General features: G+C 44.9%; 39 protein-coding genes, 1 tRNA gene and 1 pseudogene. 19 read left to right on the forward strand and 22 right to left on the reverse strand.

Translation table 11 applies throughout. The features are described from left to right. The 4 genes from IT291_05930 to IT291_05945 form a co-directional block, all read left to right on the forward strand. Positions 1-1389, forward strand: a 1389-nt coding sequence (locus IT291_05930; protein ID MCC6220761.1) for a glutamine synthetase, incomplete at its 5' end; no start/stop codon positions are given. Between the two features lie 136 nt (positions 1390-1525). After that, entirely contained in the window at positions 1526-2452 is a 927-nt protein-coding gene (locus tag IT291_05935; protein MCC6220762.1) for a segregation/condensation protein A, read from the forward strand. Positions 2453-2515: 63 nt separating this feature from the next. Continuing rightward, a complete protein-coding gene (scpB, locus tag IT291_05940; GenBank protein MCC6220763.1) occupies positions 2516-3124 on the forward strand; it encodes an SMC-Scp complex subunit ScpB in 609 nt (202 codons plus the stop codon). 154 nt (positions 3125-3278) lie between these two features. Further along, entirely contained in the window at positions 3279-4022 is a 744-nt protein-coding gene (locus tag IT291_05945; protein MCC6220764.1) for an rRNA pseudouridine synthase, read from the forward strand. Positions 4023-4055: 33 nt separating this feature from the next. Here IT291_05945 and IT291_05950 read toward each other — a convergent pair whose 3' ends face one another. The 3 genes from IT291_05950 to IT291_05960 are packed head-to-tail and all read right to left on the reverse strand — an operon-like array spanning position 4056 to position 6012. Then, positions 4056-4424 (reverse strand): hypothetical protein, encoded by a 369-nt coding sequence (locus tag IT291_05950; GenBank protein MCC6220765.1) that lies wholly within the window; start codon positions 4422-4424, stop codon positions 4056-4058. Positions 4425-4476: 52 nt separating this feature from the next. Next, positions 4477-5004: an MgtC/SapB family protein gene (locus IT291_05955; GenBank protein ID MCC6220766.1), complete on the reverse strand. Its 528-nt coding sequence runs from the start codon at positions 5002-5004 to the stop codon at positions 4477-4479. Positions 5005-5025: 21 nt separating this feature from the next. Beyond that, positions 5026-6012, reverse strand: a complete 987-nt coding sequence (locus tag IT291_05960) for a glucokinase (GenBank protein MCC6220767.1) — start codon at positions 6010-6012, stop codon at positions 5026-5028. 186 nt (positions 6013-6198) lie between these two features. Here IT291_05960 and clpS point away from each other — a divergent pair, with 186 nt between their 5' ends. Both clpS and clpA read left to right on the forward strand, forming a co-directional pair. After that, the gene (gene clpS / locus IT291_05965) at positions 6199-6513 is read left to right on the forward strand and encodes an ATP-dependent Clp protease adapter ClpS (GenBank protein MCC6220768.1); all 315 of its coding nucleotides are present in this window, start codon (positions 6199-6201) and stop codon (positions 6511-6513) included. A 1-nt stretch (position 6514) separates the two neighbouring features. Then, complete coding sequence (gene clpA, locus IT291_05970) at positions 6515-8788, forward strand: ATP-dependent Clp protease ATP-binding subunit ClpA (protein ID MCC6220769.1); 2274 nt, start codon at positions 6515-6517, stop codon at positions 8786-8788. Between the two features lie 27 nt (positions 8789-8815). On the opposite strand, the gene IT291_05975 is transcribed toward clpA, so the two are convergent. Further along, positions 8816-9052, reverse strand: a complete 237-nt coding sequence (locus tag IT291_05975) for an oxidative damage protection protein (protein ID MCC6220770.1) — start codon at positions 9050-9052, stop codon at positions 8816-8818. A gap of 134 nt (positions 9053-9186) precedes the next feature. On the opposite strand from IT291_05975, the gene IT291_05980 reads away from it, so the two are divergent. Together IT291_05980 and IT291_05985 are read left to right on the forward strand one after the other, a co-directional pair. Continuing rightward, positions 9187-10005 carry an arginase family protein gene (locus tag IT291_05980; GenBank protein MCC6220771.1) on the forward strand — a complete coding sequence of 273 codons (819 nt, stop codon included), beginning with the start codon at positions 9187-9189 and terminating at the stop codon, positions 10003-10005. 228 nt (positions 10006-10233) lie between these two features. Continuing rightward, positions 10234-11055, forward strand: a complete 822-nt coding sequence (locus IT291_05985) for a flagellin FliC (GenBank protein MCC6220772.1) — start codon at positions 10234-10236, stop codon at positions 11053-11055. Here the strand turns inward: IT291_05985 and IT291_05990 are convergent. The 3 genes from IT291_05990 to IT291_06000 all read right to left on the reverse strand — a co-directional run bounded on the left by IT291_05990 (position 11047) and on the right by IT291_06000 (position 12369). Further along, positions 11047-11562 carry an ATP-binding protein gene (locus IT291_05990; protein ID MCC6220773.1) on the reverse strand — a complete coding sequence of 172 codons (516 nt, stop codon included), beginning with the start codon at positions 11560-11562 and terminating at the stop codon, positions 11047-11049. The genes IT291_05985 and IT291_05990 overlap by 9 nt on opposite strands. 20 nt (positions 11563-11582) lie before the next feature. Continuing rightward, positions 11583-11659, reverse strand: a tRNA-Pro gene (locus tag IT291_05995). Positions 11660-11712: 53 nt separating this feature from the next. Beyond that, on the reverse strand, positions 11713-12369 hold the full coding sequence (locus IT291_06000) for a non-canonical purine NTP pyrophosphatase (protein ID MCC6220774.1): 657 nt from the start codon (positions 12367-12369) through the stop codon (positions 11713-11715). Between the two features lie 125 nt (positions 12370-12494). Here IT291_06000 and IT291_06005 point away from each other — a divergent pair, with 125 nt between their 5' ends. After that, the gene (locus IT291_06005; GenBank protein MCC6220775.1) at positions 12495-12875 is read left to right on the forward strand and encodes a DUF4124 domain-containing protein; all 381 of its coding nucleotides are present in this window, start codon (positions 12495-12497) and stop codon (positions 12873-12875) included. Here IT291_06005 and IT291_06010 read toward each other — a convergent pair. After that, the gene (locus IT291_06010) at positions 12793-14583 is read right to left on the reverse strand and encodes a glycosyltransferase family 39 protein (protein MCC6220776.1); all 1791 of its coding nucleotides are present in this window, start codon (positions 14581-14583) and stop codon (positions 12793-12795) included. The two genes, IT291_06005 and IT291_06010, sit on opposite strands and share 83 nt — an antisense overlap. A 478-nt stretch (positions 14584-15061) precedes the next feature. Here IT291_06010 and IT291_06015 point away from each other — a divergent pair, with 478 nt between their 5' ends. The 5 genes from IT291_06015 to IT291_06035 all read left to right on the forward strand — a co-directional run bounded on the left by IT291_06015 (position 15062) and on the right by IT291_06035 (position 19722). Continuing rightward, positions 15062-15898, forward strand: a complete 837-nt coding sequence (locus IT291_06015; GenBank protein ID MCC6220777.1) for a hypothetical protein — start codon at positions 15062-15064, stop codon at positions 15896-15898. Between the two features lie 154 nt (positions 15899-16052). Then, positions 16053-16901: a hypothetical protein gene (locus IT291_06020; protein MCC6220778.1), complete on the forward strand. Its 849-nt coding sequence runs from the start codon at positions 16053-16055 to the stop codon at positions 16899-16901. A 4-nt stretch (positions 16902-16905) separates the two neighbouring features. Continuing rightward, positions 16906-17244: a hypothetical protein gene (locus tag IT291_06025; protein ID MCC6220779.1), complete on the forward strand. Its 339-nt coding sequence runs from the start codon at positions 16906-16908 to the stop codon at positions 17242-17244. Then, a complete protein-coding gene (gene typA / locus IT291_06030; protein MCC6220780.1) occupies positions 17241-19043 on the forward strand; it encodes a translational GTPase TypA in 1803 nt (600 codons plus the stop codon). Before IT291_06025 ends, typA begins: the two co-directional genes overlap by 4 nt. Before the next feature lie 250 nt (positions 19044-19293). Further along, the gene (locus tag IT291_06035) at positions 19294-19722 is read left to right on the forward strand and encodes a DUF4019 domain-containing protein (protein ID MCC6220781.1); all 429 of its coding nucleotides are present in this window, start codon (positions 19294-19296) and stop codon (positions 19720-19722) included. Here the strand turns inward: IT291_06035 and IT291_06040 are convergent. From IT291_06040 to IT291_06050, 3 genes and pseudogenes are all read right to left on the reverse strand, one after another. Continuing rightward, positions 19715-21499 carry an ATP-binding cassette domain-containing protein gene (locus IT291_06040; protein MCC6220782.1) on the reverse strand — a complete coding sequence of 595 codons (1785 nt, stop codon included), beginning with the start codon at positions 21497-21499 and terminating at the stop codon, positions 19715-19717. The genes IT291_06035 and IT291_06040 overlap by 8 nt on opposite strands. 58 nt (positions 21500-21557) lie before the next feature. After that, positions 21558-22772: a lipid-A-disaccharide synthase gene (lpxB, locus tag IT291_06045; GenBank protein MCC6220783.1), complete on the reverse strand. Its 1215-nt coding sequence runs from the start codon at positions 22770-22772 to the stop codon at positions 21558-21560. Continuing rightward, positions 22756-23778, reverse strand: a pseudogene (locus IT291_06050) (Gfo/Idh/MocA family oxidoreductase). Before IT291_06050 ends, lpxB begins: the two are co-directional and overlap by 17 nt. A gap of 298 nt (positions 23779-24076) precedes the next feature. Here IT291_06050 and IT291_06055 point away from each other — a divergent pair. Beyond that, entirely contained in the window at positions 24077-26479 is a 2403-nt protein-coding gene (locus tag IT291_06055) for a DUF748 domain-containing protein (protein MCC6220784.1), read from the forward strand. Positions 26480-26529: 50 nt separating this feature from the next. Here the strand turns inward: IT291_06055 and IT291_06060 are convergent, their stop codons facing one another. The 9 genes from IT291_06060 to IT291_06100 all read right to left on the reverse strand — a co-directional run bounded on the left by IT291_06060 (position 26530) and on the right by IT291_06100 (position 35497). After that, positions 26530-27342 carry a tetratricopeptide repeat protein gene (locus IT291_06060; GenBank protein MCC6220785.1) on the reverse strand — a complete coding sequence of 271 codons (813 nt, stop codon included), beginning with the start codon at positions 27340-27342 and terminating at the stop codon, positions 26530-26532. Further along, entirely contained in the window at positions 27320-29149 is a 1830-nt protein-coding gene (locus IT291_06065) for a BatD family protein (protein MCC6220786.1), read from the reverse strand. The genes IT291_06060 and IT291_06065 overlap by 23 nt, the downstream gene beginning before the upstream one ends. 46 nt (positions 29150-29195) lie before the next feature. Further along, complete coding sequence (locus IT291_06070) at positions 29196-30209, reverse strand: tetratricopeptide repeat protein (GenBank protein ID MCC6220787.1); 1014 nt, start codon at positions 30207-30209, stop codon at positions 29196-29198. Next, on the reverse strand, positions 30202-31272 hold the full coding sequence (locus tag IT291_06075; protein MCC6220788.1) for a VWA domain-containing protein: 1071 nt from the start codon (positions 31270-31272) through the stop codon (positions 30202-30204). The genes IT291_06070 and IT291_06075 overlap by 8 nt, the downstream gene beginning before the upstream one ends. Before the next feature lie 15 nt (positions 31273-31287). Next, the gene (locus IT291_06080) at positions 31288-32370 is read right to left on the reverse strand and encodes a VWA domain-containing protein (protein ID MCC6220789.1); all 1083 of its coding nucleotides are present in this window, start codon (positions 32368-32370) and stop codon (positions 31288-31290) included. Beyond that, positions 32294-32947: a hypothetical protein gene (locus IT291_06085; GenBank protein MCC6220790.1), complete on the reverse strand. Its 654-nt coding sequence runs from the start codon at positions 32945-32947 to the stop codon at positions 32294-32296. The genes IT291_06080 and IT291_06085 overlap by 77 nt, the downstream gene beginning before the upstream one ends. An 11-nt stretch (positions 32948-32958) precedes the next feature. Then, positions 32959-33882, reverse strand: a complete 924-nt coding sequence (locus tag IT291_06090; GenBank protein MCC6220791.1) for a DUF58 domain-containing protein — start codon at positions 33880-33882, stop codon at positions 32959-32961. Between the two features lie 10 nt (positions 33883-33892). Further along, on the reverse strand, positions 33893-34888 hold the full coding sequence (locus IT291_06095) for a MoxR family ATPase (protein ID MCC6220792.1): 996 nt from the start codon (positions 34886-34888) through the stop codon (positions 33893-33895). A gap of 66 nt (positions 34889-34954) precedes the next feature. Continuing rightward, the gene (locus tag IT291_06100; protein MCC6220793.1) at positions 34955-35497 is read right to left on the reverse strand and encodes an OmpA family protein; all 543 of its coding nucleotides are present in this window, start codon (positions 35495-35497) and stop codon (positions 34955-34957) included. A 193-nt stretch (positions 35498-35690) separates the two neighbouring features. On the opposite strand from IT291_06100, the gene IT291_06105 reads away from it, so the two are divergent. Together IT291_06105 and queF are read left to right on the forward strand one after the other, a co-directional pair. After that, complete coding sequence (locus IT291_06105) at positions 35691-36002, forward strand: zf-TFIIB domain-containing protein (GenBank protein MCC6220794.1); 312 nt, start codon at positions 35691-35693, stop codon at positions 36000-36002. Positions 36003-36004: 2 nt separating this feature from the next. After that, positions 36005-36370: an NADPH-dependent 7-cyano-7-deazaguanine reductase QueF gene (gene queF / locus IT291_06110; GenBank protein MCC6220795.1), complete on the forward strand. Its 366-nt coding sequence runs from the start codon at positions 36005-36007 to the stop codon at positions 36368-36370. Position 36371: 1 nt separating this feature from the next. On the opposite strand, the gene IT291_06115 is transcribed toward queF, so the two are convergent. Next, on the reverse strand, positions 36372-36959 hold the full coding sequence (locus IT291_06115; protein MCC6220796.1) for a hypothetical protein: 588 nt from the start codon (positions 36957-36959) through the stop codon (positions 36372-36374). A gap of 30 nt (positions 36960-36989) precedes the next feature. Next, positions 36990-38126 carry a hybrid sensor histidine kinase/response regulator gene (locus IT291_06120; protein ID MCC6220797.1) on the reverse strand — a complete coding sequence of 379 codons (1137 nt, stop codon included), beginning with the start codon at positions 38124-38126 and terminating at the stop codon, positions 36990-36992. A gap of 391 nt (positions 38127-38517) precedes the next feature. Between IT291_06120 and fabD the strand changes: the two genes are divergently transcribed. Further along, positions 38518-39438: an ACP S-malonyltransferase gene (gene fabD / locus IT291_06125; protein ID MCC6220798.1), complete on the forward strand. Its 921-nt coding sequence runs from the start codon at positions 38518-38520 to the stop codon at positions 39436-39438. Continuing rightward, a partial coding sequence (locus tag IT291_06130; protein MCC6220799.1) for a copper-translocating P-type ATPase occupies positions 39438-41355 on the forward strand: 1918 nt, incomplete at its 3' end. The genes fabD and IT291_06130, both read left to right, overlap by 1 nt.

The following is a 41355-nucleotide window of genomic DNA, read 5'->3' on the forward strand; positions in this document are numbered from 1 at the left end:
GAGCTCAATCTTCGGGCGAAGGCGAGAGTGCTAGAACACACCCCAGAAGCTGAACTTACAGAGTACTATTTAAGGTACTTACATGACGAAAAAAATCTTAAAGCGGTTACCATTTGCTTTTCCAATCTGGAAGGGCGCTTCCACATGCTGGATTACGATAAGAAGTTCTTGCTAAAATCGTATAACAACCTCACCTTCGACGGCTCATCTATTCGCGGTTTTTCTGAAGTTCGAGAATCAGACTTAAGACTAGAAGTCGACTGGGGCTCATTGCGATGGCTGCCAACTGACGTCTTCGGTCCAGGTAAGGTAATTGCCTTTGGCCGCATTCGCGACCGAGATGGCTCAGTATACGTGTCCGATATGCGAAGCCGTTTGCAGGAGCTAACCAATAAACTTTGGGAAGACAACAAAACAGTTGCGAATGTAAGTGTTGAGATTGAGGGTTTTCTTTTTGAAGGCATCAACGCCGAGCAAAACTACATTTCAAGAAACGGCTTTAGCTTCGTTTCAAGCGGCGGGTATTACAATTCGTTGCCAAAAGATCCTTTGCGCATTTTCATAGATAGCTTTGCCGAAGCTCAACGCGCTATGGGCTTTGAAAATGAAAAAGATCACCCTGAAGTTGCGCCATCGCAGTTTGAACTTAACTATAATTTCTGTGATGCTTTAGTAGCAGCCGATCAAATTCAAATTTACAAACTACTAGCTAGACAAGTAGCCGCTAACCAAGGACGCACTGCTTGTTTCCTTCCAAAACCAGTTGCCAACATCAACGGTAGCGGAATGCACACTAATATGTCGATAGCTCGAGAGGGCCAAAACCTATTCCACAGCGCAGACGGCCAAGATGGCCTTTCCGAGTTTGCCTGGGGCTTTGTTGACCGCCTCCTAGCTAACGCTGGCGACTTGTGCTTGGTTATGAATTCAAGCGTAAACGCCTACCGCAGGCTAGATCCAAATTTTGAGGCACCTAACCAGATTAAATCGTCTGCTATTGACAGAACATCAATGGTGCGAATCCCATTGGCAAATAAGACGAGCGCACGCATAGAAGTGAGAACCGTCTCACCCGACGCTAATCCGTACCTCACAATTTACTCACTAATACGAACCGGGTTAGAGGGGAATATGGGTCAGCCTGGAGAGCATAGAGGACGCGGAGGTCAAGCCAAACTACTGCCGATTGACATTTATAGCGCGGTAGAAAAGTTTGAAGATAGCTCCTATCTAAAGGAGATACTTGGAGATGACACTCACAGAAAATATATGAACTTAAAAATTGCGTCTGCGGATCGCTGCCCACGAGAACTCGGAACTATTGTAAAAACTGAGGAAATACTTTTTCACCATGAGGTGACTAACCAGTACCTCTGGTCGCGATTCTAATAAGACATTTTATTACGCATGATTAAATAGCTGTTTTTTCTAGTATTTTATCGAAGTTTAAGTTGCTTGTATTAGTCGCGAGCTTGGGCTATGATTGGCCCCAAGTTTTCGCGCACACAGTTATCTATTTAGAAAGATGTCAGAGGAGCTGCTAACAAATTTTTCGAGCTTTCAGGCAAATTCCTTTGCCGTTCATTTGGATTGCTTTAGTGGGCCACTCGACTTATTACTACACCTAGTCCGTCGAGAGGAAGTGTCCATTGAAAAAGTAAACATGTCAAATATTGCAGATCAATATCTGCAGGTAATACACAGCGCAAAGGAGCTCGACTTAGATTTAGCAGCCGAATTCTTGGTCGTCGCAGCTACCTTGCTAGCAATTAAGAGTCAGCTATTGCTGCCAGCTTCGCAGGTAGCTGAAATTGCAGATGAAGAAGCCGAGGACAGCAGCGCTTACGAAGAACTGAGAGAAAGACTCCGACGTTATGAACAAACGAAACGCCAAGCTCAAGCATTGCGAAACATTCCCCAGCTTGGCGTCGACACATTTTCTCGATTAGATCGCTCACTGCTTAGACCAGATCCAGAAATTCTCGAATTATCACCAGACCCTCAGTCGCTAGGAGTGATGTTCGTTAAACTACTAGAAAGGATTGGCGAAACAGTCCGCTCTATTCGCATTCGCCTAGAACCGATTTCGGTTGTCGATTTCATGATGCGAATAATCAACACATTACAAGGACATACCCGCCCACTAACAGTTGTCCCTAAGACGTTCAGTGGGTTATTAAGCGCATTTAGGAAACGGTCGCCAATAAAAATCTTAGCAACACATGAGCTAGATGGCCGTGAAGCAGATATTCAGGATCGCCAGCTCATAGTCGGCACTTTTATTTCTATGCTCGAGTTGATAAAGAGAGGATTTTTGAGCGCCTCGCAGAGCGGCGAGATGAGCGATATTGATCTAAGTCTTCGCCTGCGGACCAATGAGGAGATAAACAATCTCGAGTTAGCAGAAGAAGATAGACAAGATCGACAAGTCGTTGGGATGTCGATCGCTTAAAACGACCTTCGTCATCTTAATTGCAGAACTAATTAACAGACATAACGGGGAGAACAAACAGCAGTGTTAGAAGAAAGTATTGGCAAGGACTCCTTGGTTCAGCGGATCGAGCTTTCAAGAGCCGCAGTTATCAGCGCCTTACTTTTTGTGTCCCCCAAACCGTTGACAGTAGAGACGATTGCGGAAGCTACCGATTCAGACATCGTAACAGTAGAGGAAATCCTAGAAGAGGTGCTCAGTTTATTCAAAGATGACGTACATGGCTTTTCTCTTCACGAGGTTGCCGGCGGATGGCAATTGCGCACTTCTACGCTTGCGGCAGATGCAGTAAAACGACTTATTCCACCAAGAGGCAAAAAGTTAAGCCGCGCGGCAGCCGAAACACTAGCGGTCATCGCGTACAAGCAACCGGTAGAACGAGCTGAAATTGAAAGCATTAGAGGAGTAGACGCTTTGCCTACTCTAAAAACACTTCTCGATGGAAAACTCATAAGAGTAGTCGGACGAGCAGAGACCGCGGGAACGCCAGCGCTGTACGGGACTACTATGACTTTTCTTGAGAAATTTGGCCTTAAAGATCTTTCTGACTTGCCATCGGGGCATGAACTCGAGGAACTGCTAGCAGAACCAGGCGAGGAAGAGGCTTTAGAAAACGAGAGCGCGTCTCAGTAACATTTATAGCATTTACAAAAAGGATTTTTGTAAATGCTATAAACAGCAAGTGCGTAAGCACTTGCCAATAAACAACAAATACCGTTTCAAAAAAGTAAAATATTTAACTTACTTTTTGGAAACGGTATAGAACAACAACTTTAACGACAAACTCTTGACAAAGCAGCGACTTCAAAAAGTTATCGCCCGAGCTGGTATCTGCTCAAGGCGCAAAGCCGAAGATTACATTGCAAACGGACGCGTAAGCGTAAACGAAAAGGTAGTTTGCGAACCTGGAACAAGCGTCGATCCAGAAACTGATTTAATTTGCGTCGACGGCAAAGAACTCAGAGCTACTCCAACAGTTCTCTACCGATTTTACAAACCAAGAGATGTAATTACGTCAATGCAGGACACACATGGACGAAAAACCGTAGGCGACTTCGCTCGGCAATTGCCGACACGAGTATTTCCAGTTGGACGACTAGATAGAGACGTAACTGGATTACTCCTACTAACTAACGACGGAGAATTTGCGCAGCGAATGCTTCACCCACGCTTTTCAGTTCCACGCACCTACTACGCCGTTGTTCCGGGAAAACCCAAACAAGAAGTATTTACGCGCCTAAAACGGGGCTTAGAACTAGATTGTGGTTTCGGCTGCGTTTTAGATGCGCATGCAGTTAAAGCTTCTAAGAGAACTATAGAGTTATTCGGTAACATCGAGCGTGACTCAAGCATCATTTCTGTCACGGTGACACTAGGAAGAAAACATTTTGTTAAAAAAATCCTAGCCGCTGTAGGCTACCCAGTGAAACAATTATGCCGAGTCTCCTTTGGCCCCTACTTTTTGGGCAATCTTCGACCGGGCGAAATCGTCAAAGAAAGCATAAACACCTCTATAATTGAAGCGATTTGACGCGGCAGTTACGAAGCTAACGCGTTCACCTAGCTACATCTTCGCATCGCTTAATTCTACATAACGGCACTTATGACTCACACAAGACACTACTCCCGAACCACAAGCAGGAACTCCACCTAACTCAGTGCACATTACTTCTACGCAATCAAACCTCGCGCGAAAGTCATCATAGCGATCCTTGTTTACAGCTACGTCCTGCCCGCCATTGGCACAATCGCAGCAACCGTTAACAGCTTTCACGCAATCAGCATCCTCTCCGCAAGACTGATACCGACCCAACTCGAACTGGCTTAACGGTTCGGCAGTCTTCCCATCATCCTCCACATCGCCCCAAACAAAATTTAGCGGCACCAGGCAGCTTAAGATTAAAATAGCCACACTCTTGAATATTGTTTTCATATACCGTTACATCCTAACAAAGAGAAATTCCAAACCAGCCTATCCTCACTAACTAGTGAACATCATCGCTTTGGCTGCTTGGATTTTCCGCCCGCGTAACTACCTGCACCTTTGGCACCCTGGCACCAAACATTTTGTGCAAAACAACCGACGCCACTATTATAAACCAATAAACTACAAAACTCCACAAAGCCACGTCGATTCGGTTAAAACCACAAGCCATTCCAATTCCAGCAGCTAGCCATATCATGGAAGCCGTTGAAATACCCTGCACGCGCCGATCGCTTAAAAATATTACTCCACCGCCAACAAAACCAATACCCGTTACAATTCCAGCCGCTACTCGAGTTGGATCATACTGGCCTTCCAATGGGTGACCTGCGACTTGCACAGAAAGCAGTGAAAAAAGGCAGCTCCCCGCGCAAATCATAGAAAAAGTCCTCACCGAAGCAGCCTTTCGACGATAAGCTCGCTCAGTCCCCAAAGACAAACCCAATAGCGCCGCAAGCAGTAGCTGCTGCACGTAATCAGGCAATACAAATGAATGCCCCAAAATAGTTAAAACTCTAGCTACAAACACTGTTCTCTCTTTAGCCCCTTCTCATTCTCTACTCAAAACCTCACATAGTTTCTTAGCGCCACACATCGCAGCACCCCATAACCCGCTCTCCTCATCGACAATTAAATAAACCGGAATTGTGCTTAAAAGCTCATTATGCCTAGGAGAGCTTACAAACTCTTCTCGAAACGCCGGGTGCTTGACTAATTGAGGAACTTTAGCCGCTACGCCACCGGCAATAAAAACTCCCCCTAGTGCTAGAGTATCTAGCGCAAAATTTCTACATACTCGACCATAAAAACGCGACGCCCACAAAAGCGTTTCATTATGGTCTGCAAAACGAGCACTTACTTCAGATGGTTCTAGACACTCGCCAGTAAGAAACTCATGAATGCGGGATAGTCCCTTGCCCGATATCACTTCATTGCACGTTAGGTAATCGGCAGCAGTTCTTGTCAAGACAAATTGAGCAAACTCTAACTCTCTCCTGGACTGAAGCGGAAAAGTGATATGTCCTCCCTCAGAAGGAACCACGATATAGTTTCCACCCTCTCTAACCGCAACTATGGCTTTTCCCAAATTGCTTCCTGCCCCAATAACAGCAATAGTTGCATCTCGTCTCGCCTTTCCATCGACAACTTGCGTAGCCATTTGCGCGATTGGAGACTTACAGGCATAAGCCTGGGCTACAAAATCGTTAATTAAACAATATCGTGAAAAACCATAGTCGCGCTCGGCACACGAAAAATCGATTTCCCAAGAAATATAAGGTGGCTTGCAGTAGACTCCGTCCTCAATCGGACCAGCAACACCAATGGAAACTATATCAGCCTCCTTTGGCGTAAGAGAAAAATCGCTCTCAGCCAAGTTATGCAGTAACCCCGCAAACGAGTTCTGCTCACTGGTTCTTAGCCATTTGCTACTTAAGAGTTTTATTCCTTCATCGCTTGTCCTAAAATGCGCAAATCTACAGCTCGTTGCGCCAATATCCGCAGCAAGAATTTCACTACTCATAACTCTTGTAACCACCAAAACAAATTCCTTAAAAGAGAAGCTTACAGCAATCGAATATGCCCATGCATAGCAGCAATGTGATCCAGAATATATCTAAGCTAATTAAACCGTCCAACAAAAAAACTAAGTCTTTCTTATGTGTTAAAAGGCGTCAGCTTTGGCATCTGGCTAAGGCGTCAAATAGCAATTATAATAAATACTATGCCAAGAACTAAAATTATTAACGAAACAGACATTCTCACAGAAGATAACATTGATGTTAAAGAGCCACCTATGTATCGAGTCATTTTATTAAATGACGACTATACAAGCATGGATTTCGTGCTTCTTATACTTAAAAGCATTTTTAGAAAAAGCTCTGAGGAAGCAACTCGCTTGATGCTGACAGTGCATAATCACGGGTCTGCAACTGCTGGACTTTACACTAAAGAAGTGGCCGAAACTAAAATAGCAATGGTGCATCAGATTGCTCGTGAACATGAGTTTCCTTTAAAATGCCAAATGGAACCAATTTAATATGCTGGAACCAGCCGTAGAAAAGCTCTTACAGGACGCAACTCAGGAGGCAATCACTCGCTCTAACGAGCTGGTCTGTCTCGAGCACTTGCTCTATGCCATGCTAGAAGACGGCGAAGTAGCAGCTATCATTGAACACTGCGGAGCTCAGATAGCAGAAATAAGAAATAAGCTAGAAAGATTTTTTGACACTAAACTCGAGTCGACGCCTCCGTTTATGTCACTAGAGCCACAACAATCCCTTGCCTTTCAAAGAGTCCTCCAGAGAGCCATTTTGCACGTGCGTTACTCTAGCAAGGATAAAGTCTCACCGGGAGATGTGTTGGCTGCAATTTTTACCGAGACCGATAGCCACGCCGTCTATTTTTTGCGCCAGGCAAATATATCCCGCCTCGACGTACTCGAGTGCATATCGCATGGCCCTGTTAGCACAAGCGACTTCAGCGATAGATACGACCACGTGGACGAAGGCGATGAATCGCTAAACCTTAGCGACCGGCGGGCAAGTCCTTTGGAACAGTTCGCAATCGATCTAAACCAAAAGGCTCGCGATGAAAAAATAGATCCCCTTATAGGACGCGACAAAGAGATTAGTCGCTTAGTGCATGTTCTTTGTCGGCGCAACAAAAATAATCCCATATTGGTTGGCGATCAGGGCGTTGGCAAGACTGCGATTGTTGAAGGATTCGCCCGAAAACTAGTAGCCGGAGAAGTTCCCAAGCATTTGTCCACATGTCAAATTTTCGCACTCGATCTAGGGGCACTGCTTGCCGGGACGAAATATAGAGGCGATTTCGAGGCCCGCTTTAAGGCAGTCATTCAGGCATTAGAGAAAATTCCAAACGCCATTCTCTTCATTGACGAAATTCACACCGTAGTCGGTGCGGGAGCGACCTCCGGTGGCACGATGGATGCGGCCAATCTGCTTAAACCAATACTTTCCTCACGCGAGCTTCGGATTGTCGGCAGCACGACATATGAGGAATATAAGAACGTCTTTGAGAAGGATCGAGCCCTTGCTAGGCGTTTTTCGAGAATTGAGATTTTAGAACCGAGCGTAACAGACGCGATTGAAATTCTAAAGGGCCTTAAATCGCGCTTTGAGGCACATCACCATGTGCGGTATTCGCTTTCCGCAATCAAAGGCTGCGCAGAGCTATCCGAAAAATACCTCCGCGAACGCCTATTGCCCGATAAGGCCATTGATGTCATGGACGAAGCAGGGGCAGCGCTACGCCTATCGTCATCAGACGAAAGAGAGCGAATCGTTCGTTTGTCACATATAGAGAAAGTCATTTCCGATATGGCTCGAATACCAGCGCAGACCGTTAGCACTACTGAGGCAGATAAACTTAAAAACTTAGAAACTAACCTAAAGCAAGTTGTTTTCGGGCAGGACCGCGCCATTGCAGCTTTGGCTCAAGCAATTAGGCGTGCACGAGCCGGGCTTTCGCAAGAAAACAAGCCAGTTGGGTCGTTCTTGTTCGTCGGCCCAACTGGCGTAGGCAAGACGGAAGTGAGCAGGCAGCTAGCGGAGATCCTGGGCGTTGAGTTAGTGCGCTTTGACATGAGCGAGTATATGGAGAAGCACTCCGTTGCGCGTCTCATCGGAACACCCCCGGGGTATGTTGGCTTTGAACAAGGTGGACTGCTCACGGATGCGATAATGCGAAATCCGCACTCGGTACTTCTGTTAGACGAGATTGAAAAAGCCCATCCAGATCTATTCAATATTCTGCTCCAAGTCATGGATCACGCCACACTTACGGATCACAACGGCAAGAAGGCATGTTTTCGCAACGCGATTATAATCATGACATCAAATGTCGGCTCCGAGAATTTAAGTGGCCAAGCTATAGGCTTTGGCAACGAAGCTAGACAAGTGGATCAAAGCTCGATAAACAAGACATTTCGTCCAGAATTTAGAAATCGCCTGGACATGGTGGTAAAATTTGAGCCTCTTAAACCAGAAACGGTAGAGCATATCGTAGACAAGTTTATTGCCGAAATAGATAGCAAACTTCTAAACAAGAAAGCCTCTATTGTCGTAACCCCTGAAGCGCGCTCGTGGCTAGCAAGGCAGGGTTATAGCCCGGAATATGGGGCACGTTCCATTCACCGCTTGATTCAAGAAAAAATTAAAGACCCACTGGCCGACGAACTGCTGTTTGGCCAATTGAGACAAGGCGGCCTAGTCACCGTAAGACTTGAAGGAGAAGATATTAAACTCGCCGTTGAACAAAACGCCGAGAAAAAAGCAACTGTTAAAAGTTAGCAATACAAGACGCGATAGACCAGTGATTCACAGATTAAAAAATGCCTTCATCTGATCCATAAGGACATCAAACTGCTCGTCTTCAATTAAGTCGAGCCTATATTCATTAATTACCCTTATCATAATGTGATCATTCCACTCATCCCAGGCTTCTTTGGAAACTTTCTCGAAAATCTCCCGACCAAGCTCGCCCTCGATAGGAACTGATTCCAAACCGGGCAGCTCTTTGCCATAACGACTACAAATGACAACTCGCTCAGACATATAAATATTATTCCCTTATAATTCAAGCATCAGTTATATCATTTACATACTATCTAGCTCAAACAGAAAAGTCTAGTATCTCAAAACATCGCATTGGCATCCTAACGCATATACATAATCACTTAGAAAAAAACATGTCGATAGTGAAATTAATTGGAGCACCCTATGACGTTGGTTGCAGATCGGAAACTGCTACAGCAATAGATCAAAAAAACGGCCCAAAAGCACTGCGCAGCGCAATCAGTCGAATGACTCGTGGATTGAATGTGCCACTTGATTTTGACGATGTCGGCGACATTATTTGCGACAACACAGTTCTAGCAGTATTAAAAAGCGTCGAGGAAACATTTTTAAGAGTTCACTTAAAAAAAGCTCTGCCGCTAATTATTGGCGGAGCACACACTCTGACACTCGGCGCACTGCGTGCAGCAAAAAAAATAAACCCTAAATTTTCCCTAATTTACATCGACGCCCATGGGGATATAATGCCTCACAGTGAAATTAATTATGGTTCTTTTCTGCACTATGCGATTAAAGAAAAAACTATCTTACCTCAGCAGATAGGCTTTGTAGGCACTAGACTTCTAGAACGCGAAGAATTGGAGACGATAGGTAGAGAAAACATTTTCAACCTGACTTCCCTATCCGTCGAAGAATACGGAATCGTTAGCACAATTGAGAAGATAAAAGCATCGCTCCCTACACCCTACTACATAAGCATAGACCTAGATTCATTAGACCCAAGCGTAGCTCCTGGCGTGTCCGCACCATATCCTGGCGGCCTAAGCTTCCGCGAGCTATTATTCCTGACTAGAGAACTTACAAAATGCCACGTCCTAGGAATAGATATAGTTGAACTTTCTCCCATAAACGACATCAATAATCAAACCGCAAATCTTGCCGCCACACTTGTGCTGTCTCTCGCAACTACAGTGTGTTCAATATCTAGATAGCAGCTTGTGCTACGCTAAGTCACTGATATTACAGATCTAAAAAGCGGGATCGCAAAAATAAGCACTAATTAGCGTCAAAATATAAAGCTTATGGATTTTATGCCGATTAGGTATAATTAAGACTCGTCTGAGCCTTAGATCCGTTGGAGATCGATAGGGAAAGTTTCGTTTTTTTAAATGTAGCTCTGCTCTGACTCAGTCTAATTTCGCTAGAATAGGTATGAAATAATGTCGCTTACCATTCAGTCAAATATAAACTCCCTTAAAGCTAATAAGGAGTTAAATAAGCAAGAAGCTGCATTAAAAAAGAGCTTCGAAAAGCTTTCTACGGGAAAAGAGATCAACAAAGCTTCTGATAATCCGGCAGCGCTTGCCATTGCCATGGAGCTTCTCACCGACGCTGACACGTCGACGGTTGCGGCGCGAAATATTAGCGATGCTGTATCCGTTACCAATATCGTGGATAGCTCTTTAGAAACTGCTAGCGACATAACTTTGCGAATGAGGGAACTCGCAACTCAAGCCTCAAACGGAACATATAGCAATGAACAAAGAGAAGCACTAAATGACGAATTTCAGTCTCTTTCTGCAGAATTGGATCGAATTGCTCAAACCACTGAATTTAACGACCAACAATTACTGAGCACCGATGGCAGCATCTCTTTGCAAATCGGAACAGATGGAGATGTGTCCTCACAGATTTCTTTACCGCTTAAAGCCGTAAGCAGCTCCTCCCTTGGTTTAGGGAGCACAGATATCTCAACTCAGGCAAATGCTACGCAGGCTCTCTCTAGCATTGAGTCTGCAAGCGAAACGCTAACTGATGCCCGTAGCGACGTGAATGTAGTAGCAAACCAACTAAGTTTTACCTTTGAAAGCCTTCAAGTCTCTGAACAAAACAAAAGAGACGCGGCGAGTCGAATACTAGATGCAGACATAGCGACGGAAAGTGCTAATCTTGTAACAAATCAGATTCGTGAAAAGGCAGCCCTGGCAGTTAAAGCACAAGCGAATATCATGCCCGAACTCGCTCTAAAACTCCTAAGCTAACTTCTTAAGCAGCTTAACGCTATTTCCCTTATCATTAAACAAAACCTGGTCAAACTCCTTATTTACCATCGCTAACCCGCGACCGTGTAGCTTTAGCAACACGGTTGGATCTACAATAGGTTCTGGGACATCTTGCCAATTAAACCCTTCACCATCGTCCTCAACCACACAGCAGAACTCTGTAGGGCTAATATCAACTATCACTCTAATCTTTAATCCATGCGCTATCGCACGCGAGCTGCGTTCACTAAGAAGCTGTTCAAACGCATCATTCTCCAGAGCCGCAGTCTTTTCTTCATAGCTAATGCCTAAATTTCCGTGCTCTAGTGCATTGCGAAGCACTTCTGAGATTACCACCTCCACACGACCTAACTCGCGATAAGAAATGAGGCCGTTTAGCAAACTAGATATTATTTTAACCGTAGGGGTAATTATCTTACTAGAGCTAATTAAACATAGCTCAAGTCGCGCATGATCAAATATGTCACAAGCTGTCTTACAACCCATTCCATTTCCATAAGGGATATTGGTCGGGGTGAGAGGATTTGAACCTCCGGCCCACGGTTCCCAAAACCGTTGCGCTACCAGGCTGCGCTACACCCCGTAATTCCGATTCCGCTGGCAAACAAACCTATTTCTCTCATATTAACTTTAATGTCAAATACATTCATTCGTAACTTTGGCAAACAATCTCTCAGCCGCCATGGCACGGAATCCTTTCTCGCATGTAACTTCGAACTCGACTTGAGCGAGCGTAGCGTTTAGACTGTCGATCCAAACAATCGGATCATAGCCAAAACCCCCATTCCCCAGGGGTTTATCTAAAATGCACCCCTTAAGCGAGGATTGAACTTCGAACTTCTTCCCATCCGGGAAAAGCAATACCAGCGCGCAAACGTAATGAGCAGTTCTGTTCTTATTACCAGTCTCAACTTCGACCAATTTTAGTTCGTCAACGAGCGCCGTCATGCGCTCTGTATAAGTAGCATTTACACCTAGATAGCGAGCCGATCTTAGACCGGGTCGACCGCCCAAAGCTTCAACTTCTAAACCAGAATCGTCCCCAATAGCCGCCATGCCCGTAAAATTAAGAGCCGCAACTGCTTTTAAGAAGGCGTTCTCCATGTATGAACTGCCAGACTCAATAATTTCGGGCATGGGTCCCAGGTTCTTAATTTTGCAGGCAGCATCTAAGGAAATCAGCTTAACTCCAAAGCGCCTTGCTACAGCATTTAATTCCAAATACTTATGATTATTCGTCGTCGCCACGACGATGGGATCTTGCTCAAGGGATAAGGCTGTACGGAAACTCATATAAGAATTTATAGCTAACGCTTGTTTCTCACTGGAGAGATCACTATACTCATTATAGCTCTTTAGGAAAACACTTGTTCCAGCGCTTTTCCTAGCAGCTACTTTGGCATAAATAGACAGGTATTATGACTTTGGCTTTTCGCGCAATATTAATCGCCGTTTTATCAGCATACAGCTTGCCCTATTCTGCACATGCGGAAGATGTTTACTCGTGGAAGGACGAGCGCGGCAATACGTTTTTTGGCAGCACCCCGCCACACACTGCGGTCTCTGTGAGCAAACTAAATTCTCCTAGCATCTCTCGCTATTCGACAAAAAAAGTTCTTTCCGGCTACAGCTCCAATAAATCGCAGACAGAACTTGAGATTACCGACATAAAAGCAGACGACTTTGACATGAGAACTGCGCAAGAAATACCGGACACTACGACGGAGATAGTGGATACACCTCAAACAACACAAGCTTCTCAGTCTCTTGATCTACCAGACGACCACCAGAGGCAATGACATGAAAAGGCAGCCTATTTGAGCTAGGGTTTGCCACATTTGTTTCAAACCAAGCACGACGTGCTAAATACAACCCAGGGGTTCGCAATGGCTCATCGGGACTAAGCATTACGACATTGCGCCTAAAATAAAAGAAAAAACCATCGAAGGATTCATCCATTACGTGCTTTACAAAACGAATGTCCTGTTCATGAGATACTCTTTCCCTTACCTCTTCTGCAAACCCTCTATAGGTGTGCGTTACTCCTTTAAGCGCAATGCCCGTGTTTACTAGCACTAAGAGCAGTTGCAGGAAGACAAAAATAGCCAAGGCCACAAACTCTAGCCTTGCACGTAAAAAACCTCTGAACCAAAAAAAAAGTGATAGAGCTAAAAAGAGAACGACATATGTGATAATAATCCCTAAATGGCTTTCCAACACAACCGACAGAGCTGCCATTAAGTCATCAAATCTGTTATCGCCATTAATCGAGCTAAAACTTTCTGCAATAGAAAACGCGCTCGGATTAGCATAGATGGAATACACACCTACCACAAACAGAAGGGCTATCAGCCATACTAGAACTCCTGCTGCAAACCTAGGTTTACTTAAAACCTCGCTAGCGCTTCGGCCCGCAAGGTATTCCTTAAACCGACACAACACAACCGTTAAAGTCATCGCCATGGCTGGCAATAGTGGCAAAAGATAAGCCCTACGCTTTCCTACTGCGACGCTAAAAAAAACAACACCTATAAGAAACCAAATTAACCCAACGCCATGTAAAAAATTATCTCCTGAAATCGGTTCACGCCAGGCAAAGGTTTTTACGGAAAAATCGAATTGGCGAATTTTTTTTGCCAGAAGATACATTAAATAGGCGACAAAGACGAATGACCAAGGAGCTGCTTGGCCGAACACATGTGGAACATAAAACCAAAACGGCTTTGCGACGATGCCATCTGCGCCAATAAACCGCTGAAAGTTTTCAAAATAAATTTGCCGCGACACAAACGCGCTATCTTGTTTTAATGCCGCAAATAGATACCACGGCAATGGAATGACAATAGCGAATATCCACCCTGGATTAAGAAGGGCCCAAACTCCCCTAAATCCACGATACACAAAGGCAACTGACGCTATCACTATAGCAGGCAAAACCAAACCCAAGGGCCCCTTGGTCAAAAAAGCAAGCCCAGCTAGAATCCCTACAAGAATGTAACGAGATGTGGGTATTCTATTATTCTGCGGATTTTCGCAGTTGAGCGTACCATAGAACGCACCTAGCCACGCACAAATGCTGGCAGTAGCGAAAAAGCAAAATAACATGTCAACTCGTCCATCCTGCGCTAGATGTACAAATCCATATGTAGAAAGCAGTATGAGAGCTCCAACCAAACCGCTTCTAACTCCACATAAAGAGCTAATGAAATTATACAGCACGAGCACAGAGGAAATTGCAGCAATACAGGAGATCGCACGCAATCCAAATTCCTCATAATTACCAGACATAACTGCCCAAGCAGCGCTTAACCAGTGGAACAGTATTGGTTTGGAAGGAATAATGTGTCCATTTCTAAGCGGCAAGAGAATGCTGCCGCCATTTAATATTTGATTGACAACCACACCCTCGCGGGCCTCAGATACCTGAAATACAGGCGAAAGGCCGAGAAGAGGAAATAACAACAAAACGGCAATTAAAGCTACAGCAATACTAGGAATATAGCGCAAAGGTACCTCGTCACTAAGTATGCGCTCTCTAAGAACTCCAGTCGCCGAACACTATAGACAAGACAAGAACGCTAACACAAAGAAATGATGCTATTTCACCAAAACCCATCTACGATAACACTCCCTCTCACGCTGCCACAATAGTACCAACAAATTAACTATCGCAGTATTTAAAAATTAACAGTGAGTGCTGCATAACATGCAAATGTGTAATTCGTCCAGTACTTATCTTTAGCCTACACAAAAAAAATGCATCCGCTCAATACTTTGCCCACAATCGCCATAACTAATTGATATCCTTAACAATCCATAGCGCTAAGATAGAGCGCAATGTTTTTCTGAAGTAAATCCAGACTAAGCCCAGATAAGAGAGTGTAAGTTACGTTACTCGCCTTCTTGGGCATGTCGAAAGATGTGCTCAAACAAACAAAAAACAAAGGCGAGCTAAAGGTTAAGACTCATTAAGGAGAGTAAAATAATGAGCTATTTAGCATACAGCGCGAAAGAATCTTTTGCTGAACCGACGAGCACACCAAAAGCTTCTACGAGGACGCGCGCCAAGGTTTCCGCTCCCTCCACTGAATATATCAACGATTTAATTCTTACACATAGAGAAAATGGCCGCAAACTGGCGCGCAGTCTCTTAAGGCGCTGGCGCGCAAGAATGAATCCACAGGAGGTCGACAGCCTAGTTGACCTAACGCTCTGCGAAACCGCCAAGAGATTTTCGCTAGAACATGGTGCCTCGTTCATGACTTTCTTTTACTATCATCTTCGAGGTTATCTCGTTCGAGCAATTGCTAGCGCTGTTAACTCTGGAAGTTTCATTGCTTCATCAGGGGAAGGCGCCAACGGCGAATCGCCAGAACGCCTATCCGTAGGAAAGAATTATTACTATTTCCTCCCCGATGAAATTGGCTCTGGTTCATACGATAACGAAGGGCCAGAATGCTTGCTAATTAGAAAAGAAAATATAAATTTGTGCAGAAATGCCTGCGCCCAATTAGATTCCTTGGAACAAGAGGTCATTGTGCGCTCATTTGAAAAAGAAGAGGCATTGGTAGACATAGCCCGTTCCTTGGGATATAGCAGATGCCACATATCGAGGGTAAAGAAACGAGCGCTAGAGAGGCTAACAGCACTATTGGATAAGGAAAGCATACGACCAAAGAGTAAAACCGAAAAATCTAACGGGCTAGCTACGCGCGCAGCTGCCACTGTAAGACAAAAAGGCAGTCGTAGAAGTCGCAGAAGTAACATAAGGTCGCGACAATTCATGAGTTCTGTAGAAATGCCTCTCGAAAAACTCGCTTAGCCATGATACAGTCTTAGTTGCTGGCGAGTTCGATGCTCGCCAAACTAAGAATGAGAACATAAACTAACGCCCTTTCTGGCCAACGAAATATTGGTAGTTGGCTAAAAAGGGCGTTAGTTTGCGCTACCACAAAGTTCTGTGTCCATCTTGCATTATGGCTGAAGATAATAGTTACGAAAATTTTCAACAGGGCAGTCAAGACCTGATAGATAGACTAATAGCTGAGAACATGGGTTGGGCTACATCTATTGCACGCTCTGTGGCGCGTAGCTGGAATCTAGATTGGCAACTGGATGGCCTCGATGGCGGAGCTTATGAGGGATTAATATTTTGCGCTAGGCGTTTTGATCCTACTCTTGGCATACCTTTCCGCGCGTATGCTAGAAAAAGAGTTCATGAGGCAGCCACCGAAGAAGCTAGGAAGTCAAAGAGTTGGCAGCGAGGCGTCGGCGCTAATACGCAGGCGGATCAAGATGCGCGAGAAATATCTGCGCGATTGTTTGAGATATTTCCTGAATTGCGAGAAGGTCTCCTACCATCTGGGACTGAGGAAGGCGACGGCGATTCAATGCGGCTTTCGGTCCGACAATTATTGGCAAGTGCTGGCATGATTGCCACGGCTTGTGAACTAGGACAGGATAATCCAGAACGGGTTTTTGAGTACAAACAAATGCTTCAAGTAATCTCCGAGCTGGATCCAGTGCACCAAGGAATTATATGGGGCTTGTATTACTGTGGCCAGTCCATGCGCGCCTTGGCAAAAGACTGGAATATAGATGAACTCACAATCATTAGAGAGCATAAGGAGTTATTGCATTACGTCCACTCGCGGCTTTCAGATCCGCGCAAAATCATTAAGAAATTAAAAATTCGCCCTGGACTAAGACCTCAAGCTCAACTGATGAAGCGCAAAAAGGAAATTTCACCATTTGCGCGCTTTCTAAGCATTAAGATGATTTTTTTCTCATTGGCGTCTATCTTGTCTAGGAATTGCTGGAGTTAATTAAATGGTTAACAAAATTGGCGGCCCAAAACGTCCTATCGGTCCTGCGGACACTCCCGTTGAGTCAACTAAGCGAGTTCAGCCGGGCAATATCGGCGATGTAGCAAAGGTCAAGGGAGCAGAGAAGAAGGGCAAGACAGAAAAGATTCAAGCTACGGGAATAAGAATTACGCCTCAACAGAAGGAAGAGATATTTCGCATGATCGATGAAGAAGCCGACAAGATGTTTGGCCCTGGTGGGTTGCCCTTATCAAAGCGGGAATCCGTTGAGAGTGCTGTTAAAAAAACGATTGCTGCAAGCATGATTGAAAAGGAAGACGAGGAGAAGTCGAACGACGTATGAAAAAAAGAGAAGTAAACCACAGCATTCGCAATGTCGCTATCATCGCTCATGTCGATCACGGAAAGACTACTTTAGTAGACCAGCTATTAGCACAAAGCGGAACCTTTAACCTGGGCGACAACAAGCGAATAATGGATAGCTTGGATCTAGAGCGCGAAAGGGGAATTACCATCGCGGCAAAAAACTGCGCTGTTTATTGGAAGGAGGTTAAAATCAACATACTTGACACACCTGGGCATGCCGATTTTGGCGGAGAAGTCGAGAGAGCTTTGCAAATGGTTGACGGCGCCATATTGCTAGTAGACGCCTCAGAAGGCCCACTACCACAAACGCGCTTTGTGCTAAGAAAGGCACTGGGATGCAAACTGCCAATCATCGTCGTAATTAACAAAATAGATCGCCAAGACGCACGCTGCCAGGAAGTGTTGAATGAAATATACGATTTATTTATTGACCTCGATGCATCGGAGGAACAAATTGAATTTCCCGTTCTCTATGCCATTGCGCGTCAGGGCATAGCCAAGAAAAGTTTAGATAGCAGCGCTAGTGACCTATCGGCGCTGTTTGACGAAATATTGGCCACTATTCCACCTCCATCATACGAGAGCGATGAGCCGTTTAGGATGTTAGTATCTAATATTGGCTATTCGGACTATTTAGGAAGGCTTGCAATTGGCAAAGTCGTCAGTGGGGCTATTCGCACTGGGGACTCGCTAGTGTGCATAAAAGAAGGCAACAAGTGCGTTCCCATGAAACTTTCTTCAGCACAAGTTTATCATGGGCTTAAGTTTGAAACGCAAAACCTAATTACTGCTGGTGAAATTGCCATACTATCGGGAGCAGAGGATGTGGAGATTGGCGATACCATCTGCAATAAGGCCGCGCCGTCCGCGCTAAAGCGAATTAGTGTAGATGAACCGACGATTTCTATGCTTTTTACCATAAATTCTTCGCCGTTTTCGGGACAGGAAGGAACCTATGTGCAATCCACTAGAATTGCCGAGCGGCTGTTTAAGGAGACTTTGCATAACGTAGCTCTACGCGTAGAGGAAGGCGAGGCAAGCGAAACTTTTATCGTAAAGGGACGCGGGGAGTTTCAGATGGCCATTCTAATCGAGACGATGAGACGAGAAGGTTTTGAGTTAAGTGTTGGAAGGCCGAAAATAATTTTTAGAGAAAAGGACGGGCAGACCTTAGAGCCAATTGAGCATCTCTTTATCGATTGCGAGGACGTTTACACCGGCATCATTACTGAAAAACTTTCGCTGCGAAAGGGAAGAATGATAAATTTGGTAAACCATGGCAGTGGCCGAGTCAGGTTGGAATTTACACTTCCGTCTCGAAGTTTAATTGGATATCGCAGCGAATTTTTGACAGACACAAAAGGAACCGGAATCATGAATTCCATTCTCTCGGGCTATGAGCCATTTCGTGGAGATTTTCCAACGCGGGCAAGTGGTTCTCTAGTCTCTGATAGGCAGGGCGAGGCCATTCCGTATGCGCTCTTTCACTTGCTGCCAAGAGGAAGGCTTTTTGTTAGACCGGGCGAGCGCGTTTATGAGGGAATGGTTATCGGCGAGCACAATAGGGATAACGACTTATTTGTAAATCCTTGCAAGACCAAGAAACTTACAAATGTTAGGGCATCGGGAAGAGACGACTCAATAACGCTTCCACCGATTCAACCACTCACGCTAGAACAAGCAATCGAGTTCATCAATGACGATGAATGGGTAGAGGTTACTCCTAAAAACATCCGCATGCGAAAAATAAAGCGCCCACCAGCCACGCGAGGTTAAGCATTTTTGGCATGCCAAAAATGGCGTGGTCGAAAAGTGCAGTGAGCACGGGATGGGCAGTGATTTTCTGCTTGACATTTGGGAGCCGATGAAATGTAAAGACCGTTTGCAGAAAGTGTCCTAATGTATCTTTCGTAAAGCGGTATTTCCCATGACAGATCCAAGAGAATCAACTGTTTTCCTATAACCCCGTTGTGTGATAAGGCTTAGTTATTAAAGCATCGACTACGCAGCGAGAATACAGAATACCATGAAACCAAATAAGATTTACTTAACTGCCATCGCATTATTTCTTAGTATCTTTGTAATTGCCTCTTCTACTGCCGCTCAGGGGAATACGGCAAAAGCGGGCTTGGCTTCCTCGGTATGGCTAGCACAGGTTGATAGTGGCGAGTACGGAGAAAGTTGGAACTCAGCAGCCACTCACTTTAAGAATACAGTAAAAAAAGAGGCTTGGGTGCAAACTCTTAAATCTTACCGAAAACCTCTAGGTAAAACGATTTCAAGAAAAATTGTTAGCCAGAAACTTACTACCGAACTACCAGCGGCTCCTGATGGTCAGTACGTGCTTATCGATTACGAAAGCAGCTTTGAAAACAAGAAACAAACCATGGAACGCGTAACTGCCATGCTAGAAAAAGACGGCTCGTGGAAAGTAGCCGGTTACTTCTTTAAGTGATATTATTATTTCCGCTAAACTCGATATTCCTAAACTGCATGTCATAAAGCTTAGCATATCTCCCTTTCGCGGCTATTAAATCTTTGTGACAGCCAAATTCGACTAACTCGCCATCGGCAATTACGGCGACCTTATCCGCTTGACGAATAGTAGACAGGCGATGCGCTATCACTAAAACAGTCCGCCCCTCCATTAAACGCTCAATAGCCGATTGCACTAATTGTTCAGATTCACTGTCCAATGCCGCAGTAGCCTCATCCAGAATGAGTATTGGCGCATCTTTCAACAACGCCCTCGCTATCGCAACTCGCTGGCGCTGCCCACCAGAAAGCATCATGCCCTGCTCGCCAATTATCGTATCGTATCCCTTTGGCAGCTTTGCAATGAACTCATGAGCATTTGCGTCCCTTGCAGCGGCGTAAACTCTGTCGACATCGGCGCCCAAACAACCATAAGCTATGTTGTTAAATACTGTGTCGTTAAAAAGAAAAGTATGCTGATCCACCACCGAAACCATCTTGCGGAGCGAAGCGAGTTTTAACTTGCGAATATCCACGCCCGCTATTTTGATAGAACCCCTAGTTGGGTCATAATAACGCGACAACAAATTAACTAGCGTCGTCTTTCCACCGCCAGACATACCTACTAACGCAAGAGTCTCCCCAGCCTCGACTACAAAATTCACGCCCCTTAACACCCAATTGCGCTGAACTCCATCGCTACCGCTGCTAACTCCATAGCTAAAATAAACATTCTCATAATCCACCCTAAGAACAGCACCTCTAGCCAACTCCTCTGCCTCAGGGCCGTCCTTTATTTCTGGCTCTATGTCTAAAATTTCAAAAATGCGCTCAGCTGCTGCAATTCCAGCCTGCAACATATTATTGACACGGCTTAGTTTTTTTACCGGCTCATACAACAAGAACATAGACGTAATAAATGCAATAAAATCACCTTGGGTTCTCACCCCAGAAATTACGCTAAAACCACCATATAAAATGACCCCGGCAATCGCAAAACTAGCTACCGTTTCATTAATGGGCTGTGAAAGAGCTGCGTATTTCTCAGCTGCCTTAAGCGTCTTTGTGAGCTTTTCGTTCTCAGTCCCAAAGCGCGCTTCCTCATAAGACTGCATACCAAATGACTGCACCACCTTATGCCCAACTATTAATTCTTGCAGTAGCCCAGTAAGACCACCAAACTCATTTTGACCAGTCTTGCTAAACCTTCGCACCTTCTTGCCTAGACGAATCACTGGAAAAATAGCTAGTGGGAAACCTATAAGAGTGACTGCGGCAAGAATGGGATCGAGATATATAGACGCACAAAGAAGCACTAATATCCTAACGCTATCTCTTAAAAGCGAAGCACCAGCATCAGTCAGAGCCATACGAGCTAACAAAGCGTCATTAGTAACCCGTGAAATTAGTGAACCAGTAGTGTGTTTAGAAAAAAAACTTGGCGACAGTTTCAGCAAATGTGAATTAATATCGCTGCGCAAATCCTTGATTATATCTAAACCTACAGCAGTCGCCAGATATTGCTGCAAAAATCCAAAAACACCCCTAGCTACCGAAAAAGCCACCAACACTAACGCCAAAGACATCAACAATCCTTGCTTCTGTGATGCAAAAATGTCATCGAGTATTGTCTTGATTAGAAAAGGAATCGCACCATCCGTCGCCCCATATAAAGCCATTGCAAGTAGCGCAAGCAAAAACCGCTTCTTATATGGCAAGAGATACTTTATGAGCCGCCTAAGGACAGGAGAAAACATTTTAACCCTCTTGTTAAACACTACGTCCTTTTTCTCCCTTATAAAACACTTCCAGCCATCAATAGTTACACAGCATTATTTCGCTGCGACTTGTTTCAGGCACAGGGCACACCCCCATCATCTCTAGCGCCATGCAGGCTACGCGTCCACGCGCAGTATCCGCACTTCCATAGCGACTAGCTAGCGCTTCCTTAACCTGAACCAGATCGGCTTGCATTTTTTCTCTGCGACCAGCATCTCCCAGTAAGCGCTCCATCTCGAGCAATATTCTCTGCGGCGTTACTTCCTCCTGCAGCAATTCCTCTACTATCTTTCTACCAGCAATTACGTTAGGCATGCCAAAATGCTCTATCCCGCGCACTAACAACTTCGCAACCAAGCAAGTAAAATTAGATAACTTGTAAACTATTATTAATGGAACTCCGCATATCGCAGCCTGAACAGTTGCCGTTCCAGATGCGACTACCGCCAAATCAGCAGCTTTTAGACATTCCTGGGCATGACCACGCAGATAGCGCAGACCCTCTCTTACGCCAGCTATCTCCTTTAAACCAGATGCACTTAATCCAGGTGCAACCGGAATCACAGCCTGAATGCCAGGTCTGATGACGCGAAGTTTTGAGAACGCCTCAACCATAGGCACCAACAGTCTCTCAACTTCACTCTTTCGACTTCCTGGCAATAGAGCCACAATTGGAAGTTCAGGATCTAAACCAACAGCCGACGCAAAAACAGCTCTATCGACCTTGTCTGCTGGCAAATCCAAAAAAGGATGTCCAACATAACTTACATCGACGCCATGCCCAGCATAAAACTCTTCTTCAAATGGAAAAATTGCGGCGACTTTGTCGACGTATTTTTTTATTATCTTGATTCGCCCCTTTCGCCAGGCCCAGATCTGCGGGCTGATAAAATATAATACTTTAACCCCTCTACGCTTTAGGACTCGCGCCAAGCGCAAGTTAAAATCAGGGAAATCCAATAAAATCGCCACCTGAGGCCGATGAGTTTTTATACTGGCAACTAGCGTTTTAAAGGCTCTAAACAACGACGTTAAACCACCCCATAACTCCACCAATCCCATCACACCTGCTGATTTCTCCGAATCGACAATGGTATCCATTCCCGCGCGGCGGGCATTAGAACCAGCCATTCCATAAACATATATTTCGGGAAAGTAAAATTGTAGTTTCTTCACAAGCGCAGCAGCATGTTCATCACCTGATGTTTCTCCGGCGACTATCATTATGCATTTTTTATCGAGAGAAGACATTTTCATCCACTCCTAATTCACTAGCACCATGCGAATGTAAAATGTGTTCCTTCATCTCGCTCATGCTAACTTCAAAAGCTCCATGTATTCGCTCGACGAGTTCTAAAGCCCTTAGACCATCGCGACCACTAACCACAGGCTCTGTCCTGTTAATAACCGCACTTATAAACGACTCAATCTCATCCTCCAGTGCATCCCTGGGCGTAATCTTCTTCTCCACTACCGAAATATCAGCCAGTCCAGCCCCGGTGGAGTTTGGCTTTTTGGTATAGGTCTTCAGTCGCTTTTTTTCAAAATCAAGCGATATATATACATTTGGCTGAAATATCCTAATAGTGCGCTCAGAATTAAAGGCGGCTCGACTAGCAGAAACATTTGCAACCGCTCCGCCCTCGAACAACAGCCGCGCATTGGCAATATCCACTGAATTTGTAAGCACAGGGACGCCGACAGCATCTACGCGCTTTAACGGTCGACCAACGAGATGAGATACTATGTCAATATCGTGGATCATCAAATCCAAAACTACATCGACATCGTGCCCACGCCCTTTAAACTTAGCTATGCGCCGAACTTCAAAAAACCACGGCTGAGTTAAAAGTTTTTTCATTTCCACAAAAGCTGGGTTAAAACGCTCGAGATGCCCAACCTGAAGAATTCTGCCATTCCTCTCGGCAATCTCAATCAAAAGCCGCGCCTCGTCTTTGGTGGTGGTCATGGGTTTTTCAATCAACACATCGATGCCGCTTTCCAACAATAACTTTGCTATCTCAAAATGAGTAGAAGTATCACTTGCAATACTCGCACAACTCACCCCTAGACTCGGCAGCTCTCTGTAGTCTGATAAGCCACATGTCCTAAACCGCGAAGCAACTTGTCGTCTCTTTTCGTCAGATACATCCACCACAACTGATAATTCCGCGCGCTTTGACTTAGCAAACTTCTCCGCATGGAATTGCCCTAAATAACCAACGCCAATTACCGCTGCTCTTATCACCTAAAACATTCCTAAAAAACTAAGAAATAAGAAGTCAAGTTGTTATTACTTATCGAAATTAGAGTACACAATTTTGACAACTATGCACCACTATATTCCAGAACGAATAAGTCTCAATAATATCAACTACTTACGACGCAAACGTGCCGCCAAACAAGCTCGAATAAGGCACAAATTTACACCAAAATACCAAAAAAAGGAATCTCTCTGAATCACTTGCCAAATCGAGCTTTTTGCCTGAAGCTTTGGGAACAAATTTGGACTAACGCTTGGCTTATAGACGAACGAAAAAAGCTGACTTTTTAACATGAAATTGACACTAAAAATACTCCTTGGTTTTCTCTTTATTGGTTTACTAATGGCGGCCGTTGTGGTCTGGAACGCCAATTCAATCGCAAAGACTTTTAGGCCACAACTCGAAACTATGCTGTCGCAGGCTATTAACGCACCGCTAAGTTTCGGAGAGATTGACCTAAAATTCTTTCCTCGTATCGCCATACGCCTTAACGATCTTTCTATAAAAAGTTCGCCGGATAATGAGGGCGAGACCTCTTCGGTAAAGGCTTTGCTGCTTTCAAGTAGCCCGCTAGACATAATGCGAGGGCGTTTGTCAGTTTCAGAGATAGGCGTAGAAAACGCCAATGTGTCTATCAGGAGAAAAGCAGACGGAACACTTACTATTGCCGGAATACCACTCGCTCAGGCAGCACGAACCAATAAAAATGAAAACAATTCCTCGACTGAGGCTGGAGGTACGCCTATTTCCATAAACATTGATGCGGTTCAAGTAGTAAATACCTCGCTAAACTGGATAGACGAGACTGTAACGCCGACTGCAAAGCTAACTATCTCTGACATCAATACACGACTAGATGAGATAGACCTTGCCGGCAAAGCTCGCATTGAACTATCAGCTAAGGCATTTAGCGACAACGCGAAAAGCATCCAATTAAACGGAATCCTTGGAAACCCCTTAGAGGGCTTCCCATCGAACTTAAGTCTCGATCTTAATGACATATCTCTAAAAAAATTAAACACTACACTCGAGACCTATGACATCAAACTCGAAAAAGCAGAACTTGGAGAAACATTTTCTTTGTCTACGAATATTTCAATGGAGAAGGGTTCCGATGCCAATATCTCTGCTAATCTCGATGCTTCAAGTTCAAGTATCGTTTTTGAAAACATATTAGACAAAAAAGCCGGCACTACTCTTAAGATCAACCTATCCGCTACCGCTTCGCTCCTCGGTGACATCTCCGCAAAAACCGCAACACTTGCGCTTGGAAATTTATCTTTAAATGCTCCTTTTAACATAGGTAAGGATAGCATTTCCTTAAATCTAAGCTCCCAAGACATGTCACTAGCAGACTTGTCAACTATACTTCCAATGCTTCAACCATTTGGACTGGAAGGCAAACTAAAAAGCAACATTTACGTATCAATGGCACGATCTGGCGCTGAGGCCAACAAGCCTAAAATGACTGGCCAAATAGAACTACAAGACGTTGGAGCAAAAGTTAGTGCGCCCTCAAAGGAGGGAAGCAATTCACCGGCATTAACGGTTAACAAAATAAATGGTCAGATTGCGCTAGCTCAGGACACAATATCGTCAAAAAAAATATCCTTGGCTATAGCCGAACAGAACATCGACCTTGGTTTTAAAGTCTCATCGCTTACAAACCCGCTCATCGCAGCAGTGATTAGCACTAATAAGTTAAATGTGTGGCCACTTGTTAGTCCATTTGCGCCTACGTCTAAAGCGCTCCAAACATCGTCGATTGAAGATATGAAGATAACTGCAACTTACGGAACCGAAAATCAAAGCGGCAACGTTAGCATTTTAGCCGGGAACGCACAACTTGCTGGAATTGAAGGCAAAAACATTAAAGTGGCGGTAATGCTAAAACCAGAGACAATATTTCTAAAGCCAAGTTCCTTGGATGCCTTTAGCGGGAATATTGAACTTCAGGGATATCTAAAGCAAAATCCTCAGCAGGACTTCGAAGTAGCGTTAAAGGGTTTAAATCTGGATTCTTCCTTGCTCTCGAATGCTTTAATGCCAACGAGTAAAATATCACTGAGTGGGACCATGGATCACTTAACCATTAACGCTAAGGCAGAAGCACAGAGGCTAATGCCAACTCTTGCTAGCTCGACTCGTTTCGCCGTATCTAATGGCGCAATAGAGGGTGTAAACATAGCAGGACAGGCTTTGGCAAAAATTAATCAAATTCCTGGGCTTGGCGAGGCCCTTAGTGCCTATATACCAGAAAAGCATCGAGGTATTTTCCAAAGTAGCGATACGGCATTTACTAAACTAATAAGCGACATTTCTATTCGCGACGAGATTATGTCACTTAGCACGATGCTTTTGGAGCATCCACTCTATATTATTAGCGGTCACGGCGATATTAATTTTAACGGCTCACTAAAGCTAAAAACGCAGTTAAAACTTACACCCCTGCTTGCAAAGAGCATGGTGCTGTCGCAGCCAAAACTTGCCTTGCTCTTAGATGAGGGAGATAACATCGTAATCCCTGTAGTAATAACACGTCAAAATGAGTCAACCCTGGTTGTGCCAGACACTACAGAGTTGTTTAAGCGAGCAGCCAAAAATACCGCTAAAGAAGCGGCACAGAGGCAAATTGAAAAACTAATTCCAGGTGCTGGAGGAGCCGCTAAGGTACTAGATTCCTTATTTAAGTAGGGAAAAACAATAAATACAAGTTATTAGCAGAAGGCATCTTGTAGATCCAATCAAAGTAGTTCGATTTGCTGTCGTTTTACCCAGCCACTACGTTCTGCCGGAAGGACTATCTCTAGCCATTCGCCTCTCTGCTCGGCAACATCTACTTCAGCACCATCGTGCAGCACAAAAACGACCTGAAACGAATCAGAGTTACCCGAATACACCTTGGCCTCTTTTGTCACTATTACTCCAGCCTGCGCGCTCTCTATAGAAAACCTTCGCAAACCGTCTATTCCCTGCCTGCTCGCAAACGTACCTACTGCACAAACAACTGTAACAAAAAGACTTAGGGCTAAGGACGTTGCCAAAAGAGCAGTGCGTTTAAAATAGCAAATCACACCGATTATCCAAAAACACGCATAAGACATTAAGAATCCTACGCGTAGCTCTCTATCGCTCACCTTTGTTCCCAGAAGCAAAACATTGGCAAAAACTGAAAACCATGAATCTTCGGAATAATCTAGCTTGTCAATTGCCTTCTTTCTAGCCAAGGACAAATTTGCGCTCAGATCTGGATCTCGAGGGATTTCTGCAAATGCTCGCCGGTAGTTTGCAATACTTTTCCCATATTCGCCCAGCCTGTAATATGCGTTGCCGAGATTATACCGCAAATGAGGATTGTCAAATCCCGTAACAAGAACACTCTCGTAACTTTCTTTAGCCTTAACGTAATCCTGCTTCTCGTAGCTGTCATTCCCCGCCTTAATCACTTCGACAAAATCGGCTTGCACTTGAGCTAGAGCACAGCAGGCCGTGCCGAAAACCAACATACCAAAACACCAAACGAACAGAGCTCTATTAAATATGTTTATCCAATTCATTAATCAGCACCCTTGCCTCTCCCACTATATCACTACCACTTTCGTCCGCACCTAACGCATTGCTAAATCTCAATCTTTCTAGCTTTGCTAGATACTGCGCTACATTAGTAGCTAACTTGTGATCGCTAAGTTTAACAGAAATCAACCGTTCTATCTCAGAGGGAGTCATGCTTGCACATTTACAAGAAAACTTATTGGCTAAATACGTTCTTGCTATTTGCGAAAGCTCATCGCTGATTTTATCTCCGCGCGTATCCTTAAGAGCCTCAATGTCCTGCATAGCTATACTTTGCGCTCTCCTTCTCAGAGCCGCGTTAGGATCGGCCGAAACTCTTAGCCAATGCTCAGCAAATACGCAGACTGAAAAAGCCAGTATCGGCACAACAACAAAAACTATGACAATAAAGCGATTTTCGATTGGCTTAGTTTCTCTATACAATTCATCCGAGACGCGCTGCGGCAATAGATCTTCGCCTAGAACTTTTACCGCTTGTTTTTCTTGCCGAGCATCCACAACTCCAGCACCGCTTGTAGACGACTTAGCGTCAATATGTTCGTCACTTGAAACCGCATCGACTACGACTGAACGGCTAGGAGTTTTTAGGATCTCATAAGAAGCACTTTCTGGATCGAAAACTACTATGTCAAACCTCGGAACCGTGAGCTCACCGATTTTTTGAGGGATGAGAGCAAAAGTAAATTTCTTTTTGAAAAAAACTCTGTCATTTTCTAAGAACGCCTCAATTTCCGGCTTGTCGGCATAAACCTTAAAGTTATCATCCCTGGATTCTGGAATCTCGTATGGCCGCAAATTGGCGTCGCCATATAACTCAACAGTCATAGTGGCACTTTGGTTGCTTCGTATAAGCACCTTATCCACAGAAGATGCTAGTTTAACTTTTCCCACTGGGGTATAGGAGAGCCCTGAGACAGGTGGAGGTGGCAAGGGTTTTGCGCTCAGCGAAATAGCAGGTGCGACAAAATTTTTCCTTACAGCATCACTAAAGACATTCATATCAAATATACTAGGCAACCTCTGAGCAAAGGGCTCAAAGTATCTCTTGTCGAAATAACTAGAAGGAACTTGCAATGATGCTGTTAACCTCCTGGCGGGAATACCTAGTGTTCCCGCGGTTGTTGGGAACAAAGATTCGCGCAAGGTAAGAACTTGGAAACTAGCATTACTATCCGTGTATGACTTACTTCCAGCTTCGCCAAAAGATTCGCGCCAAAAGCCAGTAAGTTCGATGGGCGTAAGTTCCGCACCAAATATTTTTGCCTGCGACCTGAACCTAGTTTCATACAATATTTGCTCGCCGACGAATGGTGACTCCTTGCTAACCTTATGGCTTAGCTCACTACCCTTGGTATTTTCGGCAATAGCTTCGCTCGTAGGCAGAATAGTCAGAGAAGGAAGCTTGAAACTTATTCTCTGCGTTCCATTAATAAAATACCCATCCGGAAGCTGATAAGTGCCAGGAGCCAGCGATGGACTTAGAATTATGCGAAAAGAAAATGTCTTATTCGATTCGGAATGCCCATTAATAAAATATTGCTTAATGGCGGTTCCGAGTGCTTCAAACTCAAACTTTTCACTAGCTTCAAAACTTGGCCCTTCTAGCGAATCGCTGGTATCGCTAACCGCGACTTTTAACACAAACTCATCCTCTAGGCTTCCGGATCTTGGCTGAAGAGATAATTTCACCTCTGGCGCCGAAGCCAATGCCACAGTACATGCAGTAGAGACAACTAATGCCCAAATAGACAAGGCGATAAATAATCGAACACAGTTCCTAGGTGACAGCATTATTCTAATCAAATTCTCTCATACTAAAGATTCAAACCATTTTCCTCTACCAATCATTTTCCGGTAAGTCTTCCTGACTCGCATTTAGTTCACGCAAGGCTTTGCGCTTTAGGTGCTCCAAATGCGCTTCGCGACTTTCCTCCACATTCCCAAGCAAAAACTCTAGTTGATTGCCGTACTCGCCACTCGAATCTTCCTCCTCTGCGCCATCAGCCATATCGGCTTCACCATCACCTCGTTCCGAAGCATTACTATCCTCTCCCGCCTCGTTCTTGGACTCACTCTCCTGAGCCTCCTGTTTAGCAGTTTTCTCCTCTGCTTCCCCACGCGCATCTTCTTGCTTTAAAAGCTCCTCCTGCTCTTCCTCTCCCCCCTGCTGCGGCGACTGTTGTTGTTGCTCCTCCTGCTCGCCTTGCGAATCCTGTTGCGGCCTAGTCTCCGGCTGCTGTTTTTCCTGCTCCTCCTGTTGCTCAGTAAACTGTTTTTCTTGCTCTTCTTTTAGCTCGTCGCCAGAACTCCCCTTATCGCCCTTATCCTCTGAATCTTGAGATTCAGATTTTTCTTCTTTAGACTGATTCTTAGAACTTTGCTCCTTTTTCTCTTGTTGCTCCTGCTTTTTCTTTTCTTCTAAAAGTCTCTTAACATAGGCGAGATTTTCCTTTGTTTCCTTGTCGTCTGGAATTAACTTTAGAGCCTCCTCGTAAGTCTTAATTGCATCCTCAAATTGTCCAAGCTGGACAAGCGAATTGCCAGCATTGTAAATAGCAAATCCCTTCGACGAAGAGTCATTCGCGGCCTCTACCGCCTTAAAAAAGCTCGCCTGCGCCTCTTCAAAACGCCCCAATCTATAATTGCTGGCTCCTTCGCCAACAAAAAAGCGATAATCCTCTGGGTTCTCTCTAGCACCTTCGCCAAATTTTTTTAGCGCCAACTCAAAATCACCAACCTTATAACTATCGCTTGCAGCTCTTCCCAAAAACTCTTCAAATTGCGCTTGCGCATCAGCCGCAAACGCCAAAGCCAAACAGCACAATAGTCCTATCTGTGTTTGCTTAACCATTCCGAGATGCTTTTTTCAACAAACGAAACTTAAATGCCTTCAGCAAACCAGTTGCCGGATGTAACAACTCAGCTAAGCACGGCAATAGCAAAAACAGTATAGCTATAGAAAGAGGGAGCTGAAAATATTCGTTCCATTGTTTCTTACGCGAACCCTCAACCGTACTCGAGCTCAAGGTCTGCTTTATTCCGGAATCGTAAATTATCTCTGTATCCCCATCGGAGGTAATGGACTTAACATAAATACCACCAGTTTCGGCGGCTAGCTGTTTTAAGGGTTCCTCATTAAGCCTCGATATCACCGTTTCTCCCAAGTTGTTTTTCTTATAACGCCCATCGGAAAGCTTTATGGGTGAACCAGTTTCAGTTCCAACTCCTATAATAAATATCTTGGTGTTACTTGCTGTCGCCTCAGCTCGGACTGCACTCAAATCACCAGAAAACGACTCGCCATCTGTAAAGAGAATTATCGCGTGTTCTCGCGCCGAAGACACTTTAGAGTTCTTTTGCTTAATTGCCTGCATGGACTTTCGCAAAGCACCTTCTAAATTACTTCCCTGTAGCGGTATCAAATCCGGCGAAAGGGAATCCACAAAACTTCTAAAAGTGCCATAGTCAACCGTAAACGGAGTTTGTAGAAACGCAGTTCCTGCAAACGTGACTAAAGCAACGCGATCGCCCTGGAGATGAGATAGAAGATCGAGAATTTCCCGCCTCACTCGCTCGAGTCGCGTAGGCGAAATGTCTTCGGCTAACATGCTATGCGACACATCGACAGCTAAGACTATATCAACACCTCTCTTGTGGCCCTTTTGCCAAACAAATCCCCATTGCGGTCTCAACAGTGAAAAAATAGCCGCTAACACAACCATAACGGCAAATGCGCTCTCCAATAGGCGTTTGCGGCCATGGCGATTAAAATCGGGAATAACCGCATCCCATAGAGATATGTCGACAAAATTTTCAAGCTGCCTCCTGCTATTTACGCGCTGCCACCAGCAAAACGCTCCACTGATAATTCCAGCGAGAAAAAGCCATGACAGGTGCGCATTTGCAAATTGCATATAACTTTTAAGTTGTTATGGAATTTTTAAAAACACAGTAGCAGATAAGAACAAGTGTGTCATAAACGACAAAAGGCCAATCACGATAAAGGGAAAGAAGCGCTCTCGATAATCCACATACTCAAAGGTCTTTTCGTCGCGCACTTCCAGTTTGTCAATTTCTGCATATACCCTCTTTAGCTCTTCGGTATTTTTAGCATTAAAATATTCTCCCTCCGTCGTGCTAGCAATTTTCTTAAGAGTTTCTTCGTCGTACTCCATCTTGCGGTCTACCAAAGTAGTGCCTCCAAAAATGCCACGCACCGGAAACGGCGCATACCCAGAATCCCCTATACCAATTGCGTGAACTTTAGTGTTTAGTTCCTTCGCAATCTTAGCTGCTTCTAGTGGACTGATGGCACCAGAATTATTCTTGCCATCAGTAACGAGCACGACTGTCCTCGAATTTGATTCAATTTCCTTAATTTGCTTTAGAGCAATCGCAAGCGCACTCCCAATCGCGGTCCCTTGACCGGCCATTCCTATTTCCATGCTATCGACAAAAGCGTTAAGGATATCGTGATCGAGAGTGAGAGGGCATTGAGTAAAAGCCTGATCCCCAAAAACAACTAGTCCTATTCTATCTGCTACTCTTGCCTTTATGAACTCTTTAACGACAAACTTTAAAGCCGTTAGCCTATCTACCCTCTCGTCTTGTAAAAAAAAGTCTAGAGCCTGCATACTACCCGACACGTCTAGAGCTAATATTATATCGCGTCCGCTAGCCTCAATTTCACTAAACTGATTTCCAGACTGCGGGCGCGCCAGAGCAATAGTAAACATGACGAAACTTAACAGCTTAAGTGCCGACAACACCTTTGCTCTGCACACAGTGCGCCGCGATCTAGGAATAGCAAAAATGTCTACGGGAGACGAAAATCTAATAGCACCTGCACCATCTTTCGGCTTTCTGAACCGACTACGTATAGCACCGTCCAGAAAAAATGGAATAAACAGCAAAAGTAAAAAAGCCCATGGTGACTCAAACCGCATATCCAGCATCCCCCTGTACATCATGCGCCTTACTATTCGCAGAAGAAGACCTGCGCTCTTCTTCACTCTCAAAATCCTGATTTAAGGAGCGAATTAACCTCTCGGTTTTCGTCAGAACATCTTCGACTTCTCTTCCTTCCAAAAAATATTTTTGCTGCGAGTCATCTGCGAAACACAGATACTGGATAAAATTCAAAATACTACTGCTCTCCTGCACCACCTCTGACAATCTCTCTTGCTTAAGCATTGGCAACATCTTAGCAATGCGTTGTGGCAATACAGAAATAATTTCTTTGCTAGTAGCCTCGGTTGCAGAAAATTTAAACACTGCCTCCAAATAGCCCCTAAAAGTGAGCGACAGTGCCGCGGCTAGCTGCCTAATATCGAGTTCGCTCGTATTTCTTTGCTGGCGCAAACTCAGAAGTTCCTCTAGCGCCACCTCATGGGGTTTCTTAACAACTAGTAGAGGCGTTGGCCCTTTACGCCTCTTAAAGAGAACCCAATATAAGAGGGATAAGATCAACAAAGTCAAAAGAGCAAAAACTGCAAGTAGTCCAAGGCCAAACGGCGAAAATTCCGGAAGTGGTTTTATGTCATTGAACGCAGTAGAAGGGTCGTGAATTCCGTAGACCGAAAAAATCATACTATTTAACCTTAGCCAAGGCGTCCACTATGACGAGTTTTTTTTGAGCTAAAGTAACTTTGCAGCTTTGGGATAAATGGCTCATCAGTCTGCAAATTAATAAAACCAATACGGTTACGCATAAAAAGCGATTCTAGTTCTCTCTTAGCTCTGCGAGATTCCTCTTCATAAGTAGCCCTAAAAACTGCATCTCTGCAATCTACGAGAACGGCATTATTGGTCTCGGGCTCTACAATGTTAACCAGACCGGCAATAGGCAAAACGCTATCGGCTGAATCTCGTATCACTATAGCAGTAACGTCATGCGATTTAGAAAGCGCCCCAAGGGACTGCTCAAAATTACTGCAAAAAAAATCCGATAGTATAAACACTACAGACTGTCGCCTTAAAACTTTGCTCAAGAAACCGAACAACCCACTTAAATTGGTCGAGCGAACTATTCCAGTTGAGGAGCTAGAATCGGCCATCACTTCTCTAAGCACGCGCCAAACTGCTCCGCGCCCCTTTCTCGGCGGATGAAATGTGTCGACATCGCTCGAATAGGTCACCAAACCCACCTTATCGTTATTGTTTAGTGCGATTAGCGTCAACACCGCCCCCACGCGCGCAATCAAGGCCTCTCTGAGCTGATTACGCGTTCCAGTTAGCGTTGAAGAACTAGTGTCTATTGCAATCATCACAGTGAGTTCGCGTTCCTCGCGATACGACTTGATGTGAGGAACATGACAGCGCGCCGTTACCTTCCAATCAATTGCCCGAACATCATCTCCGGGGAGGTATGGTCTTACTTCCTCGAATTCGATGCCATGTCCGCGAAAGGCGCTGCGATATTGACCCGAAACTCCTTCTGTAGCAATGCGCCTAGTCTGAAAGTGCAGCTTTCTAATTTCGGCTAGAGTCTCCGGACTAAGCGTAGAAGATTTAAAGAGATCCATTTCCTTTCTGCTACGGTACTTGAACTCCCTCTAAGATCATTGAAACGAGGGCATCCGAGTTTAAGCCTTGAGCTTCAGCCTCGTATGTCGGCATTACGCGATGCCTAAGGACATCCATCGCAACGTCCTTTACGTTTTGAGGCGTAACATAAGTCATCCCACTAAAAAGCGCCTCTGCTCGCGCCATGAGGAATAGCGCTATCGACGCACGCGGCGATGCGCCTAGCTCTATGAGGCGATCCATCTTAAGACCGTAATTAGCGGGTGTCCTCGTAGCCCATGCTAAATCGACTATGTAATTCCTTATCCTCTGGTCGACATATATGGTGTGTAAAAGTTTCTTTATCTGAAGAATATCCTCTAAAGTTGCAACTGGAGGCCTTACGTCTGTTTGAAAACTTTCCTGCGTTACCAAATCGAGCATTTGGCGCTCAATCTCTGGGCTTGGATAATCCACGCGAACTTTCATAATAAAGCGATCGATCTGTGCTTCTGGTAGTGGATAAGTGCCCTCCTGCTCAATCGGGTTTTGAGTAGCCATGACAAAAAACGGCGTTGGCACTCTAAGCGTTTTTTCCCCTATGGTAACCTGTTTTTCCTGCATCGTCTCTAGCAGAGCAGATTGCACCTTTGCCGGCGCGCGATTAATTTCGTCTGCTAAAATTAAGTTTGCAAACACCGGCCCCTTGCGAACCTCAAAAGTGCCATCTTGGGGCTTAAACACTTCTGTTCCGATTAAATCAGCCGGCAACAAATCCGGCGTAAACTGAATTCGCTGAAACCGCGCATCTATGGCCTCAGCTAAAGCTTTGATGGAAAGTGTTTTTGCAAGGCCAGGAACGCCTTCTAGCAATATATGGCCATCTGTTATCAATGCTCCAATTAGACGGCTGCGTAGCTCGTCCTGCCCTACGACAGTTTCACCTATTGCATACTTAATGCGAGCAATAGTCTCAAACGCTCGATCGAATTCTTTCGATCGAGCATGCGGATTTACAGTACTCATTTTATTAAATAATTACTAAATATGGCGCTCTCAAACTGCCGCCTTCAAACGCCCTCTCAAAACGATCTACACACCGTCCTTAATCACTGCAAAATGAACACGCCTATTCTTGGCGTAAGCATCCTCCTGATCAGCCGAGTCAACGGGAACCTCCTCGCCATAACTTATCGTGCTTACCTGTTTGGAACTCGCCCCGTAACTAACCAGCAATTCCGCAATATTGCGCGCTCGTTCACCGCCCAAAGCCAAATTGTACTCATTAGTGCCTCGCTTGTCGCAATGTCCCTCGACCTCAACTCTTAAAGTCGAATCAGCCGCCAATGCCTTAGCATTTTCCTTAATAAGATCGTGGTGTAACTCTTCGACCATAGCTGAGTCGTAGTTAAAGAATATGTCCTGAAAAAGCCCCTCGGTCTTGCTAGAGGCAAGTGGAATATTGCCATCACCCCATCGCCTTTGAGAAAGCGACAAATCACTATCGGAAAATTCTCCATCCTCCCCTAACCCCAGCCCCGCTCCTTTCTTGCTTGACGAACAAGCCATAAAAGCACATATAAACACTAAGCAAATTCCGCCAATAATAATTTTTCTACCAACTTTTAATTTCATAGCAATGTGATTCCCTAGTTAGAAGTTTCCTAGCCACTCGCGATATTAGCAACTAGCGAAGCCTCTAGCAAAGGCTTGTTAGGAAAAAAGTACATCGCAAATTTGCAGACCAGTCATTACGTGATAACATACCCAGGCGTATTTTTTGACACTCAATTAGGACTATAACTAACAAATCTGGAGGTAAAAGGGCATGACAAATGCTTGGGATGACATGAAGCGGGCGAAGGAGGATTCTTATTTCGAGAAAAAAAACAAAGAAGCTCTAAATAGGCTCTCCAACAAGCAGCAGCAAAGCCGCCTAAGCCCTATAACTGGCAAGCCTATGGAACAGGTTGTGATTCACGGCGTCGTTATAGACCGTTGCCAAGATACGGGCGGAATATGGTTAGATGCCGGCGAGTTAGAGCAGCTAGTCGAAGCGAGCAAGAACGAGAAAACCGAAGCGAGCAAAGGCGAGAGCTTACTAGCTTCTTTTTTAAAGACATTGAGCGGTAAGAGCTAGTTATGCCGTCGACACCTTCTAAGGAAATATTGACATTTGACAATCCGAGACCTGGGCGCGACTATGAAATTCGCTTTTCTTGCGACGAATTTACTTGCCTTTGCCCAATGACTGGGCAGCCGGACTTTGCGACGATAAACATTAGCTACGTGCCTGCTAAGCTATGCGTGGAGCTAAAATCATTAAAGCTATATCTCTGGTCATTCCGTCAGGAAGGAGCGTTCCACGAGGCTGTAACCAATCAGATTCTCGACGATCTGGTTGCCAAAATCTCGCCAAAATCAATGATAGTTGAAGGAGATTTTAAAATAAGAGGCGGAATTCATACGGTGGTAAAAACTAGCTACGTTAAATGTATTCCGGGATAAACTACATTGAAGTTGCAATTAAAGGCGGAAATTTTGGACAGTATTGATTAGTTTTACAAGACTGTCGCAATTTATTGTAAATAGAAATCACATTTGCGTTAAGCGATGGGGTTACCATGCGATTGACTCCAATAGTCAATAATTCATAAAACTCCTTATGTGCTCGCAGGTAATCTTCCGTTTTCTGTTTTAGCTTAGCTTCATAGTCGTCATCAACGGCATTGACTGACTTGATGTCCTCTTGCAAGGCAACTATTTTTTCGAGTTTCGTTAGAAGCTCTTGCTTAAATCCAGGTTCTATAGATTTTTTTGTAGTTACCCAGCTAATTGCGCGAACGAATTTTTCATCTTTCGCTAGCCTACTAATAGTTGCCAATCCCTTTACCTTATCTATCTTGTCTGCTAGCAAGATTGCAAACTCTGGTTTAGCACATATCTCTTCCAGCGATGTGCCTTTTTCCAACCCTTGGAGAAATCTTTCTTGTAGCCTCGCATAATGCCAGCCTGTAGTCGCCAATATGCCGAGATAGAACGCGCTCGCAATTAACAGAAGTGAGAACGTTGCAATAATCCAAGAAAAGATGCGCATGAGTAGACTACTAATAATCAATCGCCGTTATTATTGGGACTCGGCAGTGCGAACACGTGGAAATTTTACTTCCACTTCAAGACCCCCGCCTTCAGGAGTGCTAAACAAAATCTCGCCGTTATTAATCGCTGTAAAATATCGCGCGATGGTTAACCCTAGCCCACAACCTTGCTGTTCAAACGTATCTCTATCGATTTGCGAAAAACCACTACAAGCTTGCTCGATTACGCGATTGGACATTCCCGGCCCGCGATCCCGAACTACCACTGACGCAGTGCTCGCGTTACAAAGTACGCTTACCGTTATGGGACCACTATTTGCACCAAATTTAACAGCGTTGCTCAGCAAACGCTCTATGACATCATATATTTGGATTGCATAAACAAGAACGGAAGTATTCTCAGCATCGCACCTTTCATCCATCTCTATTACTGAAGCAGCGCGTTCTTGCGACTCTTGAAACGAATCTACGGCATCCCTTGCAATGTCTAAAAGATAATGATTCTTTGCAAGGGACTTTTGAGCACTGGCCGCGCTACCGCTATCTACCTGTTGTAACGTCATAAAGTCATTAACTAGGCGCTGGAGACGTTGACCACCTCTGCTGATAGACTCGATAAGGCGTCTTGTCTTTACGTCGTCTAGTGCATTGCCACTATCTAGCAGCAACTCAGAACCAGTATTGATAGCTACTAGCGGTGTGCGAAATTCATGCGAGAGCGTATTGATAATGCGCCGCCTAAACTCATCTAGCGCCGTCTGATTAAGAGAACTTCGCTGCTTAGACAAGTTTAGCTTTCCCTTAACGACAGACAGCAAATCATCTGGGTCAAATGGTTTAGTCAAGTAGTCATCACAGCCTTGTTCCTTTCCATTCCTTATATCTTGTCGGGAAGCTAGCGATGTTAAGAACAAAAACGGTATATTACACCACTTACTGCTACTAGATACGATTTTGTGAAAGTGATACCCATCGATTCCAGGCATCAACACATCGCATATAATTATGTCTGGAGTGTCTTTTGCTAACTGCGAGATGGCTTCATTGGCGTTGTTAGCGACCATTAGGTCCAGATCATTTTGCAGCAACAACTCCTTAAGAACCAGCAAGACATTTGGATTATCGTCGACGATCATAACTTTATGTCGAGCAACCTGTCCTGCCATTTATATCCTTTCCGCCCTTTAAGTTAGAAAGAAGCTTCCGGAGACAAATAGTCACCGACACTTCTAGAAAACAACCGTGCCTTTATGTCTAAATCGGCTAAGTAACAACAAGCCTAAAGCACGACATTTGATAAATAGCTTGGATTTCTCTAAACTGCATAGCTTGGGGCGTTGTGCGACAATACTTGCGACAATACTTGCGACAATGCTCGCTAGACTTATGTAGTTGAAATTATTAACAAACATTTTATGCCATTTACAAAAAGGATTTTTGTAAATGGCATAAACAGCAAGTGGGTAAGCACTTGCCAATAAACAACAAATACCGTTTCCAAAAAGTAAAATATTTAACTTACTTTTTGGAAACGGTATAGTTATTTGATACAGCAATATGAAAATAGCGGGTTTATTTCCTGGTCAGGGATCTCAAGTGGTTGGAATGGGCAAGGAGCTTTGTGGGAGCGACGAAAGAGCTCGTGAAATCTTTGAACGCGTCGATAAGGCCCTGGGCATTTCACTTTCGAGCTTGTGTTTTGAGGGGCCAATTGAAAAGCTTACGCTTACTGAGTTTGCCCAGCCTGCTATATTGACTACAAGCATTGCGTCGTTTGCCTGTTTGCCGCTGCCTCTAACTGCTGGAGCAGGACACAGTTTGGGCGAATATTCCGCACTGGTTGCCGCTGGCAGTCTTTTGCTTGAGGATGCGGTGTGTATTGTTCACAAGCGCGGGCGCTATATGCAAGAAGCCGTTAAACCAGGGATGGGAAAGATGGTTGCTGTTATGGGCCCAAAAGAAGAGGAGATTGCGTCAACACTTAGCAGTATTGATACTGGCATAGCCGAGATAGCTAATCTAAACTGCCCTGGTCAGACTGTAATTGCGGGCGATGTTGCTGGGATAGATTTGGCTTCTGAAAAGCTAAAGGAAAATGGAGCAAAAATTATTCCTCTAATGGTAAGCGCTCCTTTTCATTGCTCGCTAATGAAGCCAGCTGCAGAGAAACTTTGGGCTGATTTAGATCGCACTACTTTTAAATGTCCAGCTTTTCCAATCTACGCAAACGTTACCGCAAAGGCTGTTACGTCGGCTAGTGAGGCACGAGAGTTATTAAAAAGACAAGTTTGCGCTCCTGTCCGATGGACTGAGTCCATGAGTCAAATGATAGCTGACTGCAGAATAGACATTACAGTTGAATTCGGACCTGGAGGAGTTCTTACAAAACTCTTAAAACGCATAGACAAAAATCCAACTAGCTATCAAGCCTTCGATCCGGAAAGCATATCCGCTGTATCTAACGCATTAGTCGGCTAATGAGCAAAAGTTGTTGTCATAAAACCAACTCACATGAGCAGAACCCCCTTCACAAAGGCGGGTTAGGCAATGGTACGATTTATACTTGCCCGATGCATCCCGAGGTAGAGCAAATCGGACCGGGAGACTGTCCTAAGTGCGGCATGGCGCTTGAGCCAAAAGGTGGCGTTTTAGCGGAAGGAAGCGAAATAGAACTAAGAGAAATGACTCGGCGTTTTTTTCTAAGTGCGCTCCTCACTCTGCCCATTTTTTTTCTCGCCATGGGCGAAATGGTTTTCGGAAATTTGTTGCCCACCTTTATTTCTTCTCAGCTTTCGTCTTGGCTTCAGCTACTTCTTGCTACTCCCGTAGTACTTTGGGGTGCTTGGCCTTTTTTTAAACGAGGTTGGAATTCGGTCTTAACCCAGAATCTTAACATGTTTACCTTAATCGCCATGGGAGTGGGCGTAGCTTATACTTATAGCGCGGTTGCCGTTCTCTTTCCCTACTTTTTGCCCCATGGTTTTTTGGGAGTAGATAATCACGTGCCAATTTATTTTGAAGCTTCTGCCGTCATTGTGAGCTTGGTCTTACTGGGGCAAGTGCTGGAGCTAAAAGCGCGCGCAAAGACGAGCAGTGCCATACGAAAACTCTTAGAGCTCGCACCACCTAGCGCCACCAGAATTAAAGAAGACGGCACCGAGGAAACTGTTCCCCTTGCTGAACTTAAAGTAGGCGAGGTCTTAAGAGTTAAGCCCGGAGATAAGGTTCCCGTAGATGGGATTATTCTAGAGGGAAAGACGACCATCGACGAGTCCATGATAACCGGCGAGCCCTTCCCGGCCCAGAAAGGCCTAGAGGCAAAAGTCATCGGCGGAACTATTAATGGCACGGGTAGCTTTGTCATGAAGGCAACCAGAGTAGGTGGCGATACCCTTCTTTCGCAAATCATTCACCTGGTAAGCGAGGCGCAAACCTCAAGAGCCCCAATTCAACGCCTAGCCGACAAGGTTTCGTCCTATTTTGTCCCTGCCGTTATCCTCATAGCGGCTCTAACTTTTGTATCCTGGGCGTTCCTTGGTCCCGAGCCACGGCTGGCGCTAGCAATTCTAAACAGTGTCGCCGTGCTAATAATTGCTTGCCCTTGTGCGCTGGGCCTTGCCACGCCAATGTCCATTATGGTGGGAACGGGAAAAGGTGCTAGCATGGGAATTCTTATCAAGGATGCCGCGGCCCTTGAAGCCTTTGAAAAAGTAAACACCCTCGTGGTCGATAAGACGGGAACTTTAACGCTAGGAAAGCCAAAGCTTATAAACCTTCATGCGAGCAAGAATTTTAGTCAGGATGAACTCTTAACCTATGCAAGTTCACTCGAGATGGGAAGCGAACATCCGCTAGCTCAGGCCATTGTTTCCGGAGCAAGAGAACGCGGTGTTAAACTCTTTCCATTTTCGAACTTCGAATCTTTCACCGGAAAAGGAGTTAAGGGAGAAGTAAATGGACGCACTGTAATTGTTGGAAACAGCAATTTACTTAGCGAAAATAATATAACGCTCGATGAGGTAGCAGAGCGCGCAGAGAGCCTTCGCCAAGAGGGCCAAACGCTTATGTTTGTTAGCATTGACGGTCGTATCGCTGGCGTCCTCGGCGTTTCGGACCCCATAAAAGACTCGACCAGAGAAGCGCTAAAACTTCTAAAAGAAGATGGCGTGAGAATCGTCATGCTTACGGGAGATAGCTCCACTACATCTAAGGCCATAGCAAATGCGCTACAGATAGAGGAATTTCATGCCGAGGTGCTACCAGAAGATAAAAACCGCATCGTAAAAGAACTGCGCCAGGCGGGCGCTATCGTTGCCATGGCGGGCGATGGAATTAACGATGCACCTGCGCTTGCCCAAGCTGACATTGGGATAGCCATGGGAACGGGAACGGACA

Source organism: Deltaproteobacteria bacterium, from assembly GCA_020845775.1.
Classification (GTDB): Bacteria; Bdellovibrionota_C; UBA2361; order SZUA-149; family JADLFC01; genus JADLFC01.

Coding starts and splice junctions, on each gene's coding strand:
- IT291_06020 (MCC6220778.1), top strand. CDS start 16,053: ATGGCTGAAGATAATAGTTACGAAAATTTTCAACAGGGCAGTCAAGAC.
- clpS (MCC6220768.1), top strand. CDS start 6,199: ATGCCAAGAACTAAAATTATTAACGAAACAGACATTCTCACAGAAGAT.
- IT291_06005 (MCC6220775.1), top strand. CDS start 12,495: ATGACTTTGGCTTTTCGCGCAATATTAATCGCCGTTTTATCAGCATAC.
- IT291_05950 (MCC6220765.1), bottom strand. CDS start 4,424: ATGAAAACAATATTCAAGAGTGTGGCTATTTTAATCTTAAGCTGCCTG.
- IT291_05985 (MCC6220772.1), top strand. CDS start 10,234: ATGTCGCTTACCATTCAGTCAAATATAAACTCCCTTAAAGCTAATAAG.
- IT291_06105 (MCC6220794.1), top strand. CDS start 35,691: ATGACAAATGCTTGGGATGACATGAAGCGGGCGAAGGAGGATTCTTAT.
- IT291_06095 (MCC6220792.1), bottom strand. CDS start 34,888: ATGAGTACTGTAAATCCGCATGCTCGATCGAAAGAATTCGATCGAGCG.
- IT291_06025 (MCC6220779.1), top strand. CDS start 16,906: ATGGTTAACAAAATTGGCGGCCCAAAACGTCCTATCGGTCCTGCGGAC.
- IT291_06075 (MCC6220788.1), bottom strand. CDS start 31,272: ATGCAATTTGCAAATGCGCACCTGTCATGGCTTTTTCTCGCTGGAATT.
- IT291_06040 (MCC6220782.1), bottom strand. CDS start 21,499: ATGTTTTCTCCTGTCCTTAGGCGGCTCATAAAGTATCTCTTGCCATAT.
- IT291_06055 (MCC6220784.1), top strand. CDS start 24,077: ATGAAATTGACACTAAAAATACTCCTTGGTTTTCTCTTTATTGGTTTA.
- IT291_05990 (MCC6220773.1), bottom strand. CDS start 11,562: ATGGGTTGTAAGACAGCTTGTGACATATTTGATCATGCGCGACTTGAG.
- IT291_06070 (MCC6220787.1), bottom strand. CDS start 30,209: ATGGTTAAGCAAACACAGATAGGACTATTGTGCTGTTTGGCTTTGGCG.
- IT291_05975 (MCC6220770.1), bottom strand. CDS start 9,052: ATGTCTGAGCGAGTTGTCATTTGTAGTCGTTATGGCAAAGAGCTGCCC.
- lpxB (MCC6220783.1), bottom strand. CDS start 22,772: ATGTCTTCTCTCGATAAAAAATGCATAATGATAGTCGCCGGAGAAACA.
- IT291_06085 (MCC6220790.1), bottom strand. CDS start 32,947: ATGATTTTTTCGGTCTACGGAATTCACGACCCTTCTACTGCGTTCAAT.
- clpA (MCC6220769.1), top strand. CDS start 6,515: ATGCTGGAACCAGCCGTAGAAAAGCTCTTACAGGACGCAACTCAGGAG.
- IT291_06100 (MCC6220793.1), bottom strand. CDS start 35,497: ATGAAATTAAAAGTTGGTAGAAAAATTATTATTGGCGGAATTTGCTTA.
- IT291_06000 (MCC6220774.1), bottom strand. CDS start 12,369: ATGAGTTTCCGTACAGCCTTATCCCTTGAGCAAGATCCCATCGTCGTG.
- IT291_06060 (MCC6220785.1), bottom strand. CDS start 27,342: ATGAATTGGATAAACATATTTAATAGAGCTCTGTTCGTTTGGTGTTTT.
- IT291_06035 (MCC6220781.1), top strand. CDS start 19,294: ATGAAACCAAATAAGATTTACTTAACTGCCATCGCATTATTTCTTAGT.
- IT291_05980 (MCC6220771.1), top strand. CDS start 9,187: ATGTCGATAGTGAAATTAATTGGAGCACCCTATGACGTTGGTTGCAGA.
- typA (MCC6220780.1), top strand. CDS start 17,241: ATGAAAAAAAGAGAAGTAAACCACAGCATTCGCAATGTCGCTATCATC.
- queF (MCC6220795.1), top strand. CDS start 36,005: ATGCCGTCGACACCTTCTAAGGAAATATTGACATTTGACAATCCGAGA.
- fabD (MCC6220798.1), top strand. CDS start 38,518: ATGAAAATAGCGGGTTTATTTCCTGGTCAGGGATCTCAAGTGGTTGGA.
- IT291_05935 (MCC6220762.1), top strand. CDS start 1,526: ATGTCAGAGGAGCTGCTAACAAATTTTTCGAGCTTTCAGGCAAATTCC.
- IT291_06090 (MCC6220791.1), bottom strand. CDS start 33,882: ATGGATCTCTTTAAATCTTCTACGCTTAGTCCGGAGACTCTAGCCGAA.
- IT291_06065 (MCC6220786.1), bottom strand. CDS start 29,149: ATGCTGTCACCTAGGAACTGTGTTCGATTATTTATCGCCTTGTCTATT.
- IT291_06015 (MCC6220777.1), top strand. CDS start 15,062: ATGAGCTATTTAGCATACAGCGCGAAAGAATCTTTTGCTGAACCGACG.
- IT291_06115 (MCC6220796.1), bottom strand. CDS start 36,959: ATGCGCATCTTTTCTTGGATTATTGCAACGTTCTCACTTCTGTTAATT.
- IT291_06120 (MCC6220797.1), bottom strand. CDS start 38,126: ATGGCAGGACAGGTTGCTCGACATAAAGTTATGATCGTCGACGATAAT.